A 57,671-nucleotide genomic window follows, 5' to 3' on the forward strand; every position below is an offset into this window, starting at 1 on the left:
CTGTGCTCAGGATGACGTACTTCTCAAAAGATACGTCATCCCGAATGAAATGAGGGATCTCCTGAATGTGGCACTGTGCCTGCATTGGGAGATCCTTCGCTATGCTCAGGATGACGTAATTTCAAAAGAAAACGTCATCCCGAATGAAATGAGGGATCTCCTGAATGTGGCACTGTGCCTGCATTGGGAGATCCTTCGCTATGCTCAGGATGAAATAATTTCAAAAGAAAACGTCATCCCGAATGAAATGAGGGATCTCCTGAATGTGGCACTGCACCAGCATCGGGAGATCCTTCGCTGTGCTCAGGATGACTTAATTCCAAGGCTCGCATCCTTGCCTAAACCATTAGGTTTATTTAGGGAAAAAAAAAGCCATGCAACGCATGGCTTTTCTAAACATGAACTCATGTTATTTTGTTGGAACTGGAATTGCTGGATCAATTGTCCATACCAATTGTGCACCAACAAGATTCGCACCAGCTTTTCCACCAGCATTAACATTATAATACGATGTTGTACCGATCAAATCTGTACGATTAATTTTAGGATCATTAGCAGCAAATAGATGAGTATAACCTACGTCTACCCCAATATTAGGCCGGGCTTGATAATGAGCACCAACAGAAAGAGCCCAACGATCAGTATCTGGTAAACGTATGTCTCTATCTATATCGTTAGTAGGCGTAGCATCATATCCACCACCAACACGCAACATTAAATTTGGATTAACGTGGTAATTCGCACCTATAGTTGCACGCCAGGTATCTGAATAATTTTGTGCTGAAATACTGTTCAATTTTGTTTGTCTGACAGGATTAACAGATGTATTTGGAGCAGCAACATTATTTAGTTCGATTGTACGAAGAGTACTCCAGTTCGTGTATACAACAGAAGCCAATAATGCAATCGTGTCATTAATATCGTGGTAACCACTTAAAGTAACAATATCAGGTAAATCGATTATGTTACTGTTCAAATCATTCGATCTGTACATGGAGTTAACATTTGCCGCAAAAGGATTGATAAGTGTCAATCTAGGATCAGCAAGTTTTCCACCAAGGATACTGAAACCATGGAAATGATGTCTTACTTTGGATTGATAGTTCACACCTAGGCGTGTATGGTTGTCATTAAACATTGCCATCGCACCTGCATGGAATCCAACACCAAATGATTGAGCTTTGTTATAACTTTGAGAGTCAAGTATATAAGGTGTAAGTCCTGGAACAGCAATATTCTGATATGCAGTAGGTATACCAAGCATACGATTGAATTTAACTCGCGCGTATTGCAAATCGATACCACCACCTATTGAGAAATTCTCTGTCAATCGACCACCAATTTCAGGTGAAATATTGGTAGTAATCAATTCGGTGAATGTTGCTTCATAACGAACGGGGGATAAAGGATCCCAACTGGTAGCTAATCCAAAAGGAGAAACCATACTGATACCAAACGTTGCATTTTCACCTAAAGGATGAGCGTAATGGAAAGAAGGAACAAAACCATTCTCCGCACCGTTTAAATTATTAAATGTTTGAACGTAATCTGGCAATCCATTTGTATGGAACGTAGAAGTACCATTCAATTTAGCGATTGGAAAAACTCCAACCCCACCAAATACTGCTTGTTGATTACGAATTAATACTAAACCAGCAGGGTTATACCATCCAATAGATGCGTCTGCGGCTTCGGCAGCTATACCGGCACCATAGTTCCCTATGGCAGCTGCGCTGCTTTCGGTATATAAAGAAAATCCACCTGCATGGACGGTGCTTGTCGCCAGAACTCCAAGTATTGAAGTACTTACTAGCGTTCTTAGGGGTTTGTGCATGTTTTTCACTCCACACTCGTTAATTTGAAATGCTTCCAAAATTTAAATCAAATTCGATAATAAATGAATTTACTCATAATTCAAACGTTTCAGTTAAAATTTTTATCTTTATATTCAATAAGTAATAAAAAAAAACCCACAGTGAATGCAATATGCCCATGATGATTAATTAATCCCAAGCATGTGTCAGGCAAATTGATATAACTACTTGTGTAACTCCTGTACTCCATGCTAATGTGTTTTAATTTTGTGCGGATTACTATCATGCAACACATCGTCACTAAATTTGGTGGAACAAGTGTTTCATCACGAGCTACTTGGAATAATATTGCAGCAATTACCAAAAAACACTTAAAGGCTGGTGTGCAACCGGTTATTGTCTGTTCTGCTCTCACCCAGATATCAAACAAACTGGAAAAGGCCATTGAAGCCGCTTTACTGGACGAACATCACAGCCTATTTGCTGATATACAGAACAGTCACTTCAAACTCGCCGAAGAGCTGGAAGTGAGTCCGGATCTGGTTGCCGATGAATTACACCAATTACAACAATGGTTAACCGGAATTGCTTTACTCAAACAGGCTCCAGCTAAAACGCATGCTCAGATTTTAAGTCTTGGTGAACTGATGATGACTCGTCTTGGCCATGTCTTTTTGCAAAATCAGGGAATTAATAACAAATGGTACGATGCCAGAAAATTGCTGATCAGCACTCCAGTTCATGGTGGAGAAACGGTGAATTATCTGTCCGCTCGCTGCGACAGTGAGTACGATCCTGATTTAATAGAAAAATTCCTGAGTAGTGGAGCCGAGGCAATAATTACCCAAGGATTTTTTGCTTCCAATTCTCAAGGTGAAACAGTGTTATTAGGTCGAGGAGGCTCAGATACGTCCGCAGCACTTCTTGCTGGAAAATTGCAAGCTTCATCATGCGAAATATGGACTGATGTTCCTGGTATCTATACAGCTAATCCCCATCAATTACCCCATGCCCGTTTGCTGAAACAGTTAAATTATGACGAGGCACAGGAAATTGCGTCTATGGGAGCAAAGGTACTTCATCCCAATTGCATACCACCAGTACGACGAGCCAATATACCCATGGTTGTTAAATTCACTCAGCTACCCGAGCATTCAGGTACTTTAATAACAAAGGATATTGATGAATCAGCTCCATTAATTAAATCGATTCAGGTAAAACACAGTATTCTGTTAATTTCTATTGATACACTGAATATGTGGCAGCAGGTAGGATTCCTGGCGGACGTCTTTGCAACCTTTAAAAAGCATGGTTTTTCGGTTGATTTATTGTCCTCTTCCGAATTTAACGTCACTTTATCTCTTGATACTAATGCAAAATTGTATGATAGGCCTGCTATTAATGCCCTACTGTCTGATTTAAATGAGTTTGGCCGCGCCAAATTGATTGAACCCTGCAGTGCAGTAAGTCTTGTAGGCCATCATATACGAACCGTGTTACCCCATCTGGGCCCAGCCCTGGAAGTGTTTGATGCCAAACAAGTCTATCTAATGTCACTGGCTTCCAATGATTTAAACCTGACTTTTGTTGTGGACGAATCGCAAGCAGATAAGCTCTGCCAAAAATTGCATCATCTATTGATTGAAAGCAATCCGCAAATATTTTATTACTCCAAAAGCTGGCACGAAGAATTTGGCAAACCCAATGTACGACCGACTCCATGGTGGGAATCAGAGCGCGACCGGTTGTTAACAGCTAGCACGGTATATTCCCCCTGCTATGTTTACCATAGCCCTACCCAGGCTAATCGCGCAAAACTGTTATTGGAGTTGCAGTCAGTTGATAAATTATTTTACGCCATAAAAGCGAATCCCTACCCTTCTATTTTGAAAACGCTTGAACAAGAAGGGATCGGTTTTGAATGTGTCTCCATTCAAGAGCTTGAACTAGTACTGAATTTATTTCCCAATATAAACAAAGACAGAATATTATTTACTCCCAATTTTGCACCCAAGGTTGAATATGAGTTTGCTCTTTCAGTTGGTTGCTATGTGACCATTGACAGTTTATATCCTTTGGAATATTGGCCCGAGTTATTTAAAAATCGGGAGGTAGTTGTTCGAATAGATCCAGGTACTGGGGCGGGTCACCACAAACATGTTTCGACTGGAGGCAATGAATCAAAATTTGGTATTACCCAAAATGATGTGGGACAAATCATTTCATTGACTAAAAAACATAATATAAAAGTCATAGGTCTTCACGCCCATTCCGGAAGCGGAATTCTCACCCCGGATTTGTGGCAACAAACTGCATTGATGCTGGCTTCCCTGGCTGATCAATTTCCTCATGTCCGCTCCATCAATTTAGGTGGTGGCTTGGGCATTGTTGAAAAACCGGGACAACATCCCATTGATTTTGCGTCACTAGATGCCTCTTTAATGGCTGTAAAATCGCGCTATCCTCAGCTACAAATTTGGTTAGAGCCAGGACGTTTCTTTGTCGCAGAAAGCGGTGTCATTCTTGCCAAAGTCACCCAATGCAAAGAGAAAGGAAAAGTTAAATTTATTGGCATAGAAACAGGTATGAACTCATTGATAAGACCTTCATTATATGGCGCCTATCATGAAATCGTTAATTTAACCCGTCTCTATGAAGAAAAAGCCGGTTTTTCACATATCGTAGGCCCCATTTGCGAGTCTGGGGATACTCTGGGTTATGACCGTCTATTACCAGTAACCAAAGAAGGTGATGTTTTATTGATTGCCAATACAGGTGCCTATGGTCACTGTATGAGTTCTCATTATAATTTAAGACCACCCGCTCAGGAAATAGTATTGGAATAGAAGCATGACGCTTATTGATAGCGACCAAAGGAGCAAGGCCACGGATCCTCGTTCCTCATTTATAGTACAAGCTCCTGCTGGGTCTGGTAAAACAGAAATACTGACCCAGCGCTATCTGAGATTATTAAGCACTGTCAGCTCACCAGAACAAATCGTTGCGTTAACATTTACCCGTAAAGCAGCTACTGAAATGCGTGAACGAATAATCCTGGCGCTGCAGCAAGCGGCATTAAACAAACAGGCCACAAGTCCACACCAACAGCTCACCTTAAGTTACGCCCAGGAAGCTCTAATTCGTAGCGCCCAATTAAATTGGGAGTTACTGGAACAACCCACTCGCTTAAAAATCATTACTATTGACTCCTTGTGCCAGAGTATTAATCAAGCCATCCCCCTATTGGAACAACAAATTGCGTACGCTCAGATAACAGATACTCCGGAACGGTATTATCTAAAGGCTGCACGTAACTGCATACAATTTGCCATGGAGACTCCTGAGTATCAGCATGCGATCAAAACGTTACTTATTCATGTAGATAACCGACAAGAACGACTGATTGATTTATTTAAATCACTATTAGGACAAAGAGACCAATGGCTCACCCCATTGTTTCAGGCCCGCGCTCAAGATAAATCTACTTTTGAAGATGCTTTACGCTTTATTGAACATCATGAATTATGTCGCTTTAAAGAAAGTCTTCCATTCACTCTGGCAGACAGGTTAACTCTTCTGGCACGCACAGTGGCTGTAACTGAAAATAATCCTGAATCGCCACGTTTTATTCTAAGAGACTGGTATGATTTTAGACAATCTAATCAGGATACTTGCGCTGCTTTATGCAAACTGATACTTGATAGCAGCCTTTCGATTCGCAACAGCTTTGATCATAATGTTGGTTTTTTGAAGCCAGATTATAGTGCTGAGGAATACAAGCGACTAAAAGCAGAAAGCGTTGAGCTTCTTGCTGAGTTAAAAGAGTACCCAGATTTCCTGGATGCGCTGTTACAAGTCAGTACGTTACCAAAACCCGAATATGATCCAGAGCAGTGGGAGGTTCTTCAGGCTTTGTTTGTCTTGTTACCTTTACTGGCCAGTTACCTTCAGGTTATGTTTAGTGAACAAAATGAAGTCGATTTTACGACGATTTCACATCAAGCTTTAGCCGCATTAGGCGAACTGGATAATCCAACAGATTTGGCTTTATATCTGGATAATGCCATTCATCATTTACTGATTGACGAGTTCCAGGATACATCCATATCACAATTTGAACTGATTACCCGATTAGTTCAGGGCTGGTTGCCGGATGATGGTAAAACTTTATTTCTCGTAGGTGATCCCATGCAATCGATTTATCGGTTTCGTCAGGCTGAGGTCGGATTATTTTTCCGTGCCAAAGAACGAGGAATTGGATCAGTGTCGCTAGAGCCTTTGGAACTAAGCTGTAATTTCCGCTCCAGCGCGTCTATAGTCAACTGGGTTAATGTTCATTTCTCAAAAATTTTTCCTCAGCACATTGATATCGAATCGGGAGCTGTTTCTTTTCATCCTTCAGTAAATGTCATAGAAAATGATGTACCCAGTGCAATTCATGCCATGCAATGCAACAGTCGAAGGCACGAAGCTACTCTGCTGATTGAGGTAATTGAAAATGAATTAAAAGCACATCCTGAACAGAGTGTCGCCATTTTAGTACGCTCACGATCGCAATTAACTGATATTATGAATCTGCTTCGTCGTCACAGAATACCCTATCAGGGAACAGATATAGATTTGTTGGCTAAACTGGTTCATTTGCGTGACGTCTGGTCTTTAACTCAATCCTTATTAAATCCAGGAGATAGACTGGCATGGCTGTCAATGCTTCACAGCCCCTATTGTGGTTTATCACTGAACGATCTTCATCTAATCGCGCAATTTAATACTAAGAAATCAATTTATAGCGCCTTATTACAATTAGATAAAATAGATGGTCTAAGTGAAGAAGGTACAACTCGCGCTCAATATTTTGCTCAGGTTATGCACCAATCTCTCGCTCAACGATATCAGTACAAACTTTCAGAGTGGGTGGCAAAAACATTAACCCAACTTTTTGTTGATAAAATTCTGAATCAAAATCAATTAAATGACCTGGAACAATTCTGGATTTTAATTGATAGGTATGAACAAAATGGCCGGTTACCTGATATGAATGAGTTTTTTCTGGAATTCAATAAACTCTATTCGCAACAGACCACCCCCTCACAATTACAGGTAATGACCATCCATAAATCCAAAGGGTTGGAGTTTGATACTGTAATTTTACCGGGCTTGGGTACTCAACTTAAACGAGCAGATCAACCCATGTTGCGATGGCTTAAACTGCCAACACAAAATCAGAATGATCTCTTACTGGTCTCTCCCATCAAGGCGGCGCATCAGGAACAATGTCCGTTATACGACTATTTAAACCAGCTGGATGAAGAAAAGAATCATTATGAGGCGCAAAGAGTACTTTACGTTGCGGTAACTCGAGCTAAATCCAGATTGTATTTATTTGATAGTTCATCAAGAGTATCAAAATCTTCATTTCGTGGTCTGCTTAAAAATCAGGAGTTTAGTAAATGTCAGGAAGAAGAAGGTTCCGAACAATCAGAATATCCTCTACCGGAATTAAGTAAACTTTCTTTAAACTGGTATCAGGAATCGAATCCTGTGTTCAGTAATCCCATGAATCCCCCACCTAATGAGTTAGTAACTGGTGTACCCAGACTGATAGGAATCGCAGCTCACCAATTATTGCAATGGATTTGTGACAATCACCCTCAAAACGCAGATCAGATACCCTGGAATCTGGCGCAACTTGAATTTAAAAAATTGGGATTTGATGAAGAGGCGCAGTTATCAGCATTATCAATAATTCGAACCCAGATTACTCAATTGTTTCAGGATAAAAGCGGTTTATGGATAATCGCCAAACATGAAAAAGAACAGAATGAATATGAATTAATAGTAGAGCATCAAAACCGTCTGGTGACCCGAATTATAGACCGAATATTTATCGATCAATCCAAGCTGTGGATTATTGATTTTAAAACGGGTAAAGAGGAAGAGTCTACATTGGCTCAACATCAAAAACAACTGAATGAATATGGCTATTATTTATCAAGTCAGTACGCTCTTCCCATTCATTGTGGACTTTATTATTTATCCAATAATCATTGGTTCCATTGGCAATATGAGCTCGAGGTAACTTCGCAATAAAACTTCAGGAAACATCATCCCGAATGCAATGGTGGATCTCCTGAACAGAGTACTAGTGATTCAGTTACTCCTGCGTTATCATCCTGTTTTTGTATTAATCAGAGTTAAACATATGACAGTTGAAAATACGGTAATAAACGTGCTGGATAATCTAAAAGACCCGTTACTTGGTCTTAATGGCAAGGAAATGAATTTACAGTACAATCTGGAGACTACTTCAGATTCAATCATGCTTACTGTCAAAACAGGTTTTCCCTGTAAGATTTTGGAAGATACATTTAAAGAACTGGCTTTGTCAGCTTTGAAGACACAATTTCCTCATCACCAAATAACCTTGCAAATAACTCAGTTCATCCGAGCTCATAAAACCCAAATGCCCGGTAAAGGTTTACGAGGAGTAAAAAATACTATTGCCATTGCTTCAGGTAAAGGTGGCGTAGGCAAATCAACTGTTACCGTGAATCTTGCCACTGCCTTAGCTCGCGCAGGTGCCAGAGTGGGTATTTTGGATGCTGATATATATGGACCAAGCATGCCATTGATGCTGGGACCGACCAAGCCAGTTCAAATCAGTGGAGATCGTTATTTACCCATTCAGACACATGGAGTACAAGCGATGTCCATTGGCTATATCACGGATATGGATCAGACACTGATTTGGCGCGGTCCCATGCTTGCCAAATCGTTAATCCAGATGTTGGATATCACTCTATGGGATGAATTGGATTATTTATTTATCGATTTACCCCCAGGAACTGGCGACATTCAGTTAACCTTGGTACAAAAAATCCCGTTAACAGCGGCCATAGTAGTGACAACACCGCAAAATGTAGCGACCCTGGATGCACAAAAAGCAATAACCATGTTTGCTAAAACAGGAATTGATGTATTGGGCGTTATCGAAAATATGGCAACTCATATTTGCAGCCAATGTGGACATCAGGAAGCAATATTTGGTGAGGGAGGAGCAAAAACCATATGTGAAACCAACCACAGCACATTGCTGGGTCAACTTCCTCTGGACAGTAACATCAGAAAGCAATGTGATGAAGGCGTACCAACTGCCACTCAACCACGAAGTGAATTAACAGATGCCTTTATAAAAACTGCGTTAATCAGCGCCATTGAACTGTCTAAAAAACCAATAAATTACGCGGACAAATTTCCGAATATTGTTGTTGAATAGTACTCGCCAAGGAGTATTTCATGAAGTTAAGGAAAATTAATGAATACTCCAGCTGCAACGATGTATTATTCTCTTTAGATAGGTATAATAATCAAAAACAACAAGCGACACGGCCATGCTCAGATTTTTAATAATAACAATCAATATCTTATATTCCAGTTTCACTTTAGCTCAATCAAGTTATCAAATCGATCTTATCCTGTTTACACATCCACAAAATGCATCCAAAAACAACGAGCTTGATTTAAACTCACCTTTAATTCCAGTGAATCAAAAAGCGATCACCCTAAAACGAAGTACGGGTAAAACCATTAACTCATATAGTCTATTGCCCCCCTCTCAATCCGGATTAAAAAATGAATATTATTTGCTAAGCCATAAATCCCGATATCAGGTATTGGGACACTACTCATGGAGACAACCGGCAAATAATCAAAGCACTGTTGCATTGCCCGAGTTAAATCATAACGGCTGGATAGTACAGGGAACGTTAAGAGTAAGACAAAGTAATTATTATTTATTAGATACCGATTTACATCTCGCGCCATCCAATAATCCACAATCTTCCTTTACCATTGCTCAGAAACAACGTTTAAAAGGCAGTGAAGTATATTATCTGGATCATCCACAGGTTGGAATGTTGATTAAAATTCATAAATTAACTTAAGCTAACCTCAAATATGATGTGATCAGGTGAGAAATCTGTTCTCCAATTGCCTGAAGACATTTGATTTTTGGAGTACCGTTCCTCCAAAATAAGGCCAAAGTTCGAGATGGTGCTGGTGATACAAAAGGAATGTACTTCAATCGCTGTGAGGGATCTACAGTTACAGCCAGTGCTGGTAACAAAGTCACGCCAATTCCTGACTGCACCATTAATCGAAGGGTCTCAAGACTTGTAGCAGTAAAATCCGCTATTTCATGAGTCTTGGCCATTTGGCAAACAACCATAGCCTGATCACGCAAACAATGGCCCTCTTCAAGTAACATAATGGGTTGATTGACTAATTGATTTATTGACAGGGAACTTGACTGAGCCAACTCATTAGACTCATCACATACGAAATAAAATGCTTCTTCAAATAAAGTGTAACTGGTAAAATTCCCGGCAATGGGTTGCGCCATTATTGCAACATCGATTTCTCCATGTTCTAATTTATCAATTAACCGCCGTGTCTGATCTTCTATCAACCATATTTTTAAATCAGGAAATTGAACATTGATAGCCGGCATGACCAGAGGTAATAGATAAGGTGCAACTGTAGGTATCACCCCCAGGCGTAAATTACCAGAAAAAGGATCATGCGAATGCCGAGCGACATCTTTCATCTCATCAATCAGCATAAGTATCTTTTTTACCCTGGACAACAATGCATCGCCCTGATCCGTTAATAATACCTGCTTGTTGGTACGCTCAAACAACGTTACACCAAGAGTTTCCTCCAATTTTTTTATTTGCATACTTAACGTAGGTTGACTGACGAAGCATTTTTTTGCTGCATCACCAAAATGCTTCACTTCTGCTAGAACAACAAAATAATGCAAATCTCTTAAATTCATAATCAACCTTTACGATAAATAATATCTATTATTATAGTAACAACATTAATTGTTATCTATTGATTATTGCTTGACAGATACAGTGCTCAACATTCAATAAAGGACGTTTCCAACCAACATGATGGGATCATTGTTTCACCACTGGTTTTCATAAAATTCGCAAAAATCGATACCTAATCATGCTAAGTACAATTTAAAATAACTTTACTGAGGATAGCGACCGTAACGACCGTAGCCTGTATTAGACGAAGTCGTAATACAGGATCAACCGCTTCATCAATTCCATGCTCTTATCGTGGTACAGAAACCATCCTGTATTACGACTTCGTCTAATACAGGCTACGATTATTCCTCGAGGAACGCATTAATTGAGCATCGGTTATCTTTATTTATATAAAAACACAGAGTCAATCCGACCAACGTTTAAAAAAAATTTACAGTACCCAGCTTATCCTATATATTCGCTTTTTTATTAATACTACTGGTTACTTTTGATTAATTCGACTCAACATCAAGCACCTAGAACCATCATTTGGCTAGTAGGTGTATTTTTTTTACTGTTTCAATTTTTTCTGCAATTATCCTCTGGAATAATTGTAGGTGCGATTATGCATGAACAAAATCTTTCAGCACTTACAGCAGGTTTATTGAGCAGTGCGTTTTATTATGTTTATACCTCATTTCAAATACCAGTTGGATTACTGTTTGACCGCTATAACACCAGAACATTGTTAACCCTGAATGCAGCATTATGCGCTTTAGGATGTTTTATTTTTGCAGCGGGACATACACTTCCCTATTTATTTTTAGGACGTTTGATTATTGGAGCGGGTTCTTCTTTTGCCTTTGTTGGTCTCTCACATTTATTACGTCAACACTACCCCCTACGGCAGTATGCTTTTATGATCGGTTTATCTGAAACCCTGGGCTTTACTGTAACAGTCTTTGGAATGATAGGAATGGGGGCTTTTATAAGCAATTTTGGCTGGAGATACTTCATCACAGGAGCTGGTATTTTAGGCCTTGTCATTACCGCGTTATGTTACAAATTCATTCCCAGCCATAAACCTGAAGCTCAGATAAATCATGATTATAAAAACCAGTTTTTTCTTATTTTAAAGAATAAACTGGCCTGGATTAACGGTATTTTTGTATGCCTTGAATTCTCTGTAATCACTGTGTTCGGGGCATTATGGGCAGTGCCCTTCTTACAGTTAAAACTGGATTGCAGCATCAAGACTGCCAGCATACTCACATCGATGATACTTTTAGGAGCAGGATTAAGTTGCCCTGTTTTTGGTCAGCTATCCGTATATTTTGTTAAACGCAAGCCACTCATCCATGCGTCTTGTTTATCTACCGCAACGCTGCTTTTACTGACGCTGTTCCTGCCAACTCACAGCATCATATTAATAGGAGTCCTGCTGTTTAGCATAGGTCTCTGTTGTGGAGCGTACATGCTTGCCTATTCAATTGCTAACGAGCTAGCTCCAGCAGAATCGCTGTCAACCTGTACTGGATTTACGAATACTCTGGCCATGCTCTCAGCCCCTCTTTTACAACCGCTTATAGGGTATTTACTGGACGCGTTCAGTAACAAGCGAGGTATCTATACTCTCGGCGATTACCAACAGGCCTTATTGATCATTCCAGCTGCATTAATCCTTGCAAGCGTACTGGCTCACTATCTGCCAGAAAAATCCAGTACAACGTTTCACTGATTCTGTCCTGTGGCGCTCAGATCGCGTTCATCTTTGAGTGATTGCAGCTTTGAAAAACCGCAGCACTAGCACTGCTAATTCGAGCATTTTTCGAAGCTGCAATCACTCAAAGATGAATGTAAGATGAGATGACACGGGACAGAATCAGTGTAACGTTGTACTAGGCAGTAGAGGATACTGCAGTTACAGCTGCTTCCTTAAGCTGAGTAAAAGATTGCTCGTTAATAAAACAAAATCCTTTGGGATTATCTTTAGAAAAACCGGCTACCGATAAAGAGGGCTTCAATACTGCATTTTGTTCAGTATTTAATGTATTCAATACTCTTAAACTGATTTTAGGAAACCCTAAACTCAGCAAACATTGATTTGGATCGATTGATTTAATGGAAATAAATTGGGACATTTTAACTTTATTACCTGCCGGGTCACGCCATCCAGCAACTGCAGCACCGGTAGCATCTGCTTCCTTGAGATTGGCTGAATAAAATCCATTATCATCACTCAATCTACAAAAGGTTGTGCTGATGTCATGAGAAGAAGTTTGATCCTTACTAAACCATACCTTGCCAAACCAGGCATTATTACCTGTAACAAACTGCTCTTTAGTTTCAGTTCCTGTTTGTATATGCCCGTTCAATCGACTGGTCTGTAATGCCTGTAGCTCCACACCAGGCCTTAAAATCAATGTTTCTTTGGCTTCATTAGCCTGTTTTAACATATCTACTTTAAAATTAAATCCTTTATCTTCATCACCCTTCACACCAAATATCCAGCTGTCATTAATTGGATTATAGCGAATAAAAGAACGACCAACCTGCCAATTCAGTTGGGTTGAGTTTTCTATTTTCTCATTGCCTTCATAAAAAAGGACTAATTTATTGGTCTGGCCGTCAATTAATGCTGTTTTTGTATGAAAATCAGTACCTTGTCTTTGAACCTGAAAAAAATAACCATAGCGATCACCGCTTTCATTGGTCACCATACCTGAAAAAGTCCAGCTACCGACCAAAGGTTCTACTGGTTGCAGAATTTCGCTTACTTCTTCTGCTTCAATATCAGCTGCAATTACTGTATTGCTGATCAACATAATCAAGGAAAATAAAACAATCCAAATTCGTACTGGTATCATATTAACAATAACCTTTTAATAGTTTGTGCGTCCATAATGCGTCCCAAAAGGCCTCATTCAATGTTGCTTCAACTGGTAAATAGTACATCTTGTCAGAAATAAAGAAACGACATTTCACGGCATCCTTTTCCGTCATAATAATAAGAGATTCTGGATGATTAAAATCATGGGGCTCAAATCGATAATGATCCGGATAAGAATAAGTTGTAAATTCTATCCCTAAATCAGTTAAAGTGGAATAAAAACGTTGTGGATTTCCAATCGCAGCAACCGCGGCTACATCCCTCTTTTTAAAAACTTCATAATCAATTGCTTCCTCTGTAGCCAACTTGATTATTTTTCCAGGAGTTAACTGCATTGTGTAGGCATTTTCCCAAATACCGTCATTCACAATAATAAAATCCACTTCTCTTAATCGAGCCGCTGATTCCCGTAAAGGACCCGCTGGCAACAATAATCCATTTCCCAAGCCACGAGCTCCATCAATTACCGCAATCTCTATGGCTCGCCCCATCCGATAATGCTGTAATCCATCATCGCTAATAATCAACTGCACCTTGCATTTATCCAAAAGATATTGAACAGCATCCATCCGATTCGGTGCTATAACGACAGGACAAAGTGTCTTGCGTGCAATCATTAATGGTTCATCACCGACCAGCTCGGCAGAATCGTCCAACTGTACTTCATAAGGTACATGTGTGATTTTCGAGCCATACCCACGACTGACTATCCCTACATGGATCCCTTTTTCGCCCATTTTTCTAGCCAGAGCAATAACCAGTGGGGTTTTTCCTACCCCACCTACGGACAGATTACCCACGACAATAATTGGAACTGAAGCGTGTTTTTGACAAAAGGACTCCAGATACTTGCGTCTGATCATTGTAATCAGACGGTAACACCAGGACAAAGGGAGTAAAGGCCATCTTAAGGGATGATTCCCATACCACAGCCTTTCGATAAAAAAAGTCATCAACTAAGCGCTTCCTCTTGAACCATCCCTAATTGTTGCACTTTATACAGCTGAGCGTAATGTCCATTCAAATGAAGTAACTCATGATGAGAGCCTTGTTCTACCAGGTGCCCATGCTGCATAACAATAATCTTGTCAGCATGTTTAATGGTCGATAAACGATGTGCAATGACCAACGTTGTTCGATTTTGCATGACCTGTTCCAACGCGGCTTGTATGTACTGTTCAGATTCACTATCTAAAGCAGAAGTGGCCTCATCTAGAATCAAAATTGGCGCATCTTTTAAAATAGCTCGGGCTATCGCTATTCTTTGCCGTTGACCGCCAGACAATAACACCCCATTTTCACCAACTCGAGTATCATACCCCTGAGGTAATTTTGAAATAAATTCGTCAGCATAGGCTAATTTTGCAGCGTTGATAATTTGTTGACGGCTTACATCACTGCGACCGTACGCTATGTTATTCGCTAAACTATCATTAAACAGAGTGACGTGTTGGCTGACCAAAGCCATCTGTTCTCTCAGACTTTTTAGACTGAGCTGGTTAATTGGGATGCCATCAAGTGTAATGATGCCTTCGGATACTTCATAAAAACGTGGTAACAAACTGGCAATCGTAGATTTACCACTACCGGAATGACCAACAAGCGCGACGCAATTTCCTGCCTCAACAGTAAAACTCACATCATGCAATACTCTTTGTCCATCCCTATAGGCATAAGAAACCTGTTTAAACTGAATTTCTCCATATGCTTTATGAGCCAGTTCAATTCCCTGAGTTGACTCTACAGGCATATCAAGCAGATTAAATACACTCTCCGCCCCGGCCAATCCTCTTTGAATGGTAGCATTCAGGGTGGTTAAGGTTTTCATTGGTTTAATCAATTGCAACATAGCGGCAATAATTGCTAAGAAAGAACCGGCGCTGACGGTAATCACAGTTGATAATTGAATGGCAGCGAAAATGATCATGGCTATCCCTACTGCAATAACAAATTGTACTCCAGAGACGTTAACAGCCTTGCTTACAGCAACTTTCATATCATTTAATCGCGAATGTTCCGTCGCGTCATTAAATTTTCCTGCTTCATAACCTTCACCCCCGAAAATACGGACGACTCGATATCCTTCAATAGCCTCACTCGCAATTTCAGTAACTTCTCCCATCGTTTGTTGGACTCGATGGCTAATCCGTCTAACCCGTTTATTGGTATAACTTACGATAAATCCGACAAAAGGAATGGTTAATAAAAACATCAATGACAGTTGCCAGCAAATAACCATCATGACCGTAAGTAGTCCTATAACCAAACAGCTGTTTTGGACAAAATCAGTTAAAGCATCCGCACTGACTTGAGCGACCTGCTCTACATCATAAAGAATTTTGGAAAGCATTTGACCCGAAGTAGCCTCATCATAAAAATCAGCAGGTAGATGTAATATATGAGAAAATACTTTTTGTCTTAATACCTTAACGACAGAACGGGCAACCCAGGTCATACAATAACTGCCCAGTGAGCTGACTATTCCTCTCAAAGTAATACCAATTAAAACAATAAGCGGGATCTTTTTAACAAAAGTCATGTCGATACTGATAAATCCTTTATCCAAAAAAGGTTTGGTCATGTAGGTAAAGGTGGCATCAATACCTGAATAAAGAATATTGGCAAAAATCCCCAGAAGCAGTACCGGCCAAAAAGGTTTAACGTAAGATAACAGACGCTTGTATAAAAGGCTGGTTTTAACTGGAGTATTATTTTTCATTGATTAGAGAGTCAAAGGTTGGCAAATGGATTAAATTGTACCCCGTATTCTGATTTAGTGCCAACAATCTTAAACTGAGAACATATTGGTATGCACATCAGGCCCTGAGTATCCTCAAATAATAAAGTGCCTTGATAAGGTCATTATCCAGACGCTTCTACTTTAAAAATTTTTCCAGAGCCTTTGCCGTTATTGGTTTGCTGAATAAAAAGCCTTGTACTTCATCACAATTTTGCATTTTTAAATAATTCAATTGGGAAGTAGTTTCCACGCCTTCCGCAACTACTTTAAAATTAAAACTGCGTGCCATGGCAATAATGGCTTCAATAATCACTTCATCACTTCGCGAAGATGTAATGTTTTTAATGTAGGACTGATCGATTTTTAATCGGTCTATATTTAAATGTTTAAGGTAGTTTAAACTCGAATTTCCAGTTCCAAAATCATCAAGGACAATTTTAACACCTATATCTTTTAATTGATTAATCATACGAATTATATTCACATTCGTGATGACTACATTTTCTGTAATCTCTAATTCGAGATATTGGGGATCTATCTGATATTTATCTAATATTTCTTTAACAACCGTATGGAAATTGACTTGTTTTAATTGTTGGGTGGCGACATTCACCGCGATTCGAGTCCATGGCAGACCTTTTTCATGCCATTTTTTAATTTGTTGACAGACCTGATCGATTACCCATTCACCTATAGGTACTATTAATCCGCTGATTTCTGCCGCTGGAATAAAGTCAATAGGAAGCAACATTCCTTTTTGTGGATGCTGCCAACGGATTAAAGCCTCTGCGGACAATAAACATCGATTCTCCATATCAAATTGTGGCTGATAATATACTTTGAACTCGTTTTTAACCAATGCCTGACGTAATTCAATTTCAAGTTTGAGGGTTTTATCCGCGTGATCATTCAATTCTTCATTGTAGAATTGGAATTGATTTCCACCTCGCTCTTTTGCAAGATACATTGCCAAATCAGCACTCTTTATTAAGGTATTTACGCTTGTACCGTCTTTGGGATAAATGCTGATACCTATTGTAGTGGATATCGTCACATCACGTTTCCCAAGCTTAAAAGGCTCATTGAGTGATTGAATGATTTTATCAACAACAGTTATGACACTCTGATCAGTTGAACAATCACGGACTATCATGACAAACTCATCACCACCAATGCGCGCGATGGTATCTTCTTTCCGCAGAAGGTGTTCCCATCGCTTAGCTACCATCTTTAACAAATTATCGCCAGCCTCATGCGATAGACTATCGTTGATTAATTTAAAGCGATCCAAATCAAAAAACAGGACTGCAAAACGCTTTGAATTACGTTGAGAGTACTCAATTAAATGTTGAATCCTATCGGTTAATAATGAGCGATTAGGTAATCCAGTTAACATATCATGGGACGCTTGATATTCCAGTTTTTTCTCCAGATTTGCCCGCTCAGTAATGTCTCGAAAACTCCAGACCCGACCAATAGTAATATTATTCAATCGATGGGGTTGTGAATAGCACTCCATGATTTTGTCATTTTTCAAATACACTATATTTCTACTCACCTCATCAATCGCCTTCTCTAGATGATTAATTTGGGCCAGATAATTATTGGCTTTCAGAACTTGATTTAGCATATACTCACTGACCAGCTCACCGTCTTTACTGTCCAGCATGGATTGAGGGATGTTCCAAATCTGTTGAAATTTAGAATTATAATCAATGATTTTGCGATTTAAATCGACTACAAGAATTCCATCTGCAGACGATTCAATGGTTGAACGTAACAAAGACAATGATTGCTGCAACGATTCAGTTCGTTGTTCTATAGTGTTTTGCAACAGTTCAGTGGTTCTTTTAGCAGCTTGTGCCAGCGTCCATTTCCTGGTTAAGGCGCAGGCAAGCTGTCGCACTGACACCAAATCAAAAGGTTTTTTTAAAATTAAATAGTTATCACCAATTCCCAGCTCTTTAACTGTTTCTTCCCAGGTATAATCAGAATAAGCAGTACATATGACTACCTGAATATCGGGATCAACTTTCCACATGTGTTTGATGGTTTCAATACCATCCCAGCCCGGAGGCATCTGAACGTCAACAAATGCTAATGAATAATGAAGGCCTTCCAGTAGCGATTTTCTTATTTTTTCTACGCCCTCTTTTCCTTGGTAGGCCGTTTCAAAAATAAACTTAGGCAACGAATTAAATAATTTGGGGTCGCTTAAGTCAGGTAAGTCATCGTCGAATAACTGTTTATCCAAATCACTAACTTCTTCGACAAGAGTTGTAGACGTTAAGACTTTAATAAAATCCTGATGAATAGCTGGATTATCATCAATAATCATAATATGAAGTTCTACATCAGTCATTAGAACCTCCTGAAAGCCCACGACAGCTCATTGTAGGTAACGATAAAATAAATTGAGCGCCCTCACCTTCTCCTGGACTTTCCGCCAGTAGCGTTCCACCCATTTCTTTAGCGGATAGTGCGGCGCTATGCAATCCAAAACCATGTCCATTGATTTTAGTGGTAAAGCCAAAAGAAAAAATACGATTTAAATTTTCGGAATTGATACCTACTCCGTTATCCTTTATTGATAACTGAACAACGTGATCATCGATTTTTTTAATCGCAATGACAATTTCTTTAACATGGGTTGATGTGCTATGCAGTACCGCATCGCGTGCATTTTGGATAATATTCACCAATATTTGTAATAATTTGGACTTATCGGTATCAATTAAAGGACACTCCTCGAATTCTTTTACAATCTCTATTGATTCAGTCATTGGAGTGTTCATCGACATATTTAATGCCATATCAATGACCTCTGGTAAATAAACCTTCTCTATTAAACTGGAAGTACCGCTTACGGATTTTTGCATGTCAACAATCTGAGAGATATGTCTAAGATCATTAATAAGATTGTCCACTTCTGATTGTTTTATTTTATAATCATCTAAAATAAATTTGGAAAGTGATACAAGGTATTTAGGAATTAACTTACCTTTGTCATCATTTGACAAATAGTCAACCAAATCATCCTCATGTTGAAGAAGCATTTCCAATACTTTTAATAACTTTTGTTTGTATTGTTTATTCAATTGGTTTTTTAATAAAGTGATGGAAACATTGGAGCTGTTTAATATATTTCCAATATTATGCAGAATAATTGCCGCCACTTCGGCCATACCGGCTCTGCGGGCAGTTGATGAAATCTGGTTATTCAACTCCTGAATTTTTTCTTCGGCAATCTTATCGTTATGAATATCCATAACAATGCCTTCAAGCTGTTTTTCACCCTCACAACAACGGCCGGCGATCTTATACCATCGATATTCACCATCAGGATTTTGTACTCTAACGTCACATTCATAATCAATTCGATCGCTTAATGCTGTTTCGATCTTGTTAACCAGCTCGTAACGATCTTTTTTATGCACCAACTCAATAAATTCTTTATAAGTCGGCGCTTTATCCAAAGGGTTGAGTTTAAATAAAAAAAACAACTCTTTTGACCAAATCACATGATCCGCGATGCCATCATAGGTCCAATAACCCAGCTTCGCTATGTTTTGAGCATTTTCAAGTTTCATATTCAAGTTCATCATCTCTCGTGATGAAATTTCCATTGAGCGCTCATGCATATACCGTTCCTGATCTGCTTCATTGTAGGAGTTATTAATCCGTTTAAGGAAGGCAAGCCATTGCTCATCCGTTTCGGGTTTTTTATCAACTGAAATATTGACTTTTTCAAGTTGTCTTAATAATAATTTATGAAATTCCATATGCACCCATATTTGTAGAGACTGTTCAACACATCATGTTCCTGATGTTCTATTCACAATTTATCAAAAAAAACCCAACGTTCCTCAACTGGTTCACTGGATAAAAAGATATTCTGGACGACAAGTAGAAGCCCCTCCACACTGGTGTTAACTTCTAATATTCATAAAAAGTTGTAATTGTCATGGTCTGATTGTGCAATTCACATTTACCAACCGCAAAGGGTGACAATTCACCATATGAATAAAATCCAACCTGGGTTGAACCCTTAGGTAAAGAAATCAGTGCTGATTCAATCTCTTCTTCTGTTCGCTCCCCCAAGAGCAATCGTCTTCCTACACAACTAATATCAATAGCCAACAATGGGCCAATAGTGTCCAAATGGTCATTCATCATTCGTTGATTGGCTAATTGCCCAGCTTCATTAGCACTATCTATAAGGCGATCAAAATTAGCTCTCATTAATTGAGCATAGCATCCGGTAGGGATATCTCCAGCAAAGATCAGTGATTGTTCTTTCTCATCGACAGCTAATATAGTTCGTACTAATTGAATGCTTTCGTTACCATCAATCTCGCTGATAGCCAAAGGATAAAGTAATCCCGAAGAAGGCAATTCAGATGCTTTTTCACCCAAATATTCTTTATACAATTGTAAAGCAGGTTGATAATCCAGCTCATACAGAATATTGGATTCGGAACGAGTCACACGTCTGACCGGACCGAATTTATCCCAACCACCTTTTGAGGCATGTCCAACATGAATATGAGAACCATAAAAGCCCACAGCAACGACATAATTGGTAAGAATTTCTCCGCCAACAACGGTCCATGTTTGTTTAAAATTACTGCCGTCTCCAGCTAAACCACCGGTTATAACCAAACCTTTGTCCTCTGCTACAGTATTCAGTCCTTTGACCAATTCAGAACCATTTACGCTCAACCCATCAGACAATACGAATATGCTCTTCAAATCAGGGCCCTTTAACTGTTGTGCGATAGAAATACCCGCCCTGTTTGAGTCCGTGACATGTTCTACTTTTGCCTTGGCAATTTTCAATAAGGTTGTGTTAAATCGTACAACAACGACTGACAAGCTTTGATCAAATATTTTGGAGCCAAAAATCTCACCAGCACTTGAACATCCAATCAAACTGGACTTGGAGTAAAAATTTGCAAGTTCAATAATCGGTTTAACATGATTTATAAACTCGGGAGATGCGAAAACCAGCACTAATGTTTGTTCTGAATCCAGATCAGGAAATTCATTTAAACTCCATCCTTGTCCTAGAATGTATTGGAATGCTTGTATATCCATATAAGCCCCTGAAGATTATAATTAAACTATTTTGATTACATATAATACTATTATAGTTTAATTTGATCAGAATATCTTCGGAAGAATGGAACACGGAAACAACAGTATTTAAAAATTATAACAATTTAGGTGTGCTGACAACTTATCAAGTGATTCTGTTCTCGATCCGGCGTAGATGAATAAGCGAACAAGAGACACTAATAGACCACGAGACGTCTAAATGTAAATTGTTAACACCTCCGAGCATGAAGCACAATTCATTAAGACAGATTACTTCTTGTCATTTTAATACGGGTATAAGCACATCGAAATCCAGACTTTTGCACATTCAAGTCAGAAATCGTTCCTGGTTCAGTTGTTACTGTTGCCATAACTAATCCTTGTTGTTTTGCATAATTTAATCGGGTCAACAGCAATTTTTTTTGCAAACCTTTACCTCGATATGCAGGTAAAGTACTGGTAACTCCCAAATCACAGACATCTTCATGCATGGCTATGGTAGCTCCAGCAATAATCTGATCCCCATCATAAACAGCAAATGCACTAATCCCTTTGGCTCTGGCATAATGAGAAAACTGTTCTTGAGCTTCGGGATAACCAAAACCCATAGCGACTCTTCTGGCCCATTCATCCACCTCACTGGACTTCACCATCCTGATAGTATAGGGGCTATCTAATTGCTCCTCTGGTTTAAAGGAGGACAAATCCAATACCGAAACATTATTTATTTCGCTTACTCCATAGCCTCGTTCACTCAGGAAGATCATTAAATCATTTCCAACATAAGGACATAACTCAATATCAACGCGCGAATGCGCAAGCGATTTATAAAAATGTTCTATGATTTCAATTTCCTTCTTAAAGTATCTGGATTTCGTATGAAACCCCCATCCAACTACCTGGGATAAAAATGAATCAAACCCTGAAAAACAGGCCGTACCTCCATTAACATCCAATAGTGTTCCTTGAGGATATTGTCGGGTAACTTCTATATGGGTTTGTTTAATGCACGCTTCCATACGTGCGGTCAAATCTTTAGTAACATACATCATGCTTCACTCAACCCTGCAATGACCCGGTTCACCAAGCCAGGACCTTGATATATTAATCCAGTATAAAGCTGTACCAATGATGCTCCAGCTGCAATTTTTCTTTGGGCACTGGCAGGACTATCGATACCGCCTGCTCCTATTAAAGTGATGGCCTCACCAGCATATTTTTTTAATAAATTCAGACAACGAATAGATAATTCTTCTACCGGTCTTCCACTCAATCCACCTTGTTCCTCTCCATAAGGCAAATTCTTGACCAAATCTCGTGTGCAGGTCGTATTCGTAGCAATAATCCCCTCAATGCCATGATTCAAGATCACTTCAGTCATTAGTTTTAATGTTTCATCATCTTCATCGGGAGATACTTTTACAACCAAAGGAACATGGCGCTGATAATGATCTTCTAACTTGATTTGTTCATTATGCAATTGAGATAACAATTGAGTAAGATAATCCCCCTTCTGTAACTGACGTAAATCAGGAGTATTAGGAGAAGAAATATTGATGGTTACATACGATGCATGCTCATAAACTTTTTGTAAACAATAACAATAATCCTTCGCCGCATCAGCCAAGGAGGTCTCTTTATTCTTACCAATATTAATCCCTAAAATCCCCTTGTATTCAGCTTTTTTTACATGAGCAACTAAAGCCTCTACTCCCTGGTTGTTAAAGCCCATTCTGTTAATAATGGCCTGCGCTTCAGGTAATCGAAACAATCGCGGTTTTGGATTACCAATCTGTGGTCTTGGAGTGACTGTTCCAACCTCAATAAAAGAAAATCCAAGTTTAGCCAAAGCATCCAGATGGTCTCCATTTTTATCCAGACCTGCAGCCAATCCAACTTGATGTGGAAAATGGAGTCCCATAGCATGAACTGACTTTCCTTCGATTTTATTAAAGCACCATCCTGGCAGATGATCCAGGGTGGACAGAACGAGTTGATGAGCTGTCTCAGCGTCCAGTTTAAACAGCAAGGGACGTATCATCGAATACATATAAATACTCCGGAAAAGGGATTTTGCTTCATTCGATTCCCTACTTACGTTATACGATGCATTGCTGGGCCCAGACTCTTAACATGGCATTTCCAGACTTTTGTAAGTGAAAAGCGACTTCGCGAACTTCGATCCCATAATTGTCCTGTTGAAGACCTAATAATACGGGTCCCAGAAATGAAGAAGTTTGTCCATCATTATCTATTAATGGAAATATCCTGACTTCCTTTGCAACTCGAGCCAGTTCACGGATCACATTCAAATGAAAATCAACAGTTTGATCGTCCAGATCAGCAAATAAATAATGCGAACATAAAGCAAAATCAAATGTAAAATCTGCAAAAGGCAAATGATAATCAGTAACTCCAAGGTACCTGCCCTCAGTCTTGCCTTTTCTATAATCAGCAAAAAACTGTTCAAACCCCACTTTTCTTTCTGCAAGCAACTTATCAAAACTACCGCTTCGACTGAAATCAAAATGTTCCTCTTCGGATTTGATTTCATCCGCCATTTGAGAAAAAATCATCACTGACTTTGAATATAAAGTATCCTTATCCAGAACAAACAAGGGATCACAACTGACCACCTGATTATTCATCTGAGTTAGCTGAGAATTCACCGCACTGGGTCCACATCCATATTCTAGAATTTTTGAATTAATCTCACTGTCTGACAAATCAAACATTTCTCGATATTCATCAACGCCGTGACCCCATAAAACCAGTTTACGCATGAGCAACTCTCCTATATAAACCCGAATTCTGTGCTCAATTTAATTGCAGATTAACCTGCTCTGAATTCAGGAAAAACTTATAGCAATCAATTAAGTTTCGCTCCGGCTTAAGATTAGGTTATTTTTTAACCTGGGTAAAGAGTCTTTTTAAAATACACTGTGTTAGAAACTGTCAGTGAATAGACAAGGCCGAATCGATTGGGTATAGTCTTGTGTATTTGTACAATCAACAGGATATACTCCATGCACAACGGACTAAAGTATCAACTGGGTGAAACCTATGACATGTTAAGAGACACCGTCCATCAGTTTGCCCGTACAGAAATCGCTCCCCTTGCTGCTCAAATTGATGAAACGAATACCTTTCCAAATCATTTATGGCAAAAATTGGGCGATTTAGGTTTATTAGGTATAACGGTCAGCGAAGAGTACGGTGGAGCCAATATGGGCTACCTCGCTCACGCGATTGCAATGGAAGAAATTTCCAGAGCATCAGCCTCTGTGGGATTAAGTTATGGGGCTCACTCTAATTTATGTGTCAATCAAATCTATTTAAATGGAAACAATTCGCAAAAAGAAAAATATCTGCCTAAACTAATAAGCGGCCAATACATCGGTGCCCTGGCCATGAGTGAATCGAACTCAGGCTCTGATGTAGTCAGTATGCAACTTCAAGCTCGTTCATACGGTGATAAATACATCCTTGACGGCACCAAAATGTGGATTACCAATGGACCGGATGCAGACGTTTTGGTGGTGTACGCTAAAACTGACAAACAGGCTGCCAGTAAGGGTATTACTGCTTTTCTTATTGAAAAGGGAATGCCCGGATTCAAAACAGCACAAAAATTAGACAAGCTAGGGATGAGAGGTTCCAATACCTGTGAGCTGGTTTTCGAACAGTGTGAAGTTCCTGTTGAAAATGTACTCGGCGAACTAAACCAGGGTGTCCGGGTTTTAATGAGTGGTCTTGACTACGAGCGGACAATACTGGCTGCAGGTCCAGTTGGTATCATGCAGGCGTGTATGGATGTTGTTCTACCCTATGTTCATGAACGCAAGCAGTTTAATCAGGCCATTGGGGAATTTCAGTTTATCCAGGGTAAATTAGCTGATATGTATACGGAGCTTAGCGCGTCTCGAGCTTATTTATATGCGGTAGCAAAAGCCTGCGATAACGGTATGGTAAGTCGTAAAGACGCAGCAGGTGTTATCTTATATACTGCAGAAAAAGCGACACAAATGGCACTTCAGGCAATTCAAACTCTGGGTGGTAATGGGTACATTAATGAATACCCAACAGGACGATTGTTACGTGACGCTAAACTCTATGAAATTGGAGCCGGCACTTCTGAAATCAGAAGAATGTTGATAGGTCGTGAACTTTTTAAAGAAACAGCATAAGGAATAGTGACATGGAACAGAATGATGTAGTAATCGTTGCAGCAAAAAGAACTCCTATGGGCGGCATGTTAGGTGCTCTGTCCGCTCTTTCAGCACCAGAACTTGGGGCTGTAGCACATATGGCAGCTCTGGCACAGTCAGGAATTGCTCCTGCTGAAATAGATGAAGTCATTAGTGGTTGTGTCCTGCAGGCAGGTATAGGTCAGGCACCCGCGAGACAAGCCGCAATCAAAGCAGGTATACCCAATTCAGCTGGCGCAACTACGATCAATAAAATGTGCGGTTCTGGAATGAAAGCCGCGATGCTGGCACATGATTTAATCAAGGCAGGTTCAGCTCAGGTCATCCTGGCAAGCGGAATGGAAAGTATGAGTAATGCGCCTTATTTATTGGCAAAAGCGCGCTCAGGTTATCGCTTGGGTCATGGTGAATTAAAAGATCATATGTTCCTTGACGGACTTGAAGATGCATACGAGAAAGGACAATTAATGGGATGTTTTGCGGAAGCAACGGCCAAACATTTCAATTTCAGCAGAGAACAACAGGATGAATTTGCAATCCGTTCTATGTCAAACGCACTGAAAGCTATTGAAAGTGGTGCATTTGTCGAAGAAATTGCCGCTGTCACCTTAACTACTCGTAAAGGAGACATCACCGTAAGCGTAGATGAAGGTCCTGATGCAGCAAAATTGGCAAAAATTCCACAATTAAAACCAGCATTCCAATCAGACGGCACCGTTACAGCAGCAAATTCCAGTTCGATTTCGGATGGTGCGGCGAGCCTGATATTGATGAGCGCAGCTAATGCAGAAAAACGCGGTGTCAAACCTTTAGCAAGAATAGTTGCCCATGCCAGCCATGCTCAGGCACCACAATGGTTTACCACTGCACCTGTAGACGCTATCCGTAAAGTAATGAACAAAGCATCCTGGAATCAGAATGATGTCGATCTTTATGAAATAAATGAAGCGTTTGCAGTAGTTACCATGGCAGCAATAACTCAACTTGAATTAAATCCAGAACAGGTTAATATTCACGGCGGCGCATGTGCTTTGGGTCACCCAATAGGAGCATCTGGTGCACGCATACTGGTTACTTTGATGCATGCATTGAAACAACAAGGTAAAAAACGTGGTGTTGCTTCCTTATGCATCGGTGGTGGTGAAGCTACAGCAATGGCTATTGAACTGTTATAAAAGCACAACCATTCACCACACATTCAGAATCATGGTGAATTGTCAGATTTGAGTGCAGATTTGGGCGATTACCGTTCAATAAAAGCAGCATTACGGACTGTAGCTGCTTTTTTTAACGAGAATCGCCCATAATGCATCACATGGGACTTTTTACTTGAATTGTGGTGATTAGTTACTAATAAAAATAAAGGATGTACATGCTACGACAAAGTCTTATTTATCTACTACTCAGTGTTCTGATAGTAATCTTCTCCAGATACGCACACCTTCTTATTGTTTATATAGATTTGTTTTTCACTTATATAAACTTAAAATTAACCCCAATATTCAGTCAGACCGGCTGGGGATTAATTATAAGAAAAGTTTTGGTGTTAATGTTAATGCCAATCATCATTACGGGGATACCTGCTCTTCTTTATAGAGTAATCAAAGGTCGTGAAATGCCTCATTTTATTGCTATTGTCTGGGTAATCTGGACTATCATCGTTTTGAGCGTAATTTTGATTCATTAAGGACTCAGGCATGGCACAACTAATCAGTCAAATCAACACTGGAAGTCAGGATTTTAAAGACAATCAAGCAACAATGCAGGCATTGGTTGATGAACTACGTTCACGAATCAATGAAATCTCTCTGGGAGGAGACGAGAAAGCCCGTGCCCGCCATTTGCAACATGGCAAATTACTGCCTCGAGAAAGGCTGCAACAATTATTAGACCCTGGCAGTCCGTTTCTTGAACTATCCCAACTGGCAGCCTATCAGGTATATGATGATACCCTACCTGCCGCGGGGATCATTGCAGGCATAGGGCGTGTATCCGGTACAGAGTGCGTTATTGTAGTCAATGATGCAACAGTAAAGGGTGGAACCTATTATCCTCTCACCGTCAAAAAACATTTAAGAGCACAGGAAATCGCTCTAATCAATCATTTACCCTGTATTTACCTCGTAGATTCTGGTGGTGCTTTTTTGCCTCTTCAAGATGAGGTTTTTCCAGATCGCGATCATTTTGGTCGTATTTTTTATAATCAAGCTCAAATGTCAGCGCGAAATATACCTCAAATTGCTGTTGTCATGGGATCGTGCACTGCTGGTGGAGCCTATGTTCCAGCGATGGCAGATGAATCCATTATGGTGAAAAATCAGGCAACAATTTTTCTTGGTGGTCCCCCATTGGTGAAAGCGGCCACGGGGGAAGTAATCAGCGCTGAAGAATTGGGTGGCGCAGAAGTTCATTGCAGACATTCCGGAGTTGCTGATCATTACGCAGAAAACGATGCGCACGCCTTGCATTTGGCTCGAATTGCGGTAAGCAATTTAAATCGTAAAAAAATTGAATCGATTACACGTATTGAAACCATTGAACCTCTTTATGATACTAAAGAGCTCAATGGTATTGTGCCTGCTGATCCAAGAAAACCTTTTGACATAAGGGAGATCATTGCTCGCTTGGTTGATGGTTCAGATTTCGATGAATTTAAAGCCCTGTTTGGTACGACACTGGTCTGTGGTTTTGCCCATTTATACGGGTATCCGGTAGGAATCATTGCTAATAATGGCATTTTATTCAGTGAAAGCGCCTTAAAAGGAAGTCACTTCATCGAGCTTTGTTGTCAACGTAAAATTCCTTTAATCTTTTTGCAGAACATAACGGGCTTTATGGTAGGTTCCAAATATGAAGCATCCGGAATAGCCAAACACGGTGCTAAAATGGTTACCGCTGTTGCTAATGCCAATGTACCTAAATTTACTGTGATTGTAGGCGGAAGCTTTGGTGCCGGCAATTATGCCATGTGTGGACGCGCCTATAATGCACGCTTTATCTGGACCTGGCCTAATTCACGTATTTCTGTCATGGGAGGAGAACAGGCAGCAAATGTACTCGCTCAGGTCAACAGCGAAAAATATGCAAAACAAGGTAAGGTCTGGCCAGCCGAAGAGGAAGAACAATTTAAAAATCAACTGAGATCTCAGTATGAAACTCAAGGCAACCCCTATTATGCCAGTGCAAGACTTTGGGATGATGGAGTCATAGCTCCTCAGGATACACGAATGATTCTGGGACTTGGTTTATCGGCAGCCTTAAATGCCCCAATTGAATCCACGCATTTTGGCGTTTTTCGTATGTAACAGGGATTAAACTCATGAGCGACCTTCTTAATGAAATTCAGGATCAGATATGTTTATTAACCATAAATCGAGTAAACAAACATAATGCCTTTGATAATCATCTCCTTACGGAGATGCAAGTTCAGCTTGACTCAGCAATCAACAATGACAAAGTTCGGGTTATTGTGCTTAAAGCGAATGGGAAACACTTTTGTGCCGGCGCCGATTTAGCCTGGATGCAAAGCATGATTGAGTACGACGAAGAACAAAACGTAAAAGACACGATGATACTGGCTAACTTAATGTATTCTCTGAATCAAAGCAGCAAACCGACAATTACTATGATTCATGGATCTGCATTTGGAGGAGGAGCAGGACTTGCAGCTGCCTGTGACATTGCTATAGCAGCACATTCAGCCCGCTTTTGTTTCTCAGAAGCAAAATTAGGATTGATTCCTGCGGTTATAAGCCCCTATGTTGTAAAAGCTATTGGGGAGCGAGCCGCTCAAATGTTGTTTATGTCCGCAGAAATTTTTGATGCGGCACGAGCTTTATCCCTGAATCTAGTGCAGCATCTTGTTCCGGAGGATAGTTTATTGGACTTTACACTCAATTATGCCAAACAAATAAGTAATAATGCTCCTCAGGCAGTTACAATGTCCAAAAAACTGGTTCGATATGTCGCTGATAAACACATTGATGAAGAGCTGGTTTACTACACTGCCACACTCATCGCTCAAAAAAGAATTTCCGCTGAAGGACAAAAAGGTCTTCATGCATTTTTAAATAAAGAAACACCTAACTGGAACTAGGAACTTGCATGTTTAATAAAATTCTAATTGCCAATAGAGGTGAGATAGCCTGCAGAATCATTAAAACAGCGCGATCCATGGGTATTCATACCGTAGCAATTTATTCATCCGCAGATCAAAACAGTCTCCATGTACAATTGGCTGATAGCGCCTGTTACGTTGGTGAAGCCGCTGCAAAAGACAGCTATTTGAATATAGAACATATTATTCAAGCCGCAAAAGAGAGCGGTGCTGAAGCAATTCACCCTGGCTATGGGTTTTTATCAGAAAATCCCGGATTTGCGAAAGCTTGTGAAGATGCTGGAATTATCTTTATAGGGCCGTCAATTGAAGCAATGGATGCTATGGCTTCAAAACAGTTAGCAAAACAGCTGCTTGAAAAAACCAATGTACCGTTAACCCCTGGTTACCATGGTCTGGAGCAATCAGAAGACAAACTACTGGCTGAAGCAAGAGCCATTGGTTTTCCTGTACTGATAAAAGCAGCCAATGGCGGTGGTGGTAAAGGAATGAGAGCAGTTTATAGTGAAGCCGAATTCAGCGATAGTCTGGCAGGAGCTAAAAGAGAATCTCTAGCCAGTTTTGCTGATGACACGATGATCATTGAAAAGCTGGTACTCAATCCTCGGCACGTTGAATTACAGATCTTCGCAGACAACCACGGAGCTGTTGTTCATCTGTTTGAACGAGATTGCTCGATTCAACGAAGGCATCAAAAGATCATTGAAGAAGCCCCTGCTCCCAATTTAACTGATTCCATGCGGCAAAGATTGGCTGATGCAGCCTGCGAAGTAGCACGCTCTATTAATTATAGAGGAGCAGGTACAGTTGAGTTTCTTGTAGATGGCACAGATCGGTTCTATTTTATGGAAATGAATACCCGGCTCCAGGTCGAGCATCCAGTAACAGAAATGATTACCGGGATTGATCTGGTTGCCTGGCAACTTAAAATAGCGGCTAATGAGCATCTTCCCCTGGCTCAGGGTGACATCAAAGCCAAAGGACATGCAATCGAATGTCGTATCTATGCCGAAGATCCCTTTAATGGTTTTATCCCATCTATTGGACAATTGAATTTTCTACAAGAGCCCTTTGGGGATGGTCTTCGTATTGATACTGGGGTCAGGCTTAATTCTCAAATCACCATGTATTATGATCCCATGATCGCCAAACTGATCGCATGGGGACACAATAGAGAAGAAGCACTGCACCGTTTGAATCAGGCACTCTCACATTATTTCATTGGGGGAGTAAAAACCAACATCCCCTTTTTGCAGGCTATCTGCAAGCACCCCAAATTTAAAAAAGCAGAGCTAAGTACCGATTTTTTAAGTAATGAACAGATTCACTTATCAACTCCAGATCGGCAATCAGCGTTAAAAATGGCAATTGCTTATGATTATGTGAATACAATAAATAACATCAAAGATCCTCTGCTAAAAGACACTTTTGCATGGCAAATGCATACTCAGGGACACTGGATATGGCGTTATCAGCATGATGGAACCGTTACTGAAGCGTTTATTACACCGATTGACAGGAAGAGTTTCAAACTCAAATTATATGATAATGAACAGCTTATAACCGCCCAGCTTAATAACAACCATCTAAAAATCGAAACAGACCGACACCAATATCAGGTCACTGTTGATAATAAAGATTCGTGTTTAACCTTATATTCTGAACGAGGCCAGATAAGTATTGAACGCTTTCGTTGGAATAAACTGGACGCGCATGCAACATTACATAAAGGCCAATTAACAGCCCCCATGCCAGCAACAGTTGTTGCTATCCTGAAAAAAGCAGGTGAACTGGTTAAAGCAGGTGAACGTTTAATTGTTCTGGAAGCAATGAAAATGGAGCACACGATACATGCTCCTGTTGATGGTGTGCTTTTAGATATATTCTATACAGTGGGTGCACAGGTAAGTGAAGGAGCGGAATTGCTTTCACTCAGTGAATCTGAGTCATAAACTACTGAGATTATTATGGACTATCCACAACACGTGACAATTATAGAAGTAGGACCTCGTGATGGCCTGCAAAATGAGTCTTCTTTTGTATCCACTGAACACAAAATTGATCTCATCAATAAACTCAGTCAAACAGGTCTAAAACATATTGAAGCAACAAGCTTCGTATCTTCCAAAGCAATACCGCAATTAGCAGATGGAGAGCTGGTGTATCGATCGATTACGAAAGAGCCATCCGTGTCTTATTCAGCACTCGTTCCTAATGAACGTGGAATGATTAAAGCGCTGGAAGCTGGAGTTCGCGAAATTGCAGTATTCACAGCGGCAAGTGAATTATTTAACCAAAGAAATATCAATTGTACCATTCAGGAAAGTATTGAACGATTCAAACCCGTCCTTGAACTGGCTAAAGCCAACGAAATCAAAGTCAGAGGTTATATTTCCTGTGTGCTGGGTTGCCCTTATCAGGGTGAAGTACAACCAGAAATGGTTGCTGAGGTCACTCAAAAATTGCTTGATCTGGGCGTGGACGAAATTTCACTCGGCGATACTATAGGAGTAGGAACTCCCAGACAAACCCAATTAGTATTGGATAAAGTTCTACGACTCATCCCGTTAAACCAGTTAGCCATGCACTTTCATGATACCTACGGTCAGGCAATCGCCAATATATACGCATCCCTGCACCACGGTGTGTACCGTTTCGACAGCTCCGTAGCCGGTCTTGGTGGCTGTCCCTATGCCCGAGGAGCAAGTGGTAACGTTGCTACTGAAGACGTGCTTTATTTGATGCACGGCTTAGGAATTAATACCGGGGTAGATATATTTAAAATCGTAGCAGCCGGAGATATGATTTGTAAGATTTTGGGACGTAAAAATCAATCCAAAGTCGCAAATGCATTACTGGCGAACCCCTGTAATTAATTAACACGATTCACCCCGGCCTGATTGCCGCCTCAAGGACAAATCAGGGAAGTACGAAGCAAGAGAGAACAATTCATGAATGAACTAGTATGGACTCCTAAACACCCACAAAATACACGAATGGGACAATTTATGCTGTTCGCAGCACAACAGCATTGCCAAATTTTCGAAAACTACCAGGATCTCCACTCTTGGTCTATCAAACATCCCGAATCATTCTGGCAAACTTTATGCGATTTTTTTAAGCTGACTTTCGATACCCCACCCCATCAGATACTGAATTACTATGAAACCATGCTGGATGCTCGTTGGTTTAGCGGCGCTCGATTTAATTTTGCCCAAAAGCTGCTATCACGCAAAGATGCTCACCCGGCAATAGTCAGCGTTAACGAGGACAATGAAAAACAAATAATCAGCTATGAACAATTATATGCTCAGGTTGCCCAATGCGCTGCTGGACTTAAAGCAATTGGTGTTGTTGCCGGCGACAGAGTTGCTGCTCTGATGCCTAATATTCCCTTCACGATTATTGCTATGTTGGCAACCACCTCGATTGGTGCTGTCTGGTCATCATGCTCACCTGATTTTGGAGCTCAAGCAGCAATTGACCGATTGGGACAAATCGAACCCAAGGTACTGTTTATTTGTGATGGACATCAATATCAAGGAAAAATCCACAGCGGCGCTGAAAAAATTATTCAATTAAAAGAGGCTATTTCCTCATTAGTACAAATTGTGGTATGTCCTAACATTCATGAAGACATTAATCTGTCAGGCATAACCAATGCCTTATACTGGAAGGACTTTCTCAAACCCGCCACCAAATGCGAATTTGAATCTCTTCCTTTTGATCATCCGGTGTACATTCTTTTTTCATCAGGTACTACTGGAAAACCTAAATGTATTATTCATGGTGCTGGCGGAACGCTAATACAACATATTAAAGAACTGGGATTGCACACGGATCTACGCGATACCGATAATTTATGTTTTTATACAACCTGTGGCTGGATGATGTGGAATTGGACTGTTTCCGCTCTGGCACTTGGTGTAACTCTCACTTTATATGAAGGGTCACCCACTTATCCTGAGACCAATCGTTTATTCAAATTAATTGATGAAGAAGGCATTACCGTGTTTGGCACCAGTGCAAAATTCATTTCGTCCATTGAAAAAGCGGGCGTCAAGCCAAAAGAAGAATGCAACCTATCTCAACTGAGATGCATTCTCTCTACAGGATCACCATTACTTCACAAAAATTATGATTTTGTTTACGAACATATTAAAAATGACGTCCAGCTCAGTTCCATTTCAGGTGGTACTGACATTATCTCCTGTTTTGCCTTGGGTAACCCGATACTTCCTGTATATCGAGGAGAGTTACAGTGTATTGGCTTAGGGATGGCCGTAGATGTATTTGATGAAGAAGAACATTCAGTACATCAAACTCGAGGTGAATTAGTCTGCACGAAACCTTTTCCATCCATGCCTGTAGGATTTTGGAATGATAAAGATAAAGTAGCATACACCAATGCCTATTTTGCCCGTTTTCCAGGTGTATGGGCTCATGGTGATTTTGCCGAGATTACAGAACACCATGGCCTGATCATTTATGGACGCTCTGATGCAGTGTTAAATCCTGGTGGAGTTAGAATAGGAACTGCTGAAATTTATAGACAAGTTGAAAAGGTAGACGCCGTTATAGACAGTATAGTTATCGGACAGGATTGGCAGGATGATGTGCGTATTGTTCTATTTGTTAAATTACGAGAAGGGACAATTCTGGATGACGAGTTGATTCAATCCATTAAACACACCATCCGTGAAAATGCCTCACCAAGGCATGTCCCCGCCAAGATCCTCCAGGTTACTGATATTCCGCGTACGATCAGTGGAAAAATCGTTGAAGTAGCGGTTAGACAGGTTGTTCATGACCAACCCGTACAGAATTTACAATCCCTGGCTAATCCTCATGCCTTGGAATATTTTAAAAATCGCAATGAGTTGAAGAGTTAATGATTGTTTAACTGCATTTAGGATCGAAACCGAATTAACGTCCCGCGCTTGGGTTAATCTAGCGATTAGCGTGATACTATAAAAGGACATTATTTCGGTCTATACCCTTAAGTGTGTTGACAATTCGGATTTCGAAGTCGCGGGACGTTGGGAATAAATTGATGAATGGTCAACATAACCTATTTAACTGCTAAATTTAGGATAATACTTTGTATACATAGTCAGATTGTGTATAATATCAACCAGCGTCGATTTGAAAACTCAGCTTGCGGACGCTCAAAAGAGTAAACTTTTTTGAAAATACGGCTAAAGCGGGCAGTCTATTACATCCCTCTAAGTCTTCCGCAGCATATTCCAGGTTATTGTTATGATTGAATTGTGTGGAGTAACTAAATCCTTTTCAGGCAAACCAGCCCTTCAAGATATTAATTTATTTATTCAGGAAGGTGAAATATTCGGTATTATTGGTAAAAGTGGAGCTGGTAAATCTACTTTATTACGCTGTATTAATTTACTGGAACGGCCTGACCATGGCGATGTCCTCATTGATGGACAAAACCTGATGACTATGTCCAGAAAGGATTTAGCATTGGCTCGTCATAAAATCGCCATGATTTTCCAACATTTTAACTTATTAAACTCTAAAAATGTTTATGACAATATTGCTTTGCCGATGCGTATTCAAGGGATGGATGAAGAATCCATTAGTGCAAAAATTAATGAGCTGTTGCCTATTGTCGAATTATCAGATAAAAGAAACGCCTATCCATCACAACTCAGCGGCGGCCAAAAACAACGAGTAGCTATTGCACGCGCTTTAAGCTGTTCCCCTAAAATACTACTTTGTGATGAAGCAACCTCCGCTCTTGATCCTGAAACAACAGATTCAATTCTAAGCTTATTAAAAAAAATTAACACGTTATACGGAATTACCATCGTTGTAATTACCCATGAAATGGATGTAGTGAAACGAATATGCAGCAGACTCTCCGTTATGGTCAATGGCTCCATAGTAGAGACTACCGCCTTATCCAATGTATTTAACAACCCGGACAGCCTGGCACGCACAATGCTTTATGCCCAACTCAGCCCGGAACTGCCCGCATGCCTGACCAGCAGACTAGCTGGCTATGCAACTGAAAAACCTTTGCTCCGATTATTTTTTCAAGGCGAAGAAGCAACCGTTCCTTTTATAAGCCAAACCAGTCGTGAGTTAAATATCGACATCAATATTTTACTGGCAAATATCGATCGTTTCGATTCGGTCACCTGCGGGGTCCTGGTCGTTGAATTAACCGCAAACCCATTATTGCTCGACGCATTCTTGGAGCGCTGTAAACAAGTCGATTTAACTGTGGAGATCTTAGGTTATGTCCTACCCGATGGTATATGATTTACTTAATGCAACCGGTGAAACACTGTATATGGTGATCACCAGCACTTTTTTTGCAGTACTTCTGGGATTGCCTTTAGGCACTTTGCTTTATTCAAGCAAACGCATCAAACCTAATCCTAAGATGCATAAAATACTTTCCGCACTAATTAATGTATTTCGTTCTATCCCTTTTATTATTTTGTTAGTAGCTATAATTCCATTAACTCGTCTCATAGTGGGTACCTCTATCGGGATGAATGCAGCAATAGTACCTTTAACTCTCGGAGCTACCCCATTTTTTGCACGCTTGGTAGATAATGTATACCAGAGTTTACCTTCTGGCCTGATCGAAACGGGGTATTCGATGGGAGCCAGTACAGGTCAAATTATCTATCATATCTTATTGCCTGAAGCAAAACCTGGCCTAATCCATGCAATTACTGTCACCGCAATTACTCTCGTAAATTATTCTGCCATGGCAGGAACGGTTGGAGCTGGCGGATTAGGTACTTTAGCAATAAACTATGGATATCAACGCTTTAACGCCGGTATCATGTTATCAACAGTTGTTGTTTTAATAATTTTAGTTCAACTCATGCAAATGGGTGGAGACTATTTGGCAAAACGGTTTTTACATCACTAATTGAGAGATCCATAATGCGAATTTTAAGTTATCTGGTTTTAATATTAAGTCTGGTTGCCTGTAGCAACAAACCCTCTCCAAATACACTGGTTATAGGAACCATAGCAGGTCCTGAAACCGAACTCATTGAAACAGCCAAAAAAGTAGCTGAAAAAGACTATGGATTAACCATAAAAATTGTTGAGTTTAATGATTACAATCTGCCTAATGAAGCCCTGCAGGATGGTAGCCTGGATGCCAACGTATACCAGCATTTACCTTATCTGAAAGCCGCAATTCTGGCGCATGGTTATAATCTGCAGGCTATAGGCAGAACCTTTGTCTATCCTATGGGTATTTATTCCAAAAAATACAAATCGCTAGAAGAAATTCCCGAGAACAGTATTATTGCGGTTCCTAATGATCCCAGTAATGAAATGCGTGCCTTTTTATTATTGGAAGACTCTCATTTAATTACATTAAAAGATGCGACCAATGCGGGTATACCAAGCTTAGAAAGCAATCCAAAGAAACTGCAATTTAAAGAAATGGATGCAGCTCAATTGCCACGATTACTGCCTGATGTTGCTGCCGCAGTCATCAACACCACCTTTGCTCTGCCTGCAGGTTTAAATCCTAGCAAGGATGCATTGTATACAGAGGGTAAAGACTCTCCTTACGCCAATATCATTGTGATACGCAAGGATACCCAAAAGAGAGCTCAACTGGAATTATTTGTCAAAGCCCTGAATTCAGATGAAGTCAAAGCCAAAGCCAAAAAATTGTTCGGTGATGCAGCAATACCTGCCTGGTAATTCATTACATTTTTAATCAGTGCAGACCGGTCTTAATATACATGTATCTGCACAATTTCAGGACAATATACCCCCCTCAAATTTGAGGGGTATATCCTGAAATTAACTTAATTTTTTCTTAATTAAACCATGTTATACTTCAAATAACTCATCCAGTGATTAGGTGAACACTATGCCAGGCCCACTACTATCAAGAATACCACTAATCGGTAAACATCTTTTTTCCAATGAATATGTCAATAAACTAACGCCTACTGCCCTTCAAAATCTTGGCCAAACCTACCGAAATGTAATCGGTTTAGGAAATAATCCCACGTTTGCAAGTGGCGCATTTAAAAAACTGAATGAACAAAGAACTTCGGATAATGATGAGGTACCCGTTAAAGCCAAAGGGCCATACGGAGCGTCAATTCTTGATAAAATGAATGATAAATCAAATCCGGATGCGGCCAATGCAGCTAAAGAGGTAAAAAACAAAATCGCTGAAGTTCTGGTACCCACCAAAGATTATGATAAAGCGATGAAAAAATTTAATGAGAATTCAGCAACGTTTAAAGACTTGATAAAACAAATCCCCGGTGGAAATTTTGGCGCAGAAGATGTAATAGGTACCTTTAAATACTATATTGATAAATCAAGAACAGCTATTGTCGCGCAACAGGATCTTGATAAACAAATGTTATCGGCTCAATTTGATGACAAAGATTTTAAAGACCATGTAATGAAGGCATACAACATTGCTGCAACTGATCCGGATGCGAATCAACGAATAGACGATCTGAAAACCAGCATGCTCAAGGAGCTTTCTGCATCACACAAAAAGCAATTAGGTGAATTTGATAAATCCACTGCTGAAGCAATCAATAAGCTTCATCAAGCTTCCGCTGAAGAATACAAGCAAATGGGATTGATAGAAACACTACGCAGGGCCAATGCAGACAACGTTGCTATGCTTGAAAAAATAGCAGAAGCAAATAGAGCCAAACATCCAGTTCCTGCTAACGCATCAAGAAATGGTATTGGCAGTTATACTGAAACTGACATTAAAGCGAAACTGGCTTACGTAAAATTAGAAGATATAAATAAACCATTTAAATCGATGACAGGAATGGAAATTGAACAGACTCAACCAGGTGTATTTAAATTTCACTTTAGTATGTTAAGTCCCAGATATTATCAGAGCCTGGCGCAAAAACCGCTTACCGATTTTCTATTAGTGTCGCAACTGATTAAAGCACAAGGTAATGATAAGATTACTTGGACTATTGAAATTGAAAATAAAGATACTTTGATGGAAAGAGCAAAACAGGCTGTTGAAGGATCTGTAAGGGCCGGTTTTGAACTAGGTAAAATAGAGATTCGCGACAAGTCAGGTAGAGAACTAAAGATTGAAGAAATATTTAAAGACGATCCGGAATCATACAAAAGGATAAGTCAAAGAGCGGCTGAAATAAAACAGGAACTTTCAGGTATGACCCCACCTGAAGTCAAATCAGCAAAAAATGATAAAGTAAAGGCTGTAATAAAAGACATTAAGGAACAATATAAAGTAAATCCACCTCCAGAGGAAAAAGAAGAAGAGCAGGAAGTGGAAGAAGAAAGAACTGGACCCGCTCCTAACTAATGGATTTACAGTTTAACCTGCCCTGATTAACTGTTTATTTCAAAGGTCATCAATCACAGTTTTCTCGGACTCAATGCGAGAGAGCTGTGGTTATACTCACACCCAATTCTGTACAAAAAATCCCACTGTTCCTAACAGCTAAAATCTGATATTTTTTATAGGAAATCAACGGCAAAGTTGATACAATAATTTTTGTATCTTATTATAATATATGAATATTTTTTAAGATAACTATTATCAATAATTAATGTTGCAACTCCTTTTACAGAAATGGAATTCAACGGGTTGGCTAGGGAGATGGCTATGAGTACTCGTGGTTTTGATGACTTTGATACAGATATTGAAGATGTAAGTGAAGCAGCACCAGTTATACCAGAACCAAGTCCTTCTACAAAATTGGAACGACGTAGAAAAATAGAAGATTTATTTGAAGAAAAGCGACTAAGAGAAGAACTTGAAGAGTTTGGTTAAATATACTGAATAGGATATAGCGTTCAAGTGATTTAATCATCAGCAAAATAACCGAGCCGCGACCGTAAGGAAGCGGTACAGTTGAATGAACTCTAGAGTACTTATGACGTAAAAAACTTAAGAGAGCTAGCTTTTTTTATTAATATAGACATCAAATCGAACAGTCTTTCCTTCAATGCTGGTATCAGGCTCTAACAAAGCTTTTACCTTTTGTGGCCATTTTACAACAACTCTTTGCTTTGCATGAGATATGGCCACTTGCATTAAGTCCAAAGCATCTTCATCAGTACCTATCATCTGCTGTAACACCTGCATGTCTTTTTTAACCAGAGCCGATTTATTACGTTGTGGATGCATGGGATCAATATAGATAACGTCCGGAAAATCGTTATCGGCAAGATTATTTAAATACAACCGGGCATCAGCAGCATAAAGTGATACCTTTAATTTTTGTTTGTCCAAATCATTCTGATGGCTAATTGCATCAGATAACAATGCAGCCATTATGGGATTACGCTCCAACATCACAACCTGTGCGCCAAAACTTGCTAAAATCGCAGCATCCCTTCCCCACCCTGCAGTAGCATCCAGGATTTTAACAGCTTGTGCAGGTTTACAAGCACGAATCAAGCCTTGCTTTTTCCCTTCCGATCGTCTTTTATTCCAGGTCGATGCACTAAAATCTGCTGATAGAAGTGAGAAGTTGGGTATTTTCAAAGCCAACTTATGGGATGTTACATACAAACAGGTAGCTGCTTCTTTATCCAGGGTAAAATCAAGTTGCTTTGCCAGGAGATCTGCTTCCTCTCTCAATTCCTCGCTTTCATATCCTACAGTTGTTATAGCACTCATGATTGAGACAAAAGCTGATTGACATACTCTGCCAGGGAATTAAAGACAGGTACTTCAGGATAGTCATTTAGTCCAATGAGATCAGTCATAGAAGACAACACCATAATCGGACTTGCCCCAGCTGCAAATGCAGCCTCAATATCTGATACTCGATCACCAATAAAAGGCACATTCTCAAGAGAGCAATGAAACCTTTTAGCTAAGGACAACAACATCCCAGGATTGGGTTTACGACAAAAACACTGCTCTGATGGAAGATGAATGCAATATTCAATCGCATCAATCTTGCCCCCAGCAGATTGGACTGCCCGGATCATTTTCAAATGAATTGCTGCCAGCTCATCTTCCGTATAAAGTCCTCTGGAAACACCTGACTGATTGGTAGCCACACCAATGGTGTAGCCTGCCTTACTCAGTTGAGCAATAGCCTCTACACTATCAGGAATCAGGATGAACTCATCTACACACTTAATATAGTGTAGTGAGTCCTGATTTATTATACCGTCACGATCCAGTAAGATTAATTGAGTCATAACAACTGTAGCATTGAAATATCTGCAACGCCCTGCAGTAAATTATTTAATTTTGACAACAACGCCAGACGATTCTTTTTTACTGCTGTATCTTCTACCATAACCATTACATTATCAAAAAATGCATCTACGGGCTCTTTAAGGCTGGCTAACTGTTTAAGCAATGAACCGTAGTTAGCATCTCGATATAAAGAGTCAGTAGATTCTGTAACCGTTTTTATATGAGTATAAAGTGCTTTTTCAGCCCCTTCCTCGATAATATTGACGTTAATCTCCGCTTCCAAATCTCGTTTGTCTGCATGAGCCAATAGATTATTAACCCGTTTACACGCTGCAGAAAGAGATGCAGCTTCGGGCAAGGTAATAAAGAGTTTCAAGGCATTCAGCCGCAAATTCAGATCATAGAGCCAATCGTCTTGTCGAGCACGTACTGCTTGTACCAGATCAGCACTCACACCCAGGCCTTGATAATAGGATTGCAGTCTCTCAAGAATAAAAACCTTTAACTCAAGAGCACCGGTCTTATCCATGCTGACCGTATCGCCATAGTTTGTTATCGCTTCATTTATCAAGGTGGTTAAATTAAGCGGTGAAGGTGTGGCTATTAATAATCGGACTACAGCTAAAGCATGTCGTCGCAATTTGAATGGATCTTTCACTCCGGAAGGTTTTTGGCCAATAGCAAAAATACCAACTAATGTATCGACCCTATCCGCTAACGAGAGTGCCAGACCTAAATTTGATTCAGGAAGCATATCAGCAGCAAATCGAGGCATATATTGCTCGTTCAGAGCTTGTGCCACTGAGTGGTCTTCTCCGTCATTTAATGCATAATAATAACCCATTAATCCCTGTAACTCAGGAAACTCACCAACCATGCCGGTCATCAGATCGCATTTACTTAATATCGCGGCGCGTTCTGCTTGCTGGATTGATAAATCAAGCGCCTGACTTAAATGATGCATCAACGCTTTTACCCGTAACGCCTTATCCTGTAAACTTCCAAGTTTTACCTGAAACACTACCTGCTCTGTTGAGGGTATATGTTCACTTAAAGGATGTTTTTTATCCTGTCTGAAAAAGAATGCAGCATCACTTAATCGCGCACGCATTACTTTTTCATTACCTGCTACTACCTGCTGAGGATTGGAACTGGCTATATTCGCTACCGTAATAAAATGCGGTAACAATGTGCCGTGCTTATCCTTCAAGGCAAAACATTTTTGATGCGATTGCATCGAAGCAATTAAAGCTTCAGCCGGGACATCCAGAAACTCTTTTTCAAAATTAGCTACTAATGCCTGAGGCCATTCCACTATAGAGGTGACCTCATTCACCAAATCTTCAGGCATAATTGCACTAGCATGTAGCGATTCAGCCAATTGATGCACTTGCTCCTGAATCATACTCCGACGCGTTGCAAAATCAGCGACAACAAATGATTCACGCAGTTGCTCTTCATAACTTCGAGCATTGGTTATTCTTATTTTTTGTGGATGGTGAAATCGATGTCCTCGACTTTCACGTCCAGACTTAACCCCAAGAATTTCATGTTCAAGAACTTCATCGCCATAGAGCATTACAGCCCAATGAACAGGTCTGGCAAACTCTTCATCACCATCACCCCATCGCATGGGTTTAGCAATAGAAAGAGAAGCTATGGATTGAGCTACCAATGCAGGTAATAAGGTCTTAGTTTGTGAACCTGAGTTTTGAATCTCACAGACCATCCAATCACCTTTATCCGTCTGAATACGGGTCAGTGCTTCCACAGAAACACCGCAGGATTTGGCAAAACCTGTTAATGCAGGGGTAGGATTTCCTTCCTTATCATACGCTGCAATCGCAGCTGGTCCTTTACGAGTCACGGTCTGACTTTCCTGCTCTGACTGTAAATCTCGAATTACAACAGCCAATCGTCTTGGAGTAGCAAAACGTTTCACTTCTCCATAACTTAATTGCGCTTTATCTAATGCAGCGAGTAATTGATTAGCAAATTCATCAGCCAAAGGCCAGACTGCAGCTGAGGGTAACTCTTCGCACCCTAACTCAAAAATAAAATCATTGACCATCACACACCTTTTGCATAGGGAAGCCCAAAGCCTCTCGAGCTTGATAATAAGCCTGAGCCACTGCTCTGGAAAGCTGTCTTACACGAAGAATAAAACGTTGCCTTTCAGTAACGGATATTGCTTTACGTGCATCAAGTAAATTGAATGAATGTGATGCTTTCATAACCATTTCATAGGCAGGAAGGGGCAGCTGCAAAGAAATCAGTTTTTGTGCCTCACTTTCGTAGTAATCAAATTGTTTAAATAATTCTTCAACATTGGCATGCTCAAAATTATATGCCGACATTTCCACTTCATTTTGATGAAATACATCACCATAGGTCACAATACCCTGTGAATTTTTACACCAGGGTAATTCAAACAAATTATCAACACCCAAGACAAACATGGATATTCGCTCAAGTCCATAAGTTAATTCGCCTGTGACGGGTTTACACGCCAAACCACCTACCTGTTGGAAATAGGTAAACTGAGAAACCTCCATACCATTTTGCCAGACTTCCCAACCTAATCCCCATGCGCCTAATGTAGGGGACTCCCAGTTATCCTCAACAAAACGAATGTCATCCACCAGAGGATCAACACCCAAAGCGCGCAATGAATCCAGATATTTTTCCTGAATGTCCAAAGGAGAAGGTTTGAGTACTACCTGAAATTGATAGTAATGCTGAACTCTATTGGGGTTTTCACCATAGCGTCCATCAGTAGGTCTTCTGGAAGGTTGCACGTACGCCGCAGACCACGGCTCGGGACCAATAGCCCTTAGAAAAGTTGCAGGATGAAAAGTACCTGCCCCAACTTCCATATCCAGAGGTTGTAACAGAACACAACCTTGAGCAGCCCAATATTGCTGCAGCGTTAATATGATTTCTTGAAATGTAGTTGGTTTTGTCATGAAAGTCTCAAAATTAACAATTACGAGGTTTAGCGTACCACCCCGAATGATCTTATTGCATGATGACAGATATCATCAACCCGAATTAAATTTATTGAGACTACGCACAACATAGTCTCAATAAATCAGTATTTCTGGTAATTCATTTCGTTCGGGACAACGGTTTTAGATCCCGCATCACATAGATGGGTTACTGAATTACTCTAGTTTCCAGCAGCTTTCTTTATAAGCTCCTGCAATGACTCTTCACTTGCTGCTCCTGGAATAAATGAAGGCTCTGTTCCAGTTTTAAATTTGCCATCAGGAGTAGATGCAACGATGAATGCAGGTGTTCCCATCAGGTGTAATTTTTCAGCCAATTGACGATTCGCTTCCAGAATATCCGTAACGTCTTTACTGTCCATATCTTTTTTCAGCTTATCCATATTCAAGCCTAATGATTTGGCAGCATCCATGACTAATTGATCATCAAGACGCTTTTCGATTTTCAATAAGGCCTCATGCATAGGCTGATATTTACCTTGCATGCCTGCAGCAAGCGCGGCTCTTGAAGCCATTTCAGAGCTTTTGCCAAAAATTGGGAATTCTTTATAAATTACTCTTAAACCAGAATCTTTTTTAACTAAACTATCAATTATTGGAGACATTTTTTTACAGTGAATGCATTGATAATCGAAAAACTCTACTATGGTGACAGAACCCTTTGCATTACCCACTGTTGTCAGTTTACTTTGGAATAGTTGATCTGCGTTTTCCAAAATTGCGGACTGTGCCTGCTGTTGCATATTTTGTTGTTGCTTTTGTTGTAATGCTTGAGAAGCTTCCAACAGTACTTCCGGATTACTGACCAGATAATCATGAACTATTTTTTCAATTTCTTTTTTTTGAGCATCAGACATAGGGGTGGTTGTAGCATCAGCGGCCATAGTCATGGGTGATACTAAAGAAGTTGCCAGTGCTCCTGCGGTTAAAAATTTTGAAAATTTCACACAATTCCCCTTATTAATGGTTAACTAATAATTTAAGTTAATATCGGCAGTTTACTCAAAATAGATTCACTACCGCACTGAATTTTAATTGAATCCAGTTTCTTTAGCCAGTCGCACCCTAGCATCGACTAAAGAAAAATTCAATAGACCCTATTTAATTAACGGTCACTACCGAAATCTTATACTCTTTTTTCAACTCAAAGTTGAGGGTGTTTACAATTCGTCAAAATAAATCCAACACCCCGCGAACAAGACCAGAGAGATCCTCACTATTAAAAATGCATAGTAATTAGCCCTAATTTGCATTTTTAATAAGCTTGTCATCCTCGCATGACGTATAAAATGTGAGGAGCACTAAAATGTAAATCGCAGTTCGTCGAATTCGGAATTGGCAACTCACCTATCCATTCTCTTTAAAAATGAGAGCATTCACCAACAACTGTTAAATTAGCATAGGCCAAAACGAGCCATTTTACCCCATGTTCACTAAATTTAACCTGAACTCGTGTATGTGCGCCACTTCCTTCAACCGCCAGAACAACACCTTGCCCAAATTTTGCATGAACGACATTTTGTCCCATCGGTATTCCAGAAGATTCCGCTGCTGAAGGAATTTGACTCCGTGAACTCGTCCCGGGCTTAAATCGTGCCTTGACACGCACTTCATCAAGCAGTTGTTCGGGTAATTCACGTAAAAAACGTGATGGTCTATGATATTCCTCTCGTCCATATTGTCGCCGTACTTCAGCATAGGAAAGGATCAGTTTGCGCATAGCCCGAGTCATTCCGACATAACACAGCCGGCGTTCCTCTTCCAAACGCCCAGGCTCCTCAAGGGATTGCTTACCAGGAAATACCCCCTCTTCCATTCCGACCAGAAATACTATGGGAAATTCAAGTCCTTTGGCTGCATGTAAGGTCATTAAATGTACGTAGCGTTCGTGTTCCTCTGCCTGCATCTCACCGGCTTCAAGTGATGCATGAGCTAAAAATGCATTGACCAGTGGTAGTTCGTCTTCTTCATCCTGCTCGTATCGGAATTGTTTGGCCGCATTAATTAATTCCTGCAGGTTATCCAGTCGTGACTCCGACTTATCCCCTTTAATTTTACTAAAGTGTGCATACAGTCCACTTAATTGAATGACCTCTGATAATTGTTCATCCAATTCCATAGAGACCGTTTTAATCTGTAATCGTTCTATCAGTTCAATAAACCGCGATAAAGATGAGCCGGATCGCTGTGCCATTTCCCCTGATTGCAACAGGTTTTTCGCGGCACTCCATAATGAGCATTGTTCTGTTTTAGCATGATACCGTAAATCTTCCAGTGTTTTTTCACCGATTCCGCGAGTAGGGAAATTAACAACCCGCTCAAATGCAGTGTCATCATTGGTATTCACCAACAAACGCAGATATGCCAAAGTATCTTTGACCTCTGCCCTATCAAAAAATCGTACGCCACCGTAAATTCGGTATGCAATTCCGGAACGCAATAATGCTTCTTCTAAAACTCGTGATTGCGCGTTTGAACGATACAAAATGGCAATTTCATCGGCGCTACTTCCCTGGTTAATTTCCATCATAATCCGCTCGGCGACAAAGCGGGCTTCTTCCAACTCATTAAATGCACTGTATACAACAATTTTGTCACCAGTGCTTCCAGCAGTCCATAAGTCTTTACCCATACGTGAATTGTTATTGGTAATTAATGCATTAGCTGCTTCAAGAATGGTAGCAGTCGACCGATAATTTTGCTCCAATCTGATGATATGAGTATCTTTAAAGTCTGTAGAAAATTTTTGAATGTTCTCTACCTTTGCACCACGCCAGCCATAAATGGATTGATCATCATCCCCTACCGCCAATACTGGAGTATTATCCCCGGCAAGCAAACGTATCCAGGCGTATTGGATCGTATTGGTATCCTGAAATTCATCAACCAGAATAGCCTGGAATCGTTGCCGGTAATGCGCCAGAATCTCCGGATTATCCCTCAATAATTCGTGGGTCCTCAATAACAGTTCCGCAAAATCAATAACACCGGCTGTTTGACAGGCCTGCTCGTAAGCACTATAGATTGCGACTAAGGTTTTTGTTGGTCCATAAGATAAAGCATTAACATGTTGAGGTCTTATACCTTCATCTTTCCTGCCATTAATAAAAGACTGTGCTTGTTTTACTGGCCATTGATCAGAATCCAGATTTAACGAAGCAATAACTCTTTTTATCACTCGAGCCTGATCTTCAGAATCAAGAATATGAAACTGTTCTGGTAAACGAGCTTCCTGATAATGACGACGCAACAAACGGTGACATAAGCCATGGAATGTTCCAACCCAGAGCCCCATTATTGGCGTAGTCAACATACTGCTTAATCGTGTACGCATTTCACCAGCGGCCTTATTAGTAAAAGTTACTGCCAGAATTCCATGTGGTGAGAGATGTTCTTTTTCAATTAACCAGGCAATACGACTTACCAAAACACGAGTTTTACCACTCCCGGCGCCAGCCAAAACCAGCATATTGTTTAAAGGTGCGGTAACAGCTTCACATTGTCTTTCATTCAAGCCTTTAAGGAGTGCTGTCATGATCATAAATTAATTCCAATCGAACATAGAGAGCGCATTATCTTCAATTTAACTCATAAAGACAAAGGTATTATTAAGGTCTCTGATATAAATTTCAGCAGACACTGGTATTGCTTTAAAGCTATACAGAGCGCAGAATAATGTGATTTCTGTATTGCAGTTAATTAAAGTATAATATATAAAAAATTCTAAAGGACTAATATGCATTCCCTCTATCCAGCAATTAAACCTTATGCCCAACATGAGATAATGGTAAGCAAACCCCATGTACTCTATCTTGAAGAAACAGGTAATCCGGAAGGAATTCCTGTGATCGTTCTTCATCCAGGACCTGGGGCGGAAGCAGACCCACATCTAAGACGTTTTTTTGATCCCCAACGTTATCGAATCATCTTGTTTGACCAACGAGGTTGTGGACGTTCTACTCCCCATCTTGAAATTAAAGAAAATACTACGCCTTTACTCCTGGATGATATTGATGCAATCAGAGATTTCCTGGGACTATCCGAGTTTGTCCTTTGCGGTGGTGGCTGGGGCTCATTATTAGCATTACTTTATGCCCAAAAATACCCCCAACAAATTAAAGCATTGCTGCTGCATCAAATCTTTTTAGGCAGACAACAGGATATTGATTGGTTTTATAAACAGGGCGCCAGCCTGGTTTACCCTGATTACTGGCAGGAATTTATTAGTCTGGTTCCAGAAAACATGCTTCATAACGTTCCTCAATTTTATGCAGATTGCCTGCAAGGTTCCAATGATCTCATTCGAATGAGTGCAGCAAAGAACTGGGCACTATGGCAAGCTCGATGCAGCAGTTTACAACCGCATCTCTACGTCATTGACCAATACAGCGATCCTCATTTTGCCCTTGCCCTTGCTACACTGGAATCACATTTCATCAATAATCATTATTTTATCGAAGAAAATCAGGTTATGGCTCAAGTGAATAAAATCAGACACATTCCCACTTATATTGTCCATGGACGATTTGATCTGGTGAGCCCATTAGCCAGTGCCTGGGAGCTTCATCAGGCAATTCCCGCATCAAATCTTAGAATTGTTCGCGATGCAGGTCATTCTGACAGAGAGTCTGGAATAATTGATGCTCTGATTTATGCAACTAAAGAGATTTCGAAACAGGGATTGGATGCATGTTAACGGTAATCCAACGTGTTACTGAGGCGCGAGTTGAAGTTGACAAAACTACGGTAGGTAAAATAGATCACGGATTGATGATCCTTTGCGGATTCGAACCTGATGATACTGAGAGTCAGTTAAAACGTATGATCGATAAGTGCATCAACTACCGTATTTTTGATGATGGTCAGGGCAAAATGAATTTAAGTCTGAAAGAAGTCAATGGAGGGCTTTTATTAGTACCGCAATTTACTTTAATGGCAGATACTCAAAAAGGCCTCCGACCAAGCTTTTCAAATGCTGCACCGCCTGAACTGGGACGACAACTTTTTGATCAATTATTGAACATGGCTCATCAGGCCTATCCCAAGACAGAATGTGGATCTTTTGGAGCCAACATGCAGGTTCATTTGTGTAACGATGGGCCGGTTACCTTTTTAATGAAGTTTTAAATCCTATCAAGATAATTCAGACATCAAACACGATTAGACCATCCAGGTTTAATCTTATTGGACTGATGAACTTCTTATCGCAAGAGCTGTTTGCAAGAATCATAAACTGGTGTAACATCGATTTAAGTATCTAATAATTAGAAAAAAATTATGCGCTTAATTGTAACATTTGCAACTATGGTCAGTTCTTTATTGTTAACAGGATGTGCTCATAAAGGGACTAATCCCATAGACCCATATGAGCCATTTAATCGCAAAGTTCATAACTTTAATATGGCTTTTGATGCGACCATGTTAAAACCCCCAACAAAACTTTATGTTGCTGTGGTACCTGCAGTAGTTCGTAAAGGGGTTAATAATGCATTTAATAATCTCGATATGATACCGACTGTTGCAAACGATATCTTGCAAGCTAAAGGAAAATGGGCAATCAGGGACTCTTGGCGTTTTGTCCTTAACTCGACCCTTGGTGTGGTTGGGATATTTGATGTGGCCAATAAATTCGGACTACCCCCTCATTATAATGATTTAGGGCTTACATTTGCCAAGTGGGGAGATAAAAAATCACCCTATATTGTCATACCCTTCATAGGTCCCAGTACAATCAGAGATGGCTCGGGATGGCTGTTCCAATTCGCTCTCTGGAGTCCTTACGTTTATATGAACAATGATGCTCTTGCCTTTGGATTGATCGGGTTAAGATATGTTGACTTGCGTTCACAACTTTTTGAAACAGAACGTTTAATGAATGAAGCATTAGATCAATATTCATTTATTCGTGATGCCTATTTACAGCATAGAAGTTATCTCATTAGTGGAGCGGCACAAGACAATGGTTCTCTCTATGCCCAGGATGTTCAGCCAGATGAATCAGCTGCGGCCAACGATTATGTAGATGAATAAATCCTGAAAATCAGCACCATGCCACAATTTTGCATGGTGCAGATTTTTTTGATGGATGCTCGGAAACTACTGAAATTTCTCTCAAACAAATGGGACTAGTTACATTAATTTCGGTCAGATCATAGCCGTCAAATCAAAAGTAGCCCGGATGAAGCATAGCGAAATCCGGGACGCCTATGCGAAGCATAGTACCTTTTAATCGGTGCCCGCTTCGCGGGACTTCCCGGATTACGCGCTGCGCACTTCATTCGCGCTACAAATAAAAAGTAGCCCGGATGAAGCATAGCGAAATCCGGGAAGCCTATGCGAAGCAAAGTACATTTTAATCGGTACCCGCTTCGCGGGATTTCCCGGATTACGCGCTGCGCACTTCATCCGCGCTACTTTTGACCAGTATGGGTCTAGATCTAACCTACTTGCGTTCTATATCCCATCCCATATACAGCAATTATTGCTGATGTAGCTTCTCAAGGCTGCGAAGAAAATCTCCCGCAATATCCAATCCAGTTTCTGCTGAAATTTCTCTCAAACAAGTAGGACTAGTTACATTAATTTCGGTCAGATAATCGCCAATCACATCGATACCAACAAAGTACAAACCTTTAGCCTTGAGCACAGGGCCAATCTGCTCACATATCCAGCGATCTCGTGCTGTGATAGGAACAACTTCTCCTCGGGCTCCAGCCGCCAAATTACCTCTTAACTCACCTTGAGCCGGAATTCGCGCTAAAGCATAGGGAACGGGTTCACCATTAATCACAAGAATCCGCTTATCTCCAGTAGTCACTATTTCAGGAATATAACATTGTGCCATGATGCAATTGCTTTGCCCGTGAGTTAATACTTCCAGAATAACCGATAAATTTCTTCCTTGCTCATCCACATGAAATACGGAGCTTCCCCCCATTCCTTCCAATGGTTTAAAAATAACGTTTTTATGTTTTTGCCAAAATGCTTTTAATCGTTTGATGTCTCTGGACACCAAGGTAACAGGACAACACTGAGGAAAATTCAAAGTAAAAAACTTCTCATTGGCATCACGCAAACTTTGAGGTTTATTAGCAACCAAAACGCCCTCACGTTCTGCAAGTTCCAATGCGTATGTGGTATAAATGTATTCCAAATCAAAAGGAGGGTCTTTGCGCATAAGTAGTATATCAAAATCGCTTAACGGTTTTTCACCTAAATCCTTTATTTCTGCCCATTCAGAACTGTGTACATCTCCTATGCTGATCTCATGAACATGAGCATAAGCATGCCCTGCACTGCAAAACAAATCTTCCTGGGTAAAATAAACACAGGACCAGCCCATAGCCTTAGCGCTGGATATCATCGCAATAGTTGTATCTTTATAAGGTTTCAATCGATGCAAGGGATCCATTAATACAGCAAGTCTCATTATTCACCTCCAATGGCTCTAATTTCTCTTGCGGCAGCAAGAGCTGCCAAACGAGCAATCACCCCATACACATAGAAACGATTGGGACAATCAACTACTTCCAATTCGTCACATGGCATATTACAGGCTTGAGCAAAAGCAAGCGGTTCAAAATGCATTCCTGGAGCATTCAGATTTTCATCAATTCCACGTCCCTGATGAACTCTGTAAAACCCTCCAACAACAAACTGCCCAATCATGTAAACCACAGGTTCAGCTACTGCTCCATTCGGCATGGTTTCAAAGGTATAGACCCCTTCCTGGATAATTACTCTATCGACCTTTCGACTTCCTTTACTGCTGGACATCCGGGTACGCTGCTTTCTATTTAATTGTCTGATCTCATTAGCATCATGAACCATCATCACGCTCATACCGTACGTACCATTATCTGCCTTAACTACAGCAAATGGTTTTTCTTTGATTCCATAAACAGCATATTTATCGGCAACCAAACCAAGAATTTTATCGACCTCCAGTGCTAGTTGTTCAACTCCTTCCTGGGCCATAAAATCGACTCCATCAATGGCACTGAAATAAGGGTTGATCAGCCAGGAATCAATATCAACCAGTTCAGCAAATTCTCTGGCTACTTCATCAAAAAATTGAAAATGGCTTGATTTCAAGCGAGATGCCCAACCTAATTTAGCAGTAGGTCGAATGCGTTGCTCCAATCCCTCCAAGAGTTCGGGCACGCCTGATGACAAATCATTATTTAACAATAAAAAACAGGGATTAAAATCATCCAGCCCTACTCGATCACCTTGTCTTCGCAAAGGTTCAATTAATAAACTTTCACCGTGTTCAAGCAATACTTCTGTTGGATTTTTTATTTCAGGATCCAAACTTCCAATACGGACTATAAATCCTGCTTTAATAAAGATAGTACGTAAGACATTTAAACTCTGTAGATAAAATTTATTCCGAGTGTGGCTTTCAGGTAAAATCAAAATTTTAGTACAGTCTGGAATATACTCAATCAATACCGATTGCGCAGCCTGCACACATAAAGGAAGAAAATCAGGATTAAGATTATTAAATCCAGCAGGGAATAAATTAGTATCTACCGGAGCCAGTTTAAATCCTGCATGTCGTAAATCTACCGATGAGGTTAATGGTGCCGGAGTCTCTTTCCATTTTTGCCTGAACCAGGCTTCGATTGGAGCAACATGATTTAATAGTATTTTTTCTACATGATATAAAGGACCCGAATGAGCCGTAGTCAGATGTGGCACCGGTATTTCATTAGCGTTCATGCTTGTTCTCTAAATTTGGGAATGGCCTGATGTTACCCTATGTTAATGATAAAATGAAAGATAAAGTCATGCTTTCATCACCCGAATTCTTGACGCAATCATCTAATTATAGATAAATAAATTAATTTAGGGTCTGCTGAGAATCCCCTTTTTCAAACACCCGCAAACACCCAGATACTGTGAACTTTATCCGTGAAAGTCCCTCACTTTATAAAAATGCACATTGATTAATTGAGTACTTGAATGTCATAATTCTTATTCTATCTTATTAATGCGCATACCATTTTATGGATAAATTGAACTCCTTAAAAGCACTCATGCTTCTCATCGTTTTAGGTTTTATTTGGGGGTCAGGTTACTCATTAGCTAAATTTGCCATGACCAATGGAGTATCCCCACTCGGTTATGCATTCTGGCAATCCTTAGGTCCGGCTATACTGTTATCCTGTATTTGTATTGCCACAGGAAAATTCTCATTGTTTAACCGATCCTATTACGCCTATTTTTTTATTTGTGGGTTAATAGGAATCGCCATTCCAAACACCAATATGTATTTCATTGCCAGTCATATTCCTGCGGGATTACTCGCAGTACTCGTTAATACTGTTCCCCTCCTAGTATATCCATTAGCCCTGTTGACGGGTCAAGAGAAATTGGATGGTTGGCGATTTGTTGCATTATTATTTGGCATGACAGGAATTCTTTTTATCATTGGAATTAATACCACAGGTTTATATTCTGGTTGGACTTTATTAGCACTGTTAAGTCCATTAGGATTTGCTCTTTGCTCCATATACATAGGAATAAAACAACCTAAAGGAATAAACTCGCTTCAAGCCGCAAGCGGCATGCTTCTAGCAGCCTCACTCCTGCTGATTCCCCTTGTTGTTTCCCAAGATGCTTTTTACTCTCTTTCAGGCCCATTTACCTTTGTTAAACAGATTATCGTTTTGGAAATTATATTATCCAGCCTGGGTTATTTACTTTTTTTCACTCTCATCCGTATAGCAGGCCCTGTATTTTATAGTTTAACCGGAGGTGTAGTTGCCTTAACGGGATTATTCTGGGGGTATCTGATGTTCGATGAAACACCTACACCAATACAAAGCCTGGCTGTTGTTTTAGTAATTTCCGCAATTTTTCTGTTATCATGGCGTCAATCAATACACATAAAAGGATCCTGATTCATGATTGGTGAACTGGCAAAACAATTCAGTACACAATTAGAAACCTTTTTTTATTTAATTGCCCTAATTAATGGAATTTTACACTTTATCTTTGCAGGCGCCGTAGCACGAGATGCTGGTAATTTACACAGACTTGGTCAAAAGCCGGTTTTAGTATCTGCACCGACCTGGGCATTTGCAACTCTAATAGGTGGAGTCCTAACCGCTACAATTTATTGGTTTCTTCACCATTCAACATTAACCCGACCGTCAATGAGAGAAATTCGTTATGACAAAGCATGATATTAAAACTATAGATGTTCATGAGCTAAAAAATAGAATAGATGCTCAATCGGACTTATGTTTAATTGATGTCCGAGAGATTGATGAGTGGCAGGATATTCGTATCCCTGGTGCGCTGCATATACCCAAAGATGAAATTACTATCAAAATTAAAGATTCCATGGCGGATAAATCTAAACCCATATATTTACATTGCCGAGGCGGTGTCCGCTCTTTATATGCAGCTCAATGCCTAATGGATATAGGTTATCAAGAGGTTTATTCAGTAGATGGTGGCATCATGGAGTGGGCAATGTTTGGTTATCCAATTGAACAGTGATAAAAACGCTGTATCAGCTCTAACCTAGACCCGAAGCGAAGCCTCAGTGGCAGTTCATTGAGTATATACATTCAAAAGTATTGAGTACTCCAGTTTGCTCAGGTAATTCAATCAGGTTGTCCAGGGGACAAACAATATCTGCGTTCTGCTCACCTTTTAAAGATGCACATTGATTTATCATAATTTGCATGATTTATTAGATCGTCATCCTCTCGAAAGCAAGGATGACGCATTAAAGGTGTGGATCACTAAGGTTCAAGCCGCGTCACTTAAGAGGTAATGAACAATAATCAACAGCCCATCACTCCAAGATACTAACTTAGCCCATTCGATGTAGACGATGTTTCAGCGGAATGAGTTGTATCTTTAGCATGTGCTTTATCTGCTCTTTCTTTAGAAGCTTTTGAACTACTTCCTCCAAACATAGTGGCACTGGATTTGGCGGGGCTTGCAGTTTGTTCTTTTTTACTTGCTGCAGCATCTATTAGACTTAGGCGCAGGTTCGTTTCTTTTGATATTAAATCCTTTAAATCATCCTCAACTTTATATCCTTTAATTTCAAAAGGTTGATACGGCAGATAGCCTCTTCTGCAATCTCCAGCAACATAAATATTATCAGATAAAAATTTCACTAGACTTTGATACATATCAACTAAATCAATCTCGCCTGGAGTATTTGTTTTTGTTAAATTTAGAGATACTCCTAAATATCGTTTCATTGAACTATTATCAGAACTTAATACAAAAGAATATATTCCACCGTAAGTTCCGACTATTTTTTCATAAATATAAAATGCTAATGTATTCAACACTCGAGCTGCTTCAACTTTATCCTCATGCTTTTCAAGGAGTTCTATAGTTTTTAATAACAGTTGGGATTGAACTCTTCTTTCTTCAGGAAGGATTTGTGTTGCTTCCCATAATTTATCAGGATCAATTTTATAGTTTTTATCATGATCTCGAATTAATGATCCTATGCTTTCTCTAATGCTGGTTTTTAATATTTCAAATGCTACTAATTCAAAAGACATCTTAATTTCTCCTTAAACTCCATTAACAGGATTAGTGAATCACTTTCACCGAAAATCAGTTTAAACTAATTAATTATTTTCGTCATGTGTTTTCTTTTTACTAACTACTTAAATTTCAACCGTTTGATTTTTATAATAAAAAAAGTTCTATATTTCATTTATATATTGCATTATGACGCATTTTTACGGTAATTTAACCAGGAATTTAATTTTTAGCAGTCATTAAAATGATAAAAATCCTCTGCAGTTTTCTGTTGATTTTATGTACATTTATTGGATATGCTCATAACACTCAACCCAAACTAATTGTACAAATTGTAGTTGACCAATTACGCGGTGATTTATTACATTATCACCAGCATCAATTTGGCCCCGATGGTTTTAATTACCTGCTAAGCCATGGAATTGACTTTCAAAACGCACATCATCCTCACGCCAACACTACAACCTGTGCGGGTCATGCAACTATTGCGACCGGTAGTTATCCTTCAATACATGGAGTCGTTGATAATGAATGGTTTGACAGAAAATCCAAGGGTATTATCTATTGCATGGAAGATTTGAATACCACGATATTACCTACTGTACATACCAAAACACCAATACCGGGACGATCGCCTAAACAGTTGCAAGGTACGACTTTGGGCGATGAAATGAGTCTCGCTAAAAAAGGAAAAGTGTTTGCTGTCTCATTAAAAGATCGCTCAGCGATAACGATGGCGGGGCATTCTGGTAAAGCTTTTTGGTTTGACAAGATCAATGGTGGATTTGTTTCCAGCAGTTACTATTATTCCAGTTATCCACAATGGGTTCAACAATGGAATAAAAACTATAAACCTGAATCATTCGACTGGACTCTCAGCCAACCCATAGCTCAATATCAAAACAGGACTACACAACCATTTAAACAAAATTATGGCGACTTCAACCAAACATTCCCGCATCATGTCACGAATCCACCATCCGAATCCTATTTCAAAGGCTTATCCAGAACACCTAAAGCAGATCAATTAACCGCTGACTTTGCAGAACAACTGTTGGTAAATGAACAATTAGGAAAATCAAACAATCAAACGGATTATCTTGCAATCAGTTTTTCAGCAGTGGATGGCATAGGCCATCAATTCGGTCCCAACAGTCTTGAAGCAGAAGATAATTTATTGCAACTGGACAAGACGATGAGTCACTTATTATCCGAACTTGATAGGCAGGTAGGACTTGAGAATATTCTGATTATACTAACTGCAGATCATGGAGTAAGTGACAGTCCTTCTTATCTTAAAGCACATGATATCCCACAAGCTGTCCCTGTAGATATTGAGGCATTAGAGCAGTTCATAAGGCAGACATTACTCAAAGAATACCAGCTTCCTGAGCAGGCATTAATGTCAATCACCCCACCCTATGTATATCTCGATCATCAAATCATCACTGAACACAAACTCAGTGTGTCTGCCGTCAGCAGGTTTATAGCCAATGCATTAATCCAGAAACCCGGCATATATAAAGCATATCCATTACCCATTACCGATATTGAAAAAGATTGGCTCAGTGCGAAGGTTGATCGTATGGCCTATCCCTATCGATCTGGGGATGTATACTTGATTCAACCGCCTTATCAATCACATCTTGATAAAAAAGAAGATAAAGTATCCCATGGCACGCCATGGCAATACGATAGTTATGTACCTTTATTGTTCGTTAATCCAAACTTTAAACCTAAACTGATTTCACGACCAGTGTACACAACAGACATAGCCCCTACTTTATCGGCTTTATTACTTATTAAACCACCTTCCGGATCTGTTGGTGTCCCGCTAAATGAAGTATTAGAGGTTTTTTAATACAGCATTTAAATCAGACTATAATAGCTTAAAGATTAACGTATTTTGATTACAAGAGTAACATCTCAATTGCCCCAGAGCACGTCATCCCGAATGTAATGAGGGATCTCCTGAATGTGGCTCTGTGCCTGTATTTGGAGATCCTTCACTGCGTTCAGGATGACGAAACAAGCATATGTCATCCCGATTGAAATGAGGGATCTCCTTAACATGGTGCGGTGCTTGCATTTAGAGAACCTTCACTGCGTTCAGGATGGCGAAATTCCCGTGTTCATTGAGAAGTGGCCAGAAAAAGGACTGGTATGAAGTACAGTTAATCAGTATTTAAATTTTATGAATATCACATTTTCTAGCTCATATCAGATGAAACCCAGATAAATATGAGTTGATACGCATGAAAACACCT

General features: G+C 40.0%; 45 protein-coding genes. 25 read left to right on the forward strand and 20 right to left on the reverse strand.

The window, feature by feature from the left end; translation table 11 throughout:
* Positions 1 to 409: 409 nt before the first annotated feature.
* Positions 410 to 1,843 carry an OmpP1/FadL family transporter gene (locus IZU94_RS03685; protein WP_203108251.1) on the reverse strand — a complete coding sequence of 478 codons (1,434 nt, stop codon included), beginning with the start codon at positions 1,841 to 1,843 and terminating at the stop codon, positions 410 to 412.
* A gap of 255 nt (positions 1,844 to 2,098) precedes the next feature.
* Between IZU94_RS03685 and IZU94_RS03690 the strand changes: the two genes are divergently transcribed.
* The 4 genes from IZU94_RS03690 (at position 2,099) to IZU94_RS03705 (ending at position 9,757) form a co-directional block, all read left to right on the forward strand.
* The gene (locus IZU94_RS03690; protein ID WP_203108131.1) at positions 2,099 to 4,660 is read left to right on the forward strand and encodes a bifunctional aspartate kinase/diaminopimelate decarboxylase; all 2,562 of its coding nucleotides are present in this window, start codon (positions 2,099 to 2,101) and stop codon (positions 4,658 to 4,660) included.
* A 4-nt stretch (positions 4,661 to 4,664) separates the two neighbouring features.
* Positions 4,665 to 7,904, forward strand: coding sequence for a UvrD-helicase domain-containing protein (locus IZU94_RS03695; RefSeq protein ID WP_203108133.1), 3,240 nt, complete (start codon positions 4,665 to 4,667; stop codon positions 7,902 to 7,904).
* 112 nt (positions 7,905 to 8,016) lie between these two features.
* Positions 8,017 to 9,090, forward strand: coding sequence for an iron-sulfur cluster carrier protein ApbC (apbC, locus tag IZU94_RS03700; protein ID WP_203108253.1), 1,074 nt, complete (start codon positions 8,017 to 8,019; stop codon positions 9,088 to 9,090).
* A 115-nt stretch (positions 9,091 to 9,205) separates the two neighbouring features.
* Positions 9,206 to 9,757: a CsiV family protein gene (locus IZU94_RS03705; RefSeq protein WP_203108135.1), complete on the forward strand. Its 552-nt coding sequence runs from the start codon at positions 9,206 to 9,208 to the stop codon at positions 9,755 to 9,757.
* On the opposite strand, the gene IZU94_RS03710 is transcribed toward IZU94_RS03705, so the two are convergent.
* Complete coding sequence (locus IZU94_RS03710) at positions 9,754 to 10,650, reverse strand: LysR substrate-binding domain-containing protein (RefSeq protein WP_203108137.1); 897 nt, start codon at positions 10,648 to 10,650, stop codon at positions 9,754 to 9,756. The two genes, IZU94_RS03705 and IZU94_RS03710, sit on opposite strands and share 4 nt — an antisense overlap.
* A gap of 491 nt (positions 10,651 to 11,141) precedes the next feature.
* Between IZU94_RS03710 and IZU94_RS03715 the strand changes: the two genes are divergently transcribed.
* Positions 11,142 to 12,371, forward strand: coding sequence for an MFS transporter (locus IZU94_RS03715; RefSeq protein ID WP_304600583.1), 1,230 nt, complete (start codon positions 11,142 to 11,144; stop codon positions 12,369 to 12,371).
* Between the two features lie 160 nt (positions 12,372 to 12,531).
* On the opposite strand, the gene IZU94_RS03720 is transcribed toward IZU94_RS03715, so the two are convergent.
* The 9 genes from IZU94_RS03720 to IZU94_RS03760 form a co-directional block, all read right to left on the reverse strand.
* A complete protein-coding gene (locus IZU94_RS03720; RefSeq protein ID WP_203108139.1) occupies positions 12,532 to 13,500 on the reverse strand; it encodes a hypothetical protein in 969 nt (322 codons plus the stop codon).
* 1 nt (position 13,501) lies between these two features.
* Positions 13,502 to 14,476 carry a tetraacyldisaccharide 4'-kinase gene (gene lpxK / locus IZU94_RS03725; RefSeq protein ID WP_203108140.1) on the reverse strand — a complete coding sequence of 325 codons (975 nt, stop codon included), beginning with the start codon at positions 14,474 to 14,476 and terminating at the stop codon, positions 13,502 to 13,504.
* Complete coding sequence (msbA, locus tag IZU94_RS03730) at positions 14,476 to 16,242, reverse strand: lipid A export permease/ATP-binding protein MsbA (RefSeq protein ID WP_203108143.1); 1,767 nt, start codon at positions 16,240 to 16,242, stop codon at positions 14,476 to 14,478. Before msbA ends, lpxK begins: the two co-directional genes overlap by 1 nt.
* Before the next feature lie 157 nt (positions 16,243 to 16,399).
* A complete protein-coding gene (locus IZU94_RS03735) occupies positions 16,400 to 18,625 on the reverse strand; it encodes an EAL domain-containing protein (RefSeq protein ID WP_203108145.1) in 2,226 nt (741 codons plus the stop codon).
* Positions 18,618 to 20,045, reverse strand: a complete 1,428-nt coding sequence (locus tag IZU94_RS03740; RefSeq protein WP_203108147.1) for a sensor histidine kinase — start codon at positions 20,043 to 20,045, stop codon at positions 18,618 to 18,620. Before IZU94_RS03740 ends, IZU94_RS03735 begins: the two co-directional genes overlap by 8 nt.
* 154 nt (positions 20,046 to 20,199) lie before the next feature.
* The gene (locus IZU94_RS03745; RefSeq protein WP_203108149.1) at positions 20,200 to 21,360 is read right to left on the reverse strand and encodes an FIST signal transduction protein; all 1,161 of its coding nucleotides are present in this window, start codon (positions 21,358 to 21,360) and stop codon (positions 20,200 to 20,202) included.
* Between the two features lie 260 nt (positions 21,361 to 21,620).
* Positions 21,621 to 22,409, reverse strand: coding sequence for a GNAT family N-acetyltransferase (locus IZU94_RS03750; RefSeq protein ID WP_203108257.1), 789 nt, complete (start codon positions 22,407 to 22,409; stop codon positions 21,621 to 21,623).
* Positions 22,409 to 23,410, reverse strand: coding sequence for a quinone-dependent dihydroorotate dehydrogenase (locus IZU94_RS03755; protein ID WP_203108151.1), 1,002 nt, complete (start codon positions 23,408 to 23,410; stop codon positions 22,409 to 22,411). The genes IZU94_RS03750 and IZU94_RS03755 overlap by 1 nt, the downstream gene beginning before the upstream one ends.
* A 49-nt stretch (positions 23,411 to 23,459) precedes the next feature.
* Positions 23,460 to 24,143 carry a class I SAM-dependent methyltransferase gene (locus IZU94_RS03760; protein WP_203108153.1) on the reverse strand — a complete coding sequence of 228 codons (684 nt, stop codon included), beginning with the start codon at positions 24,141 to 24,143 and terminating at the stop codon, positions 23,460 to 23,462.
* Positions 24,144 to 24,386: 243 nt separating this feature from the next.
* Here IZU94_RS03760 and IZU94_RS03765 point away from each other — a divergent pair, with 243 nt between their 5' ends.
* From IZU94_RS03765 to IZU94_RS03820, 13 genes are all read left to right on the forward strand, one after another.
* Positions 24,387 to 25,547: an isovaleryl-CoA dehydrogenase gene (locus IZU94_RS03765; RefSeq protein ID WP_203108155.1), complete on the forward strand. Its 1,161-nt coding sequence runs from the start codon at positions 24,387 to 24,389 to the stop codon at positions 25,545 to 25,547.
* A gap of 11 nt (positions 25,548 to 25,558) precedes the next feature.
* Positions 25,559 to 26,743: an acetyl-CoA C-acyltransferase gene (locus IZU94_RS03770; RefSeq protein ID WP_203108157.1), complete on the forward strand. Its 1,185-nt coding sequence runs from the start codon at positions 25,559 to 25,561 to the stop codon at positions 26,741 to 26,743.
* A 197-nt stretch (positions 26,744 to 26,940) separates the two neighbouring features.
* Positions 26,941 to 27,255 (forward strand): hypothetical protein, encoded by a 315-nt coding sequence (locus tag IZU94_RS18140; RefSeq protein WP_238400491.1) that lies wholly within the window; start codon positions 26,941 to 26,943, stop codon positions 27,253 to 27,255.
* Positions 27,256 to 27,265: 10 nt separating this feature from the next.
* Positions 27,266 to 28,873 carry a carboxyl transferase domain-containing protein gene (locus IZU94_RS03775; protein ID WP_203108159.1) on the forward strand — a complete coding sequence of 536 codons (1,608 nt, stop codon included), beginning with the start codon at positions 27,266 to 27,268 and terminating at the stop codon, positions 28,871 to 28,873.
* Positions 28,874 to 28,887: 14 nt separating this feature from the next.
* Positions 28,888 to 29,664: an enoyl-CoA hydratase-related protein gene (locus IZU94_RS03780; protein WP_203108161.1), complete on the forward strand. Its 777-nt coding sequence runs from the start codon at positions 28,888 to 28,890 to the stop codon at positions 29,662 to 29,664.
* 8 nt (positions 29,665 to 29,672) lie between these two features.
* Entirely contained in the window at positions 29,673 to 31,637 is a 1,965-nt protein-coding gene (locus tag IZU94_RS03785) for an acetyl/propionyl/methylcrotonyl-CoA carboxylase subunit alpha (protein ID WP_203108163.1), read from the forward strand.
* A gap of 15 nt (positions 31,638 to 31,652) precedes the next feature.
* Positions 31,653 to 32,561 carry a hydroxymethylglutaryl-CoA lyase gene (locus tag IZU94_RS03790; RefSeq protein WP_203108165.1) on the forward strand — a complete coding sequence of 303 codons (909 nt, stop codon included), beginning with the start codon at positions 31,653 to 31,655 and terminating at the stop codon, positions 32,559 to 32,561.
* Positions 32,562 to 32,636: 75 nt separating this feature from the next.
* Positions 32,637 to 34,577: an acetoacetate--CoA ligase gene (locus tag IZU94_RS03795; protein ID WP_203108167.1), complete on the forward strand. Its 1,941-nt coding sequence runs from the start codon at positions 32,637 to 32,639 to the stop codon at positions 34,575 to 34,577.
* A 367-nt stretch (positions 34,578 to 34,944) separates the two neighbouring features.
* Entirely contained in the window at positions 34,945 to 35,970 is a 1,026-nt protein-coding gene (locus tag IZU94_RS03800) for a methionine ABC transporter ATP-binding protein (RefSeq protein ID WP_203108169.1), read from the forward strand.
* Positions 35,948 to 36,595 carry a methionine ABC transporter permease gene (locus IZU94_RS03805; protein WP_203108171.1) on the forward strand — a complete coding sequence of 216 codons (648 nt, stop codon included), beginning with the start codon at positions 35,948 to 35,950 and terminating at the stop codon, positions 36,593 to 36,595. Before IZU94_RS03800 ends, IZU94_RS03805 begins: the two co-directional genes overlap by 23 nt.
* A gap of 14 nt (positions 36,596 to 36,609) precedes the next feature.
* The gene (locus IZU94_RS03810; RefSeq protein WP_203108173.1) at positions 36,610 to 37,389 is read left to right on the forward strand and encodes a MetQ/NlpA family ABC transporter substrate-binding protein; all 780 of its coding nucleotides are present in this window, start codon (positions 36,610 to 36,612) and stop codon (positions 37,387 to 37,389) included.
* A 172-nt stretch (positions 37,390 to 37,561) separates the two neighbouring features.
* Entirely contained in the window at positions 37,562 to 39,013 is a 1,452-nt protein-coding gene (locus IZU94_RS03815; RefSeq protein WP_203108175.1) for a hypothetical protein, read from the forward strand.
* Between the two features lie 303 nt (positions 39,014 to 39,316).
* A complete protein-coding gene (locus tag IZU94_RS03820) occupies positions 39,317 to 39,484 on the forward strand; it encodes a PA3496 family putative envelope integrity protein (RefSeq protein WP_165483187.1) in 168 nt (55 codons plus the stop codon).
* Between the two features lie 126 nt (positions 39,485 to 39,610).
* Here the strand turns inward: IZU94_RS03820 and IZU94_RS03825 are convergent, their stop codons facing one another.
* The 6 genes from IZU94_RS03825 to uvrD form a co-directional block, all read right to left on the reverse strand.
* Complete coding sequence (locus tag IZU94_RS03825) at positions 39,611 to 40,336, reverse strand: class I SAM-dependent methyltransferase (protein ID WP_203108177.1); 726 nt, start codon at positions 40,334 to 40,336, stop codon at positions 39,611 to 39,613.
* Complete coding sequence (gmhB, locus tag IZU94_RS03830) at positions 40,333 to 40,869, reverse strand: D-glycero-beta-D-manno-heptose 1,7-bisphosphate 7-phosphatase (RefSeq protein WP_203108179.1); 537 nt, start codon at positions 40,867 to 40,869, stop codon at positions 40,333 to 40,335. Before gmhB ends, IZU94_RS03825 begins: the two co-directional genes overlap by 4 nt.
* Complete coding sequence (glyS, locus tag IZU94_RS03835; protein ID WP_203108181.1) at positions 40,866 to 42,941, reverse strand: glycine--tRNA ligase subunit beta; 2,076 nt, start codon at positions 42,939 to 42,941, stop codon at positions 40,866 to 40,868. Before glyS ends, gmhB begins: the two co-directional genes overlap by 4 nt.
* The gene (gene glyQ, locus IZU94_RS03840) at positions 42,931 to 43,836 is read right to left on the reverse strand and encodes a glycine--tRNA ligase subunit alpha (protein ID WP_203108183.1); all 906 of its coding nucleotides are present in this window, start codon (positions 43,834 to 43,836) and stop codon (positions 42,931 to 42,933) included. The genes glyS and glyQ overlap by 11 nt, the downstream gene beginning before the upstream one ends.
* Positions 43,837 to 44,039: 203 nt before the next feature.
* Positions 44,040 to 44,825, reverse strand: a complete 786-nt coding sequence (locus IZU94_RS03845; protein WP_203108185.1) for a DsbA family protein — start codon at positions 44,823 to 44,825, stop codon at positions 44,040 to 44,042.
* Positions 44,826 to 45,238: 413 nt separating this feature from the next.
* A complete protein-coding gene (uvrD, locus tag IZU94_RS03850; protein ID WP_203108187.1) occupies positions 45,239 to 47,419 on the reverse strand; it encodes a DNA helicase II in 2,181 nt (726 codons plus the stop codon).
* 195 nt (positions 47,420 to 47,614) lie between these two features.
* On the opposite strand from uvrD, the gene pip reads away from it, so the two are divergent.
* The 3 genes from pip (at position 47,615) to IZU94_RS03865 (ending at position 49,908) form a co-directional block, all read left to right on the forward strand.
* Positions 47,615 to 48,574 carry a prolyl aminopeptidase gene (pip, locus tag IZU94_RS03855; RefSeq protein ID WP_203108189.1) on the forward strand — a complete coding sequence of 320 codons (960 nt, stop codon included), beginning with the start codon at positions 47,615 to 47,617 and terminating at the stop codon, positions 48,572 to 48,574.
* Positions 48,568 to 49,005 (forward strand): D-aminoacyl-tRNA deacylase, encoded by a 438-nt coding sequence (gene dtd / locus IZU94_RS03860; protein ID WP_203108191.1) that lies wholly within the window; start codon positions 48,568 to 48,570, stop codon positions 49,003 to 49,005. The genes pip and dtd overlap by 7 nt, the downstream gene beginning before the upstream one ends.
* A gap of 150 nt (positions 49,006 to 49,155) precedes the next feature.
* Positions 49,156 to 49,908, forward strand: coding sequence for an MlaA family lipoprotein (locus tag IZU94_RS03865; RefSeq protein WP_203108193.1), 753 nt, complete (start codon positions 49,156 to 49,158; stop codon positions 49,906 to 49,908).
* A gap of 448 nt (positions 49,909 to 50,356) precedes the next feature.
* Here the strand turns inward: IZU94_RS03865 and gshB are convergent, their stop codons facing one another.
* Positions 50,357 to 51,307 carry a glutathione synthase gene (gene gshB, locus IZU94_RS03870; RefSeq protein ID WP_203108195.1) on the reverse strand — a complete coding sequence of 317 codons (951 nt, stop codon included), beginning with the start codon at positions 51,305 to 51,307 and terminating at the stop codon, positions 50,357 to 50,359.
* Positions 51,307 to 52,602, reverse strand: a complete 1,296-nt coding sequence (gshA, locus tag IZU94_RS03875) for a glutamate--cysteine ligase (protein ID WP_203108197.1) — start codon at positions 52,600 to 52,602, stop codon at positions 51,307 to 51,309. Before gshA ends, gshB begins: the two co-directional genes overlap by 1 nt.
* Positions 52,603 to 52,898: 296 nt before the next feature.
* On the opposite strand from gshA, the gene IZU94_RS03880 reads away from it, so the two are divergent.
* The 3 genes from IZU94_RS03880 to IZU94_RS03890 are packed head-to-tail and all read left to right on the forward strand — an operon-like array spanning position 52,899 to position 54,390.
* Positions 52,899 to 53,786: a DMT family transporter gene (locus IZU94_RS03880; protein ID WP_439649219.1), complete on the forward strand. Its 888-nt coding sequence runs from the start codon at positions 52,899 to 52,901 to the stop codon at positions 53,784 to 53,786.
* 3 nt (positions 53,787 to 53,789) lie between these two features.
* On the forward strand, positions 53,790 to 54,071 hold the full coding sequence (locus IZU94_RS03885) for a hypothetical protein (RefSeq protein ID WP_203108201.1): 282 nt from the start codon (positions 53,790 to 53,792) through the stop codon (positions 54,069 to 54,071).
* Positions 54,058 to 54,390 carry a rhodanese-like domain-containing protein gene (locus tag IZU94_RS03890; RefSeq protein ID WP_203108203.1) on the forward strand — a complete coding sequence of 111 codons (333 nt, stop codon included), beginning with the start codon at positions 54,058 to 54,060 and terminating at the stop codon, positions 54,388 to 54,390. Before IZU94_RS03885 ends, IZU94_RS03890 begins: the two co-directional genes overlap by 14 nt.
* A gap of 314 nt (positions 54,391 to 54,704) precedes the next feature.
* On the opposite strand, the gene IZU94_RS03895 is transcribed toward IZU94_RS03890, so the two are convergent.
* A complete protein-coding gene (locus IZU94_RS03895) occupies positions 54,705 to 55,421 on the reverse strand; it encodes a hypothetical protein (protein WP_203108205.1) in 717 nt (238 codons plus the stop codon).
* 227 nt (positions 55,422 to 55,648) lie between these two features.
* On the opposite strand from IZU94_RS03895, the gene IZU94_RS03900 reads away from it, so the two are divergent.
* Positions 55,649 to 57,265, forward strand: a complete 1,617-nt coding sequence (locus IZU94_RS03900) for an alkaline phosphatase family protein (protein ID WP_203108207.1) — start codon at positions 55,649 to 55,651, stop codon at positions 57,263 to 57,265.
* Positions 57,266 to 57,671: the final 406 nt, after the last annotated feature.

It is taken from the genome of Legionella bononiensis, assembly GCF_016786215.1.
Taxonomy (GTDB): Bacteria; Pseudomonadota; Gammaproteobacteria; order Legionellales; family Legionellaceae; genus Legionella; species Legionella bononiensis.

Coding starts and splice junctions, on each gene's coding strand:
- IZU94_RS03690 (WP_203108131.1), top strand. CDS start 2,099: ATGCAACACATCGTCACTAAATTTGGTGGAACAAGTGTTTCATCACGA.
- IZU94_RS03695 (WP_203108133.1), top strand. CDS start 4,665: ATGACGCTTATTGATAGCGACCAAAGGAGCAAGGCCACGGATCCTCGT.
- apbC (WP_203108253.1), top strand. CDS start 8,017: ATGACAGTTGAAAATACGGTAATAAACGTGCTGGATAATCTAAAAGAC.
- IZU94_RS03705 (WP_203108135.1), top strand. CDS start 9,206: ATGCTCAGATTTTTAATAATAACAATCAATATCTTATATTCCAGTTTC.
- IZU94_RS03710 (WP_203108137.1), bottom strand. CDS start 10,650: ATGAATTTAAGAGATTTGCATTATTTTGTTGTTCTAGCAGAAGTGAAG.
- IZU94_RS03720 (WP_203108139.1), bottom strand. CDS start 13,500: ATGATACCAGTACGAATTTGGATTGTTTTATTTTCCTTGATTATGTTG.
- lpxK (WP_203108140.1), bottom strand. CDS start 14,476: ATGACTTTTTTTATCGAAAGGCTGTGGTATGGGAATCATCCCTTAAGA.
- msbA (WP_203108143.1), bottom strand. CDS start 16,242: ATGAAAAATAATACTCCAGTTAAAACCAGCCTTTTATACAAGCGTCTG.
- IZU94_RS03735 (WP_203108145.1), bottom strand. CDS start 18,625: ATGACTGATGTAGAACTTCATATTATGATTATTGATGATAATCCAGCT.
- IZU94_RS03740 (WP_203108147.1), bottom strand. CDS start 20,045: ATGGAATTTCATAAATTATTATTAAGACAACTTGAAAAAGTCAATATT.
- IZU94_RS03745 (WP_203108149.1), bottom strand. CDS start 21,360: ATGGATATACAAGCATTCCAATACATTCTAGGACAAGGATGGAGTTTA.
- IZU94_RS03750 (WP_203108257.1), bottom strand. CDS start 22,409: ATGTATGTTACTAAAGATTTGACCGCACGTATGGAAGCGTGCATTAAA.
- IZU94_RS03755 (WP_203108151.1), bottom strand. CDS start 23,410: ATGTATTCGATGATACGTCCCTTGCTGTTTAAACTGGACGCTGAGACA.
- IZU94_RS03760 (WP_203108153.1), bottom strand. CDS start 24,143: ATGCGTAAACTGGTTTTATGGGGTCACGGCGTTGATGAATATCGAGAA.
- IZU94_RS03765 (WP_203108155.1), top strand. CDS start 24,387: ATGCACAACGGACTAAAGTATCAACTGGGTGAAACCTATGACATGTTA.
- IZU94_RS03770 (WP_203108157.1), top strand. CDS start 25,559: ATGGAACAGAATGATGTAGTAATCGTTGCAGCAAAAAGAACTCCTATG.
- IZU94_RS18140 (WP_238400491.1), top strand. CDS start 26,941: ATGCTACGACAAAGTCTTATTTATCTACTACTCAGTGTTCTGATAGTA.
- IZU94_RS03775 (WP_203108159.1), top strand. CDS start 27,266: ATGGCACAACTAATCAGTCAAATCAACACTGGAAGTCAGGATTTTAAA.
- IZU94_RS03780 (WP_203108161.1), top strand. CDS start 28,888: ATGAGCGACCTTCTTAATGAAATTCAGGATCAGATATGTTTATTAACC.
- IZU94_RS03785 (WP_203108163.1), top strand. CDS start 29,673: ATGTTTAATAAAATTCTAATTGCCAATAGAGGTGAGATAGCCTGCAGA.
- IZU94_RS03790 (WP_203108165.1), top strand. CDS start 31,653: ATGGACTATCCACAACACGTGACAATTATAGAAGTAGGACCTCGTGAT.
- IZU94_RS03795 (WP_203108167.1), top strand. CDS start 32,637: ATGAATGAACTAGTATGGACTCCTAAACACCCACAAAATACACGAATG.
- IZU94_RS03800 (WP_203108169.1), top strand. CDS start 34,945: ATGATTGAATTGTGTGGAGTAACTAAATCCTTTTCAGGCAAACCAGCC.
- IZU94_RS03805 (WP_203108171.1), top strand. CDS start 35,948: ATGTCCTACCCGATGGTATATGATTTACTTAATGCAACCGGTGAAACA.
- IZU94_RS03810 (WP_203108173.1), top strand. CDS start 36,610: ATGCGAATTTTAAGTTATCTGGTTTTAATATTAAGTCTGGTTGCCTGT.
- IZU94_RS03815 (WP_203108175.1), top strand. CDS start 37,562: ATGCCAGGCCCACTACTATCAAGAATACCACTAATCGGTAAACATCTT.
- IZU94_RS03820 (WP_165483187.1), top strand. CDS start 39,317: ATGAGTACTCGTGGTTTTGATGACTTTGATACAGATATTGAAGATGTA.
- IZU94_RS03825 (WP_203108177.1), bottom strand. CDS start 40,336: ATGAGTGCTATAACAACTGTAGGATATGAAAGCGAGGAATTGAGAGAG.
- gmhB (WP_203108179.1), bottom strand. CDS start 40,869: ATGACTCAATTAATCTTACTGGATCGTGACGGTATAATAAATCAGGAC.
- glyS (WP_203108181.1), bottom strand. CDS start 42,941: ATGGTCAATGATTTTATTTTTGAGTTAGGGTGCGAAGAGTTACCCTCA.
- glyQ (WP_203108183.1), bottom strand. CDS start 43,836: ATGACAAAACCAACTACATTTCAAGAAATCATATTAACGCTGCAGCAA.
- uvrD (WP_203108187.1), bottom strand. CDS start 47,419: ATGATCATGACAGCACTCCTTAAAGGCTTGAATGAAAGACAATGTGAA.
- pip (WP_203108189.1), top strand. CDS start 47,615: ATGCATTCCCTCTATCCAGCAATTAAACCTTATGCCCAACATGAGATA.
- dtd (WP_203108191.1), top strand. CDS start 48,568: ATGTTAACGGTAATCCAACGTGTTACTGAGGCGCGAGTTGAAGTTGAC.
- IZU94_RS03865 (WP_203108193.1), top strand. CDS start 49,156: ATGCGCTTAATTGTAACATTTGCAACTATGGTCAGTTCTTTATTGTTA.
- gshB (WP_203108195.1), bottom strand. CDS start 51,307: ATGAGACTTGCTGTATTAATGGATCCCTTGCATCGATTGAAACCTTAT.
- gshA (WP_203108197.1), bottom strand. CDS start 52,602: ATGAACGCTAATGAAATACCGGTGCCACATCTGACTACGGCTCATTCG.
- IZU94_RS03885 (WP_203108201.1), top strand. CDS start 53,790: ATGATTGGTGAACTGGCAAAACAATTCAGTACACAATTAGAAACCTTT.
- IZU94_RS03890 (WP_203108203.1), top strand. CDS start 54,058: ATGACAAAGCATGATATTAAAACTATAGATGTTCATGAGCTAAAAAAT.
- IZU94_RS03895 (WP_203108205.1), bottom strand. CDS start 55,421: ATGTCTTTTGAATTAGTAGCATTTGAAATATTAAAAACCAGCATTAGA.
- IZU94_RS03900 (WP_203108207.1), top strand. CDS start 55,649: ATGATAAAAATCCTCTGCAGTTTTCTGTTGATTTTATGTACATTTATT.